Origin of the sequence: Sphingobium trunci (genome assembly GCF_022664535.1) — a bacterium.
Lineage (GTDB): Bacteria > Pseudomonadota > Alphaproteobacteria > Sphingomonadales > Sphingomonadaceae > Sphingobium.
This window is the reverse complement of record NZ_JAKUJY010000002.1, coordinates 56610-114280: the sequence shown is the minus strand read 5'-3', so window position 1 is coordinate 114280 and position 57671 is coordinate 56610. Positions and strand designations below refer to the sequence as shown.

Here is a 57671-nt window from a genome sequence, read left to right as displayed (position 1 = left end):
ACAAAGCCGCGAGCAGAAGCGTTTTGACCGCTATGACCGCAATCGGGACGGGGTCATCACGCGCGTCGAGATGATGGGCAGCCGGGTCAAGGCCTTCAAGGCGCTCGACAGGAACAATGACAATCTCCTCTCCTTCGAGGAGTGGGCGGTGGCGACCTCGGATCGCTTTGCCAAGGCGGACGCCAATGGCGACGGCAAGCTCACCCCCGCCGAATTCGCCACGACCGCGCCGAAACCCAGAGCCGCCCCCAAATGCAAATGCTGAACGTCAGGCGGGCTGAAGTTCGCCCAGCCATTGGCCCAGTGCCGCGCGGGCGCGCGCCGTCATCGCTTCCTTGCGCTGCTTCTTCTTGACGTCCTCCAACGGCGGAAACAGGCCGAAATTGACGTTCATCGGCTGATAGTCAGCCGTTTCGACATTGCCTGTGACATGGCCGAGCAGCGCGCCCAATGCGGTCTCGCCCGGCAGGGGCGCGAGTGGCTGGCCCAAAATCTCGGCCGCGGCGAAACGCCCCGCCAACAGGCCGATGGCCGCACTCTCGACATAGCCTTCGCAGCCCGTCACTTGCCCGGCAAAGCGGATATGCGGCGCGCTTCTGAGGCGCAGCGTCGCGTCCAGCAGCTTGGGACTCTGGATGAAGGTGTTGCGGTGCAGGCCGCCCAGCCGCGCGAATTCGGCCTTCTCCAGACCGGGGATGGTGCGGAACAGTTCGATCTGCGCGCCATGCTTCAGCTTGGTCTGGAAGCCCACCATGTTCCAGAGCGTGCCCGAAGCATTGTCCTGCCGCAATTGCACGACGGCATAGGGCCAGCGGCCGGTGCGCGGATCGTCGAGACCCATCGGCTTCATCGGCCCATGGCGCAGCGTTTCCGGGCCCCGCGACGCCATCACCTCGATCGGCATGCAGCCTTCGAAATAGGGCGTGTCCTTCTCCCACTCCTTGAACTCGGTCTTTTCGCCGTCGATCAGCCCCTGGACGAAGGCCTGATATTGTTCCCGGTTCATGGGGCAGTTGACATAATCCTTGCCCTCGCCGCCGCCGGGGCCGATCTTGTCCCAGCGGTTGGCCATCCAGCATTTGTCCATGTCGATGCTGTCGAAATGCACGACGGGCGCGATGGCGTCGAAAAAGGCGAGATGGTCGATGCCGGCCGCCTGGCCGATGCTGGCGGCCAGCGCGGGAGCGGTGAGCGGACCGGTCGCGACGATCGTCATGCCGTCCGCCGGCAGCATGTCGACGCGCTCGCGCACGATCTCGACATGGGGATGCTCGGCCAGCGCGCGCGTCACGCCGTCGGAAAAGATGTGGCGATCGACGGCCAGCGCCGATCCGGCGGGCACCTTGGCCGGTTCCGCCTGCGCCATGATCAGCGAACCCAGCCGCCGCATTTCCTGATGCAGCAGGCCGACCGCATTCTTGTCCGCATCATCGGAACGGAAGCTGTTGGAGCAGACCAGTTCCGCCAGCCCGTCGGTCTGATGCGCGGGCGTCATCTCGCCGCTGCCGCGCATTTCCGACAGGCGGACCTTCACGCCCGCCTGCGCGAGTTGCCATGCCGCCTCGGACCCGGCGAGGCCGCCGCCAATGATATGAACCTGATGCATGGGGCGACCCATGGTCCTGCCCGCGCCACAGGTCAACCGTTGTTGCGTTTGGGGGGAGCGATCAGGCCGGTGCCAGTTCCGCCTCGCCGTAAAAGGCGCGTTCGTCCAATATCCCCTCGCGCTTGGCGACGATGGTGGCGACCAGCACCTGTCCCGCCACGTTGACGGCGGTGCGGCCCATGTCGAGGATAGGGTCGATAGCGAGCAGCAGTCCCGCGCCCTCCAGCGGCAGGCCGAGGGTGGAGAGGGTCAGCGTCAGCATCACGATCGCGCCGGTCAGCCCCGCAGTGGCCGCCGATCCGACGACGGACACGAAGACGATAAGCCCGTAATCGGCCGCATGCAGGGTGATGCCATAGAAATTGGCGATGAAGATCGCGGCCAGCGCCGGATAGATGGAGGCGCATCCATCCATCTTCGTGGTCGAGGCAAGCGGAATGGCGAAGGCGGCATAGCCCTTGTCCACGCCCAGCCGTTCCGCCACGGTTTCGGTGACGGGCATGGTGCCGACCGAGGATCGCGATACGAAGCCGAGCTGGATGGCGGGCCATGCCTTGGCGAAGAAGGACAGCGGCTTCAGGCCGTTTGCGGCCAGCAGCACCGGATAGACGAGCAGCAGCACCAGTGCGAGACCGAGATAGACCGCGCCCGCAAAGGTGCCGAGCTGGGCGAGCGCGCTCCAGCCATAGGTGGCGATCGCGCTGCCGATCAGCGCTGCCGAGCCGATCGGGGTCAAACGGATGATCCAGCCCAGGATCGCGCGGATCACCGCGAGCAGCGAGCGTACGAACGCCAGGAACGGTTCGGCCTTCTCACCCACTTTCAGCGTCGCCAGACCCACGGCGATGGAGATGACCAGGAGCTGGAGGATGTTGAAGGAGAGCGTCGTGGTGGCGCCGCTGTCCGCGACCTTGGTGCTGGCGGACAGGGCGAGGCTGTTGCCGGGGACCAGGCCTTTCAGGAAATCGAGCCAGCCGCCGAAACTGTCGGGCTTGCCGCCGGCCAGCACCTGTCCATGCAGGCCGGTGCCCGGCTGCACGATCAGGCCGATGACGATGCCGATGACCACGGCGATCAGGGCGGTGAACGCAAACCAGAGCAGGGTTTGTCCCGCCAGCCGCGCGGCATTGTCGAGCGCGCGCAAATTGGCGATGGACGCCACGATCGCCGCAAACACCAGCGGAGGGACGACGGCCTTCAGCAGCGAGACGAAGATCGAGCCCGTGGTCTTGAGGGTCGTCGCCAGCCAGTTGAGGTCGCCTTCCGGTCCGGTTCCCATCGACCGTGCCACCAGGCCCAGAGCCAGGCCGACGGCCATGCCCGCAAGAACCTGAAATCCGAAGCTGCGATAGGGGAGGACCATGGGCTCATTTCCTTGGGGCGACCGGCACGCGATATGGTGGACAGTCCCGCCAAATGCGCGCAAGCAATTCTTTAACGGGGTGAACGCGGATAAGGACGCCCTCTTTCCGCGGCTTAGGGTCAAACGGATTGGCCCTTGCGATCCGCTATGCCACATGAGGTCGGGAAATCCAGCATGGAGATGTGATTTGAAGCGGTGGTGGGCGGTTCTGGCGGCTTTGTTCCTGCCTCAGGCGGCGCAGGCGGCGGGGGACCCCGCCCTGGCGAAGACCGTGCTGATGAAGTCCATCGCCTTCCGGACGGTGGAAGGCGCGGGGCAGGTGCCCGGACTTGCCGCTTATTATGCCTCCCTCTTGCGGCAGGCTGGTTTCGCGGCGGCGGATATCGAGATCGTGCCGATGGGGGAGACCGCCACGCTGGCGGCAACGATAAGGGGCAGCGATCCAACGCTCAAGTCCCTGCTGATGATAGGCCATATGGATGTGGTGGCGGCGAACGCGGCGGACTGGCAACGCGATCCTTTCACGCCGGTCGAGGAAAATGGCTATATTTTCGGCCGGGGGGCGGAAGACAATAAATATGATGTCGCCATGATGGTGGCGACGCTGGCCGGGCTGAAGCGTGCGGGCTGGCAGCCGCGCCGCAGCGTCACCCTGCTGCTGTCGGGGGACGAGGAAACCCATATGGCCACGACGCGGGCGCTGGCGGCCAGATATCAGGATGCCGAGCTGTTGCTGAACGGCGACGGCGGCGGCGGGCTGCTCGACGAAGGCGGGAAGGCCGTGCTGTACCAGTTGCAGGCGGGCGAGAAGAGCTATGCCGATTTCGAGATCGGCTTCACCGATCCCGGCGGCCATAGCAGCGCGCCGACGCCGGGCAATCCGATCTACCGCATGGCGCGGGTGATCGATCGAATCGCGGCCTATCGCTTCGCACCGATGCGCAATGAATTGACCAAGGCGTCCTTCCTCCTGTCCGCCGACCGGATCGGCGGCGAAGCCGGTGCCGCCATGCGCAGCTATGCGAGGACCGGAGACAGCAAGGCGGCTGATCTTCTGTCCGAATTCCCAGAATTCATCGGACAGGTTCGGACCACCTGCGTCGCCACCATGGCGCAGGGGGGCCATGCCCTCAATGCGTTGCCGCAAAGCGCCAGCCTCAACGTGAATTGCCGTATCTTTCCCGGCGTCGCGATCGAGACGGTCAGGGCCGAACTGGAAAGGGTGATCGCCGATCCGAGCGCGTCGATCGTCCTGCGAGACAGTCCGACGGGCAGCGATGCGTCGCCCTTGCGGCCGGATGTGCTGAAGGCGGTGACCGCGGCGGTTGCGGCGCGCTATCCCGCCATCCCGGTCATACCCAGCATGTCGGCGGGGGCGACCGACAGCCTCTATTTCCGGGCCTTGGGCGTGCCCAGCTATGGGGTGTCGAGCCTGTTCCTGCGTGGCGAGGATGGCTTCGCCCATGGGCTGGACGAGCGGGTGCCGGTCGCCGGCATTCCGGCGGCGCTGGATCAGTGGGAAAGGGTGGTGAAGGCGCTCGCGGGGTAACAGGCTCCGCTCGTGCCAGAGCATGTTCGAAGCAGGTGGCATCACCGGCTGGCCCGGAAAGTGCGGAAAGTCAGGGACAAATAGAGCATGACCCGATCCGGCTTGACCGGATCATGCCATAGAGCGCGCTGCGTTAAATCGGACGCAAGTCGCGCGCTCTAGCTTTTTGTTTTCGCATCGTTTTAAGCGCAAGACCGGTTCCCACTTTTGCGCACGATGCTCCAGCAAGGTCAAGAAGCGGTGGCGCGGCGGCTCATGCTTTCCGACCTGGCTCGAACCAAATGATGCGCCACCCGCCGATCAGCGCGGCGCCGCGACGCTGTTCGCCGCCGACAGCACGGCCTGAACCGAAGCGGTGGCGATGTCCGTGTCGGTGCCGATGCCGAAAATCGTCCGGCCATCGGGCGTGCGGCATTCGACATAGGCCGCCGCCGCCACATCCGTGCCTGCGCCGATCGCATGTTCGCTATAGTCGGCGACCTCCAGATCGACGCCCAGCTCATCGCGCAGCGCGGCCAGAACCGAGGAGATCAGGCCGTTGCCGCGCCCGGAAATGGAGCGTTCGCCGCCCTTGTGCGCGATCTTGCCGGTGAAGATGCGATCCCCGGCATGGCCGCTCTCATGATAATCGATCAGCCGGTAGGGCTGCTCGCCCGTCAGGCGATAATGGGTTTCGAACGCCCCCCAGATATCGGCGGCATTGAGTTCCCGGCTGCTTTCGTCGGCCAGCGCCTGCACGATCTTGGAGAAATCGGCCTGCATCCGCTTGGGCAGCTTCAGCCCCTTGTCCTGTTGCAGCACCCAGGCGACGCCGCCCTTGCCGGACTGGCTGTTGACGCGGATCACGGCTTCGTAATCGCGGCCCAGATCCTTGGGATCGATCGGCAGATAGGGCACGTCCCAGATCTGGTCGTTGCGCGCTTCCTGCGCGGCAAAACCCTTCTTGATCGCGTCCTGATGGCTGCCGGAAAAGGCCGTGAACACCAGTTCGCCCGCATAGGGATGGCGTGGGTGGACCGGCAGCTGGTTGCAATATTCGACGGTCTGGATGACCTCGTCTATGTCGCTGAAATCCAGCCCCGGATTGATGCCCTGCGTGTACATGTTCAGGGCAACCGTCACCAGGTCGCAATTGCCGGTGCGCTCGCCATTGCCGAACAGGCAGCCTTCGACGCGGTCCGCGCCCGCCATCAGGCCCAGTTCGGCCGCCGCAACGCCGGTGCCGCGGTCGTTATGGGTGTGCAGCGAGATCACCACGCTGTCGCGCTTCGAGATGTTGCGGCAGATCCATTCGATCTGATCGGCATAGATGTTGGGCGTCGCCGCCTCGACCGTGGCGGGCAGGTTCAGGATCAGCGGGCGTTCGGCCGTCGGCTGCAGTATGTCCATCACCGCCTCGCAGCATTCCAGGCTGAAATCCAGTTCGGCGGTCGAGAAGGTTTCCGGCGAATATTCGAAATGCCAATCGGTATCGGGCTGCCTGGCCGCATTGTCGCGCAGCAGCTTCGCCGCGTTGATGGCGATCTCCTTGATCTGCGGGCGGTCCATCTGGAACACGATGTTGCGCCAGGCGGGCGACACCGCGTTGTAGACGTGGACGATGGCCTTCTTCGCGCCGCGCAGGGATTCGAAGGTGGTGGCGATCAGGTCTTCGCGGGCTTGGGTCAGCACCTGCGGGATCACGTCGTCGGGAATCGCGCCGTCGCGCACCAGGCCGGAAATGAAGTCGAACTCGGTCGCACCCGCGCTGGGGAAGCCGACCTCGATCTCCTTGACGCCGACTTTCACCAGCAGATCGAAGAAACGGCGCTTCTTTTCCGCGTTCATCGGGTCGATCAGCGACTGGTTGCCGTCGCGCATGTCGGTCGACAGCCAGCGCGGCGGCGAGGTGATGACGGCGCTCGGCCACTGGCGGTTGGGCAGGTCCACCTGAGGGAAGGGGCGGTATTTCAGCGAGGGATCGGTCAGCATCATGGAAAAGCTACTTCTTTGCATGCGGGCGGCCGGTGACTGCCCGGTGGTACGACTATCTGCTTGCTAGTGCCCTTAGGCGGATTGCCGCGTCATTCAAGCGAAGAGCAGCACAAAAACCACGCCTAAGGGCGTGTAAGTCGTAGCAGGGGAAGAAGCGCACGCTGCATGATGAAAGCCCCATAACCCATATGGGCGGGGAAGCGCAAGGGTGGCGGCGTGGCATTGTCCCCTCCCGCGGGCGGGAGGGGAGCGAAAGGCGCCTATTTCTGAAAAGCGGCGACGATCTTCAGTTCGACGGCGTCGCCGACCATCGGCACGCCATAGCCCATGTTGAAATCGCTGCGCTTGACGGTGGTGGTGGCGACGAAGCCGATATTTTCCTTGCCGCCCATCATCGCCGGAGCCTTGCCCGCGCCGTAGAATTCAGCGTCCAGCGTCACGGGCTTGGTCACGCCCTTGATGGTCAGGTTGCCGCTGATTTCCGCTTCGGTGCCCTGCACCTTCACGCCGGTCGACACGAAGGTCGCCTTGGGGAATTTGGCGGAATCGAAAAATTCCGGCTTCATCAGATGCTCGTCGAGCTTGGCAATGCCGGTCCGCAGGTTGGCGACGGGAACATCGACGGAGACCTTGGCCGCCGACGGATTTTTCGGATCGAGGGTCAGCGTACCGGTCGATTCGGAAATGACCCCCATATTGTTGGAAAAGCCCATATGATCGTAGGCGAACAGGATCTGCGTGTGGCCAGGATCGATCGCGTAAGTGCCGGCAGTGACGCGGGCCGGATCCTTCGCGCCCGGGGCAGGCGGCATCTGCTGGGCGACGACGACACCGCCACCGGCTACCGCGACCAGGGCGGCTGCGGAAATCATGAGCATGCGCATGGGCTATATTCTCCAGAAGCGATCAAGGGACGCCGCCAGAATAGGCAACGTCCCCTGATTGTTCCAGAGCCGTAACCGGAAACAATGGGTTACCGGTCAGGATCCTTAGGCATGGCGCCCATTCGCGAGCATCCATGCGCCGGCGGACGCCGCCCTTCGGGCCGCCGGCATGGCAAACCCGGATTTTCGGGCGGCGAGAGATCGTCAGTTCTTGTCCTTGTCGACAAGCTTGTTGGCGCCGATCCAGGGCATCATGGCGCGCAGCTGTTCGCCGGTCTTCTCGATCGGGTGCTGGGCCTGGAGCTTCCGCTTCGCCTTCATTTCCGGATAGCCGGTCTTGATGTCGGTCAGGAAGCGCTGGACGAACTTGCCCTGCTGAATGTCGGTCAGCACGCGCTTCATCTCGGCCTTGGTCTCGTCGGTGATGACGCGCGGGCCGGTGTGATAGTCGCCATATTCGGCCGTGTTCGAGATCGAATAGCGCATGTTGGCGATGCCGCCCTCATACATCAGATCGACGATCAGCTTGGTTTCGTGGAGGCATTCGAAATAGGCCATTTCCGGCGCATAACCGGCTTCCACCAGCGTTTCGAAGCCCGCCATGATGAGGTGGGTAATGCCGCCGCACAGAACCGCCTGCTCGCCGAACAGGTCGGTTTCGCACTCTTCCTTGAAATCGGTTTCGATGATGCCCGAACGGCCGCCGCCGACCGCCGAAGCGTAGGAGAGGGCGATGTCATGGGCATTGCCGGTCGCGTCCTGATGAACGGCGATCAGGCAGGGCACGCCGCCGCCCTTCACATATTCGCCGCGGACGGTGTGGCCGGGGCCCTTGGGCGCGATCATGATGACGTCGACGTCGGCGCGCGGTTCGATCAGGCCGAAATGGACGTTGAGGCCGTGCGCGAAGGCGAGCGCGGCGCCGGGGCGCAGGTTCGCATGGATGTCGGCGGCATAGAGGTCGGCCTGGTTTTCGTCGGGCGCGAGGATCATGAGCACGTCGGCCCAGGCGGCGGCGTCAGCGTTCGACAGCACCTTGAAACCGGCGCCTTCGGCCTTCTTGGCCGAGGACGAGCCGGGGCGCAGGGCGATGGCGACTTCGGCAACGCCGCTGTCGCGCAGGTTCTGGGCATGGGCGTGACCCTGCGATCCGTAGCCCAGGATGGCGACCTTCTTGCCCTTGATCAGGCCGATGTCCGCGTCGCGGTCGTAATAAACCTTCATTTGACGTTCCTTCTTGTGCAGTTCGAATGACCCCTTGCGGAGCCTTGATGGTTGGTGAGGGGAACCACCTTCGCGCGGGGGAGGGGGTTTCGCCCTCACCCTCCCACCGCTGCGCGGTAGGCCCCTCCCTCTCCCACAGGGGGAGAGGGGCAATTCCTTCAGTTCGGCTCCTTGCCGCGGATCAGGCCGACGACGCCGGTGCGGCCGACTTCGACCAGGCCGATCTGCCGCATCAGGCCGACGAAATTGTCGATCTTGTCGGTCGTGCCGGTGATCTCGAAGATGAAGCTCTCGATCGTGGTGTCGACCACCTTGGCGCGGAACACATCGGCCAGGCGCAGCGCCTCGATCCGGTCCTCGCCCACGCCCGCGACCTTGACCAGCGCCAGTTCGCGCTCGACGAAGGGGCCGTTGTCGGTCAGGTCCGTCACCTTGTGCACCGGCACCAGCCGGTCGAGCTGGGCGATGATCTGGTCGATCACCTTGGGCGGCCCGCTGGTGACGATGGTGATGCGGCTGATCGCATGGTCGGGGGTGATGTCCGCCACGGTCAGGCTGTCGATATTATAGCCGCGCGCGGTGAACAGGCCCGCGATACGCGCCAATATGCCCGCCTCGTTCGAAACCGTCAGCGACAGGACGTGCCGCTCGCTAATCTCTTCCTGAATATGCATCAGATCGTTCCGTTATCCGGTTCTTCGCGCTCGTGGCGCTCTGAAATCATGCCCGTCAGGGCGTAGTGCCATGCGCCGTCGTCGCGATGGGCGATGCGGACGGGAAAGCCCGCAATCGCGTCGAACATCCGCGCCAGATGCTCGCCCACATAGCGCGGGCTGACCAGCAGGCGGCCGATGTGGCGGTCGTGAAAGTCGAAGCCCGCATCCAGATGAACTTCCCAATCCTCATTGTCCGGATCGGCATGGTCCACCGTCCAGCCCGTCAGCTCGGCGGTGCCCGCGATCCGTTCGAAATCGAAGGGTTCGCTCACATGGATGCGCAGCTTCAGATGAGTGGTCACACCCCGATCCTCACACCAAAGCCTTTGCCTCGTCCGACATGATGCCTTCGACCTGGCTGGGGTCGAGCAGCATTTCGGTATGCGCCGCGCCCGACGGGATCATCGGGAAGCAGTTGCTGAGTTTCGCCACGCGGCAGTCGACGATCACCGGGCCGGGCGTGTCGATCATCTGACGGATGCCTGCCGCCAGTTCCTGCGGCCCTTCGATGCGGATGCCGGTCCAGCCATAAGCTTCCGCCAGCTTCACGAAATCGGGCAGGCTGTCGGAATAGCTGTTGGAATAGCGGCTTTCATAGGTCAGCTCCTGCCACTGGCGGACCATGCCCATATATTCATTGTTCAGGATGAAGATCTTGACCGGCAGGCGATATTGCGTGGCGGTGCCCATTTCCTGAATGTTCATCTGGATCGAGGCATCGCCCGCGACGCAGACGACCAGGCTGTCGGGATTGCCCACCTGCGCGCCGATCGCCGCCGGGAAGCCATAGCCCATGGTGCCGAGGCCGCCGGAGGTCAGCCACTTGTTCGGTTCGTCGAAGCCGAAATGCTGGGCCGCCCACATCTGATGCTGGCCGACCTCGGTGGTGATGATGACGTCCTTTGACGAGCGCGAAGCCTTGTAAAGCTGGGCGATCGCGTCCTGCGGCATGATCTCCTCGCGGCTGTCGGGATAGGCGAGGCTGTTGCGCGCGCGCCAGCCGTCGATCCGCGCCCACCATTCGGTGAGATCGGCCGCCTTGTGGCCGCGATCCTTCCAGAGCGCGATCATGTCGGCGAGCGCGCTGGCGACGTCGGCGACGATGGGCAGGTCGACATCGACGGTCTTGTTGATCGAGCTGCGGTCGATATCGATGTGGATTTTCTTCGAATGGGGCGCGAAAGCGTCCAGGCGGCCGGTCACGCGGTCGTCGAAGCGGGCACCGACGCAGACGATCAGGTCCGCCTTGTTCATCGCCCAATTGGCTTCATAGGTGCCGTGCATGCCCAGCATGCCGACCCATTGGTCCGATGAAGCCGGGAAGGCGCCCAGACCCATCAATGTCGAAGTGACGGGCGCACCCGTCAGCGCGGCGATCTCACGCAGCAGGGCCGACGCTTCCGGGCCGCTGTTGATGACGCCGCCGCCGGTGTAGAAGATCGGCCGTTCCGCCTTTGCCAGCCACTCGACCGCCGTAGCGATCGCCTTGGCGTCGCCCTTGGTCTGCGGCCGGTAGCTCGCATGTTCGAACGCCCTGGGCTTTTCATAGGGCGCCGTCGCGATCTGGACATTCTTGGGAATGTCGACGACGACCGGGCCGGGACGGCCGGTGGTGGCGATATGGAACGCCTCATGGATGACGCTGGCCAGCTTGGTCGGCGACTTCACCAGATAATTATGCTTGGTGCAGTGGCGCGTGATGCCGACCGTGTCCGCTTCCTGAAAGGCGTCGGTGCCGATCAGTTGGGTCGGGACCTGGCCGGTGATGACGACCATCGGGATCGAATCCATCAGCGCATCGGTGATGCCGGTGACGGCATTGGTCGCGCCCGGGCCGGAGGTGACGAGCACGACGCCGGGCTTGCCGGTCGAGCGCGCATAGCCCTCCGCCATATGGGTCGCGCCCTGTTCATGGCGGACGAGCACGTGGCGGATCTTCGGATGATTGAAGAGTGCGTCATAAATGGGCAGCACCGCGCCGCCCGGATAACCGAACACGACCTCGACCCCCAGGTCGATCAGGCACTCAACCAATATGTCCGCGCCGCTCTTTTCGGCCACGATGGATTCCTTCCGCCAGATTCAGGTTGCGCCATCTGCGCCAGATCAGCCGCGATGACAAGGCGGCTGCGTTTATTGGGCATAAAATGACATGTCAATGGTTATTGTTGTAATTTAATTACCAATTCATCTGTGATTTTATCATCAACCTGTCGTGTTTCCCGCGGCCAGTCCGTTGGGGGCTGGCGGGAAAACCAGGTATATTGGCGCTTCGCATATTGGCGGGTCGCAATCCGGCCGCGTTCCAGCATCGGCTCGCGGCCGATCTCCCCCGCCAGCCAGGCTGCGATTTCCGGCACCCCGATGGCACGCATGACGGGAAGACCGGGGGAGAGATTGCGCGCGAGCAGGGCTTCGACTTCCTCCACGGCGCCGCTGTCCACCATCTGCCCGAACCGGCGGTCGCAGCGCTCGATCAGCCAGTCGCGCGGGGGCAGCAGGATGAGCGGGGCAAGGGCGATGCGATTACCGATGCCGCCGCTCTTGCGCTTCTGCCATTCCGAGAGGGGCTTGCCGGTGGAGCGCACGACTTCGAGCGCGCGGGCCACGCGCGTGGTATCTGCTGGGGCCAGACGCGTGGCGGCTTCGGGATCCTCCCTGCCCAGGGCAGCGTGCGCTTCCGCCACGGCCATGGTGCGGATCGTGGCGCGGACGGCCGGATCGATGTCCGGCACCGGGGCGATGCCGTCGAGCAGGGTGCGCAGATAGAGCCCCGTTCCGCCGACCAGGATGGGAAGGCGGCCTTCCTCATGCGCCCTGTCCACCTCGGCGCGGGCTTCGGCCGCCCAGCGGGCGGCGGAACAGGATTCCGCGCCGTCGATATGGCCGAAAAGGCGATGCGGAGCCTGCGCCATGTCCTCGTCCGATGGCCGCGCGGAGAGGATCTGGAGGTCGGCATAGACCTGGCTTGCATCGGCATTGATGATGACGCCGTTCGCCGCATGGGCAAGGGCAAGGGCAAGCGCGCTCTTGCCGCTGGCGGTAGGCCCGGCAATAAGCGCGACGCGCGGGCGGGATTCGCCCTCATATGTTTCGGGAGTGTCCATGTTCGTCGCGACCTTAGTGGCAAGTGCGGCCTTGAGTCAGGAAGATATTGCGCAGGCCGCCGGACGGCTGGCGACTGCAGGCTGCGCGCCGGTGGATAGCCGGTGGCTGGACCAGGGCAAGGCGGCGGACATTTTCTTCGGGTCCGACCCGATCGCGGCGCGGGCTGCGCTGACCGGGATCGGCGACAGGGTGGACGTGATCGTCCAGCCGGCCCACGGCCGCGAGAAGAAGCTGCTGATCGCGGACATGGATTCCACCATGATCACCGTCGAGTGCATTGACGAACTGGCCGACTATGCCGGGATCAAGCCGCAGATCGCCGAGATCACCGAGCGGGCGATGCGCGGCGAACTGGATTTCGCAGGCGCGCTGCATGAGCGGGTGGCCTTGCTCAAGGGATTGGCGGATGCCGCCATCGACCAGTGCCGCGTCGAGCGCGTCAGGATCATGCCCGGCGCCAGGGCGCTGGTGCGGACGATGAAGGCGCGGGGGGCGAAGACTTTGCTGGTGTCGGGCGGCTTCACCCGCTTCACCGGCCCGGTGGCGGAGGAGATCGGTTTCGACAGCGCAGTCGCCAATGTGCTGGAAATTGCGGATGGGGCCTTGCTCGGCACGGTGACGGCGCCGATCGTCGACGCGGCGCGCAAGCGGGCGGAACTGGAAGCCGCGATCGAGGGCGGCATCGATCGCGCTCTCACCCTGGCGGTCGGCGATGGCGCCAACGACATTCCGATGATCCAGGGCGCGGGACTGGGCGTCGCCTATCATGCGAAGCCCAAGACCCGCGAGGCTGCTGCGGCGGAAATCGTGCATGGCGACCTGTCCGTGCTGCTTTACGCGCAGGGCATCGCTTCGGCGGACTGGATCGACGGATAACATGGCCGCGCCGGCGCCGAAGATCGATCTCCGCTGACAGTCGCGGAAGCATGGCGTTTCAGAATCAGTGGATGCCCGACAGCATCCACAGCGCCATCGCCACCATCATGATATTCTCCGTCAGCGAGACGAAGCCCAGCGGCACATTGCTGCCGCCGCCGACGCAGGCGCATTTGAGTTCGCGCTTCTCGATATAGACGGCCTTGAACACCGACACGGCGCCGATGCCGCCGATGAACAGCGCCACGGGGATCGACAGCCAGTCGAGCCAGCCGGTCAGCATCAGCACGCCCGCACCCAGTTCCAGAAAGGGATAGGCCTTGCCATAGGGCACATAGCGGCGGGCCAGCAGGTCATAATTCAGGAACATGGTGGCGAAGCGATCCACGTCCTGAAGCTTCAGCATGGCCAGCAGCATCATGGTGATGGCGATGAAGCGCTCCACCGTCACGACGCTGAGGATCGGCATGGCCTCAATCGCCGTGAAGGCCATCGCCAGCAGCGCACCGACCGCGAAGACGGCAAGGACAGGGGTATAGCTCGTCGCATTGGGATCGGCGACTTTCAGCCCGAAATGACGGCGCAGGTCGTCATGGCCGCCGATCCTTTCGCCATCGATGAAGATCTGCGGCGTGGTCCTGACGTCATGCGCGGCCTTGAAGGCGTCGGTTTCCTCCCGGCTGGTAAGCCAATGATCCTCGACCTCGTAGCCCTTGTGCCTGAGCAGCCAGCGCGCCTTGAGACCATGGGGGCAGACATGCCCCGGCATCACCATGCGGTAGAGCATGGCTCTCCGGGGTGTCGGAAGGGTGGCGGCGGTCGTGGTCATGGCTCGGCTTTCTCTTGGCGAATATCGCTTGGCACCCCATATGGGTTCCGTACCATGGTCCGGAGTCAAGCATGGCGATGACGATTTCTGCTCTGGCCCGCGCGGGCGGCGTCGGGGTCGAGACGGTGCGCTTCTACCAGCGGCGCGGCTTGCTGCCGACGCCCGACCGGCCGGAAGGCGGCGGCGTGGCAGGCGGCGTCCGGCGCTATGACGAAGGCGATGTGCGGCGGCTGAAGTTCATCCGATCGGCCTAAGGGGCGGGCTTCACGCTGGAGCAGATCGGGGAATTGCTGCGGCTCGACGCGGGGCAGGACAGGGCGAGAGCGCGGGAACTGGCGGCGGAAAGGCTGCAGGCGCTGGACTTCAGGATTGCCGAGTTGCAGACCGCCCGGGACTCGCTGCGCCGCCTCGCGAGCGCCTGCCACGCGTCGGAAGAAGGGCCTTGCCCGATCATCTCGGCCTTTGAGGGCTAAATCCCGCCTCCGTCAGAAACCCGCCATCAACCCGTCGATGGCGCCCTGCAAAATATAGCTGGCGGCAAGCTTGTCGACCAGTTCGTCGCGGCGCGCGCGGCTGGCATCCGCTTCCAGCAGCGTGCGGGTCACGGCCTGCGTCGACCAGCGCTCGTCCCACAGCAAGATGGGCAGGCCCAGGTCCGCGATATTGCGGGCAAAGGCGCGGCTGGCCTGGCTGCGCGGGCTTTCGCTGCCGTCGAGGTTCAGCGGCAGGCCGATCACCACCCCTTTCACCAGCTGCTGCGCGATGAAGGCGGCCAGCGCGATCTTGTCCTTGCCGAACTTGCCGCGCGACACGGTATGGGCGGGGCTCGCGATCGACCAGCCCGCATCGCAAAGCGCAAGGCCGATCGTCTTGCTCCCGACATCCATGCCCAGTAGGCGGCCGCCATGGGGCAGGGCTTCGCGGAAAAGCGCGCGGTCGGCGGTAAGGACGGTCATGCTTATTTCTTCAGAAAGGCGGCGAGCCGCTGCTTTGCGTCTTCGCGCACATCGGCCCAGAACAGGGCGTAGTCATATACATGGTAGTTGTTGCCCGGCAAGGTGAACGGCCCCATGTCCACCGGCTCCCCGATCATCAGCACGCCGCTGGTGTCGCAGCGCGCAGGGACGATGCCGGGCACCAGACGCGGCGACTTGTCCTGCTCGCGGGCGTCCAGCGTGCCGCGATTGGCGCTGGCGGGCGCCGCGCCGTTGAAGGCGCCGGTTATGGGGTTGGTGCAGAGCATATGCGTGCCCTTGTGCGGCTGGCCGGTGAAGCTCGGCTTGCGCTCGAAGCTTTCGATCACGGGGGAAGGATCGGCCGGTTCGGCATAGCTCTGCCAGCTCACCACGCAATGCGACTGATCGCGGCGGGCGCAGGCGGGAAGGCCCAGCGCAGGCAGGTCGGCCTCGACCGAAATCGGCCAGCCGACCGCATAGACGGCGGCGATCCGGTCGGCGACGGGCTTGCCCGCGACCTCGTTCTTCAACAGTTGGAGCAGGTGACGCGAACCCTGGCTGTGGGCGGCCAGGATCAGCGGGCCGTCGGGATTGGCCTTGAGGAAGGCGGCGAAGGCCTGGTCCACATCACGATAGGCGGCGGCAAGGGCCTGGTCGCCCGCGGGATTGTCGGTCAGAAAGGCGCCGTAATTGGCCTGGCGGTAGCGGGGCGCCCAGATCGCGCCCACGGCATTGAAGGCGCTGGCCTGATGCTGAACGAAGCGGCGGGCCGTCGCAAGCGCTTCCCTGTCGTCGAGGCGCATGTTCCAGTGCGCGTCGCCCAGCGTGGTAATGTAGGATGTCGGGTGGATGAAAAAGATAGCGGCCTTTTCCGGCACCGGCGCGTCCTTCACGCCCTCCGGGGTCCAAAGGGCGGGATTGTCCTTTGTGATGTCGGGCCGCGCGATCCACATTTTGGGATTGTCATAGGCGTTGGCGGGCATGGGGGCGATCTGGGTGAAACCCTCGCGCGGCACCATCACCATGCGGATCAGCTGCATCCCCCAGATGCGATAGGCCAGCAATGCCGCGATCACCAGCACGATCAGGCCAGCGACGACATAGAGGAACTTGCGGGCCAACAATCGCTCTCCAAAATGGTGGACTGTTTCTGTCTGGCGCAAGCGCATCTTGCGCGCAAGGACTTGAAGCCCATGGGCGCCGATGGTAGCGGCGGGGCCATGTCGATAGACCTTCAGACCGTAAAGAAGATCGCCAGCCTCTCGCGCATTTCGGTGACCGACGCCGAAGCCGAGGCGATGGTGCCGGAACTCAACAACATCCTTGGCTGGGTGGAGCAATTGGGCGAGGTGGACGTGACCGGCGTGGAGCCGATGACGGCCGTCATCCCCAACCATCTGCGCCTGCGGGACGATGCCGTCACTGACGGCAATGTCCGCGACAAGGTGTTGGCGAATGCGCCGCAGGCCGAACATGGCTTTTTCGCGGTGCCCAAGGTGATCGAATAATGAGCAATCTGACTGATCTGACGGTCGCGGAAATCCGCGACGGTTTCCGCGCGGGCGACTTTTCGGCGCGCGAAGTGGCGCAGGCGTTCAATGCCAATGTCGCTGCCGCCAAGGCGCTGAACGCTTTCATCGTCGAAACCCCGGAAAGGGCGCTGGAAGCCGCCGACGCCGCCGACAGGGCAAAGGCCGCCGGTGAGGCGCCCAAACCTCTTTCGGGCGTGCCGATCGGCATGAAGGACCTGTTCTGCACCGAGGGCGTGCAGACCACCGCTGCTTCGCACATGCTGGAAGGCTTCACGCCGACCTATGAGTCCACCGTTTCGAAGAAGCTGTGGGATGCGGGCGCGGGCATGCTGGGCAAGCTCAACCTCGACCAGTTCGCCATGGGTTCGTCCAACGAGACCAGCTATTTCGGCAATGTGATATCGCCCTGGCGGCGCGGGAGCGGTGACAATGCCGCATTGGCGCCCGGTGGTTCCTCGGGCGGGTCTTCGGCGGCGATTTCCGCGCGGCTCTGCCCTGCGGCGACCGGCACGGACACCGGCGGCTCGATCCGCCAGCCTGCCGCCTTCACCGGCATTTCGGGCATCAAGCCCACCTATGGCCGCTGCTCGCGCTGGGGCATCGTGGCCTTCGCCTCGTCGCTCGATCAGGCCGGGCCGATGGCGCGAACGGTGCGCGACAATGCGATCCTGCTGGAAACCATGTCGGGCTTCGACCCCAAGGATTCGACCTCGCTCGACCTGGCCGTGCCGCAGTGGGAAGCCAATCTGTCGTCCGATCTCAGGGGTAAGAAGGTCGGTATTCCCAAGGAATATCGCCCTGATGGCCTGAATGCCGAAATCTCCGCCATGTGGGATCGCGGCATCGAATGGCTGAAGGACGCCGGCGCCGAGGTGGTGGAAGTGTCGCTGCCGCATACCAAATATGCGCTGCCGACCTATTATATCATCGCGCCTGCCGAGGCGTCCTCGAACCTCGCCCGCTATGACGGCGTGCGTTATGGCCAGCGCGACCTGCCCGATGGTGCTGGCCTGCAGGACATGTATGCCGCCACCCGCGCCGCCGGTTTCGGCCCGGAGGTCAAGCGCCGCATCATGATCGGCACCTATGTGCTGTCGGCGGGCTTCTACGACGCCTATTATACGCAGGCGCAAAAGGTCCGGGCGCTGATTTCCCGCGATTTCGATCTGGCTTTCGAAAAGTGCGACCTGCTGCTGACGCCAACCGCGCCCAGCGCCTCCTTCGCGCTGGGCGAGAAGCAGGCCGATCCGCTGGCCATGTATCTGAACGACGTCTTCACGGTGCCTGCGTCGCTCGCCGGTTTGCCTGCCATGGCGGTGCCGGGCGGGCTGGACGCGCAAGGGCTGCCGCTGGGTCTCCAGATCATCGGCAAGGCGCTGGACGAGCAGACCGTGCTGAACGCGGGCCTCGCGATCGAAGAACGCGCGGGCTTCACGGCACGGCCGGACAAGTGGTGGTAATCAGTTCCGTCATGCCAGCGCAGGCTGGCATCTCAGGCTGCGTGGCACGACATATGAGAAAGATCCCAGCCTTCGCTGGGATGACGGTGTGAAGATATGACTGAATCAACCTATCGCATTCAGGGCGCAACCGGCGAGTGGGAGGTCGTGATCGGCCTGGAAGTCCATGCGCAGGTGACGAGCCAGGCGAAGCTCTTTTCCGGCGCCGCTACCGCTTTCGGCGCGGAGCCGAACACGCAGGTGTCGCTGGTCGATGCCGCGATGCCCGGCATGCTGCCCGTGCCCAACCGCGAGTGCATCCGCCAGGCGGTGCGCACCGGCATGGCGATCGATGCGCAGATCAACAAATGGTCGCGCTTCGACCGCAAGAATTATTTCTACGCGGACTTGCCGCAGGGCTATCAGATCAGCCAGCTCTACCACCCGCTGGTGGGCGAAGGGCAGATCGAGATCACGCTGGACGAAAAGAACCCGGACAGCAGCACCAAGGTGATCGGCATCGAGCGCATCCATGTCGAGCAGGATGCGGGCAAGCTGATGCACGACCAGCATCCGACCCGCTCCTATGTCGATCTCAACCGCTCTGGCGTGGCGCTGATGGAAATCGTGTCGAAGCCCGACATGCGCTCGCCCGCCGAGGCCGGGGCCTATCTGTCCAAGCTGCGGACGATCCTGCGCTATGTCGGGTCGTGTGACGGCAATATGGATCAGGGATCGATGCGCGCCGACGTGAACGTCTCAGTGCGCAAGCCCGGTGAGGCATTCGGCACCCGCACCGAGACCAAGAACGTCAATTCGGTCCGCTTCGTCATGGCGGTGGTCGAGCATGAAGCCAGCCGTCAGGTCGATGTGCTGGAGGCTGGCGGCAAGGTGGTGCAGGAAACACGCCTCTACGATCCGGACAGGAATGAAACGCGCTCTATGCGGTCGAAGGAAGACGCGCATGACTATCGCTATTTCCCCGATCCGGACCTGTTGCCGCTCGACCTGGACGATGCTTTTCTGGAGGAATGCCGCCAGTCGCTGCCCGAACTGCCCGATGCCAAGCGCAGCCGTTATGAAAAGGATCTGGGCCTCAGCGCCTATAATGCCGCGACGCTGACCGCCGACGCCGACACCGCCCGCTGGTTCGAGGCGCTGCTGGCCGAAGGTGCGCGCATCCAGAAGAAGAGCGAGGGCGAGGTCGCCAAGGCTTCGGCCAACTGGCTGCTGTCGGAACTGTACGGCGCGCTCAATCGCCTCGGCAAGAGCCTGGAGGACAGCCCGGTCGGTCCCGAAGAGGGCGCGGAACTGCTGGCCCTGGTCGCGGACGGCACGATCAGCGGCACCATCGCCAAGCAGGTGTTCGAGATCATGCTCGAAACCGGCGGTCGCGCGCCGCAGATCGTCGAGGAAAAGGGCCTCAGGCAGACCAGCGATACCGGCGCGATCGAAGCGGCGGTGGCCAAGGTGCTGGCCGAGAATGGCGACAAGGTCGAACAGTATAGGGCGGGCAAGGAAGCACTGTTCGGCTTCTTCGTCGGCCAGACGATGAAGGCCATGCAGGGCAAGGCCAATCCGCAGGTCGTCAACGAACTCATCAAAAAGGCCTTGAGTTAAGGGATGCAGGCCCGGCATGGGGATGCCGGGCCTTTTTCAGGGGGGGGTGGACATGAACAGGGGGATTTTGTCCGTGGGGCTGTGCCTCGCGGCATGCGTGGCGTCCGTGGCGGCGCGCGCAGAGACGCTCAACAACGACAGCGTCGTGGCGCTCGTCAGCGCCGGATTGGGCGATGAGGCGGTCATCGCCAAGATCAAGGCTTCGCCCGCCCAATATAGGCTTTCGACGGACGATCTGATCGCGCTCAAGAAAAGCGGCGTATCCGGCCCCGTCATCGCCGCGATGATAGAGGCGGGATCGCAGGGCATCACCTCTTCGAAGGCGGCGATGTCGGCCGACTCCCCCGATCCGCTGGTGCCGCATCCTTCCGGCATCTACATGCTGATGGACGGCGCGCAGCCCGCGCGGATGGCCCGGATAGACCCCACCATCTCCAACCAGAGCAAGACCGGCGGCATTCTGGGCTATGCCTTCACCGGGGGCATCGCCTCGCTCAGCATCAAGGCGGTCATTCCCAACGTCAGTGCGCGGGTCGCGGCGGGCAGGGGGCGGCCGGTCTTCTATTTCTATTTCGATGAAGCCAATCGCAGCCTGTCGCAGGCCGGGGCGCCCTCGCTCTGGCTGGCGGGACCGGCGAGTGCGATCACATCGCCCAACGAATTCAGCCTGGTGCAGTTCGACGTCAAGAAGGATCGTCGCGAAACCCGCGTGGGCAGCATGAACCTGGGCGGCGCCAAGTCCGGAGTCATGGACAAGGACCGCATCGCCTTCGATTATGAGCAGGTGGCGCCCGGCGTGTTCAAGGTGATGCCCAGGGCCGATCTGCAGGCGGGCGAATATGGTTTCCTCTATTCGGTCAGCACCGGCTCCGGTCCCGGCATGTGGGGCGGCGGCACCGGCGGCGCGAGGATTTTCGATTTCGCCATCCGGCCCTGAGCGGGAACAGGAAAAAGGGGCGCTGCCGGGGTAAGGCAGCGCCCCTTCCATGGGTGCCATGACTCCGTGGGGACGGGGTTGATGTCATGGCCGACTGGCGGGCCGGGAGGGTCTGTGGGGTGAGGCCCGCCAATTCATCGGGTAGACGTCACAGGATGAAGTTTACCGTCGCCCGTAATGACAGGGCGACATGATTTTGTTGCTGCTCGGCGCCCACCTCGCCGCCGACACGGAAACTTTCGTTGCCGCCGGTCAGCCGCGCCCGGCCCGTCCAGCCGCTGGTGCGCTTGTCGGCGATCAGGGTGAAGTCCTCGCCGCCGGTGAAATGCGCCGTCGTATCGCCCAATGATCCGCCGATGATCTGGCGCCGTCCGCCCTCCAGTTCGAACCGCATCCAGCCATTCTCGCGGTCGAGGCTGCCGAAATCATAGCCCAGCGTCACATTGCCGTTGGCGGTCAGTTCATCGCTGGTCCGGCTGTCGACGATCAGGTCGAACGCGTCCCCGCCACCGGTTTCGCTATAGCCGCCCTCGTTCAGCCGGTAATAGTCGATGCCCGCCGCCGGGCGCAGGGTGAAGCGGTTGAAGCGCAACTCATAGGATCCGCCCGCTATTGCCGAATAGAGTTTGCCCGACCAGCTGCCGTCGGCGGTACGGACGACATCGCCGCTTTCGAAATGGCGAATGCCCCTGAAGGCGATATGGGCGGCGGACAGCCGCGCATAGCTCTGGAAGGGGCCGAAATCGCCGCGCCAGTGGGCAGCCAGTTCGAACTGGTCGGAATCGACGGAATTGTTGCCGCTATTGTAGGAATTGGTCCCGTGAATATAGGCGAACGACCCGCCAAAGGCGCCCAGGCCCGTCAGATATTCGGCGCCGGAGCCGATGCCCCAGCCGTTGATGTGGTAGGAATCGGTGTCGCCGACGCTCTTGGAACTGCCGAACCCCACCTGTTGCAGCCAGAAGCCGAGCGTGCCGTCGACCGTGCGGTAGATGCCGCCGGGGTCCGACAGGATGCGGGCGGTGGCACGCGAACCCGCCGTCACCGCTTCGAACGCGCCGCCTGCATGTTCGGGCAGCATCTGCTGCAGGTCGGCCTTCAGCGTAGTGCCGTCAGTGACCGACAGGAAGGAGCCCGCCACCGCGCTGTCATTGTCCAGCGCGTTGAAGATCGCATTATAGGCCCGCGCCTGCGATCCGGTCAGGCCCAGTTCCGACACCGTCTTGGCCTTGATCGAAAGGGTGACTTCCCCGGTCGAACTGTCGCTGCTGACGCTGCCGTCGAACATGTAGGGGATCAGCGTGGTGCTGGAGAGCACCGGCGCACCGCTCAGCGACCCGGCGCGGACGATGACATAGTCGCCCTCCGATCCCGCCACGGTGGTGAACGTCGCCTTCACCTGCGATCCGCTGGCGAAGGTCGCCGCGCCCGCGACATCGTAGAGCGTGTTCTTGCCGTTCGCCCCATCGATGGTGACGCCAAGGACGGACGATCCCCCCATGGTGAGCGAAGCGAGCGCCACCGTGCCGGTATTGGTGGCATTCAGCGTGCCGCCATTGACCACGACGACCGTATTGGCCGCATTGCTGATCGCCCCGCTAAACGCCGCGCTGTCCGACAGGGTGAGGGTGGAAGCGCCGCCGCCCAGGTCGAGGTCGCCGGTGATCTGCGACGTGCCCGCCAGGCTGACGCTGGCCCCGCCGCCTCCCATCGAGACATTGCCGGTGAGGGAGGAGGAGCCCGACAGCGCAAGGCTGTTGCTGCCCGAACCCATGTCGACATTGCCGGTGATGCTGCCCGCCGAAACGGTGATGCTGTTGTTGCCAGATCCCAGCAGCACGTCGCCGGTGATCGACGGCACGGTCGAGGAGGAGGATGCCTGCGCCTGCGTCAGCGTGATCCCGCTGCTGTTCGCCGACATGTCGATGGCGATGTTCGACACGCCGCCAGTAGCGGAAATGCTGCCCGAATTGGAGAGCGTCGAAACCGTGCCGGAGGAATCCACGAAGGCGATGGCCGTCCCGACCGTGGTGCTGAGTGCCCGGGCGGAGATGGTGCCGCTGTTGATGACGGTGCTGCTGGTCGCGCCGGCGTCGATCACCAGGCCGCGCGCCGATGTCCCGGCCAGGCTCGACCCGGTCCCGCCCACGGCGCCGCTGATCTGGATCGTATCGGCGGTGGTGCCGCTGCCCAGCCGCAGCGCGGTGGCGTTGCTGTCATAGGATACCGCGCCGACCGTGCCCGAAACCAGCAGGCCCTGGGTCAGCGAGACGTCGCCGCCCAGCCCTCCGACGACAAGGCCGTTGGCGTCCACCCCATCGTAAATGCCATAACCCGCGATCCCGCCCTTGACGATCAGGCCGTATCCGGAGCTTTCGCCCGAGACGGCGCCGATGCTGATCGAATTGGTCGCCGATCCGATCTGCACGGCCGGAGCCGCGCCATAGGTGAGGACGGAGGATGTGGTAGCCGCGGTGGTTGTGGTGGTGCCGCTGCTGTCGGTGGTCGTCGACGCAGCCACATAATCGAAGACGATGCCGCCCGCCACATTGCCGGAAATCGTCATGGCCGATCCGCCCTGCAGCAGATTGGCGGCCAAAAGAGTGCTGGTGTCGGTCGGCCTTGCGGTGGTGCGATAACCCGTGCTGATGATGGTGCCCAGGATCTGCAGTTTCCCGCCGATATCGCCCTGCAGCGCCGCGCCGACGCTATTGGCGCCGGTCACGCTGGTCGTGCCTTGCAGGCTCACATTGCCGCTGACGCTGTTGGCCAATATGCCATAGCTGTTGTCGCCCAGCACGCTGATGGTGCCGGTGGTGGACAGATTGCCCGTCAGCGGCGCATCGATGCGGATGCCCGCCGACTGGTTGCCCTTGATCGTGATGGTGCCGCTGTTGGTGATGTCGCCGCTATGCGCCGATCCGGACTGCACCCAGATGCCGTTGCGGCTCGATCCTTGCGCGAACACCCCGTCCAGGATGCCGTCGCTGTTGGTGTCGGTCGCCGTATAGCTTTCCGTCACCGCGATGGTTCCGCTGTTGGTGATGGTGCCTGTCGTCCCTGGCGCGGCGAGAATGCCGGTCGATCCATCCGCATCGGTGATCGTCAGCGTCCCCGCATTGCTGACATTGTTGTTGCTGTCCTGGGTGATGGCCGTGCCGCTGGTCAGCGTGATCGATCCCGCGGAACTGACGGTCACGTCATCGGCAGAGCCGCTCGCGGCAGTGGAAGTCTTGACGGCGGTGGTGGTGGAGGAACTGATGGTCGTTTCCGCCGCCGCGTCGGCCACTGTCAGTGCGACCAGAACGGGAGCGATGGCCGTGCAGGCCAGTAGGTTGCGCATGATGTCTCCTCTGCGGATCGCGCCGTTTCTTGGAGGCGCGTATGGGCGGGAGACGGCGCCGAAGCGCCCGTTCCGTCAGGCCGATCGGGATCAGAAGGCGAAATCGAGGCCCAGCCTGACGGTGCGGGGACGAAGCGGCGTCACATAATCGCCGCGCAGGTCGAACGGCGTGCCGAGTGAAAACTGGTTGCCGCTGCTGTCGAGCAGGTTGGCGAGGGTGAGCGACCATTGCACCCGGCCGCGCGTCAGGCTGGCGCTGAGCGCGGTATCGACATAATCGCCCTGGGTGCGCCCCAATATCGGTCCGACCCCCAGCTGCGACTTGCCCTCATAGCGGGCCGATCCGCTCAGGTGGAAATTCATGTCGTCCCCCAGCGGGGCGCGATAGTCGAAGCCGATGCGTCCGCCCAGATTGGCGACATTGGGCAGCGTCAGCGATTGCCCTTCGTAGGAGAGGAGGCGAACGAACTGGGCCGGGCGGATGAGGCGGCTGTTATTGTAGATGATGCTGCCGTCCAGCGTCAGCCGGGCAACGGGGTGCAGGGCGACGCGTGCCTCCACCGTATAGATGCGCCCGTCGCCGATATTGGCGGTGGTCGGGATGCCGATGCGATCGGTGACGTCGGCCTGAATGTCCCTCCATCTGGTATGGGCGATATTGCCGGTCAGCGCGATCGGATCGACGCCGGGCACGCCCTTGCGGAATCCCAGTTCGATGGTCGATGCGCGATCGTTGCGGAAACGCTGGATATGCTGGTCGTCCACCGCCAGTCCGCCGGGCCGGAAACCCTGCTGGAAACGGGCATAGATCGTCATGCCCGGCAGCGCATCGGTCAGCAGGGAGAAGGACGGGAGGAAGATGGTCTCGTTCCGGTTCGCCTGCGCTTCCGCCCGTGCGATCGCGCTGGCCGACAACAGGTCGATGGGGTCCAGCGCCTCGCCGCTGAGGCGGCTGTTGGTCAGGCGCCCGCCGATCGTGGCGATCAGGCCCTTCATCGGCTCGAAGGAGGCTTCGCCGAACAGCGTCGCCTCGCGGATGCGGTTGCGCACCCCGGTCGATGTCGCGGGCATGCCTCTGCCGTACATGGGAACGCCGGGAATGACCTGCGGCTGGACCGCGGCGGTGCCATAGCTGGTCAGCGAGCGCTGGATGTCCGACGTGCTTTCCAGATAGGATGCGCCCAATATCCAGCCGAGGCCATTGTCCAGATCGCGGACGATGCGATTTTCGGTGGAGAAGATGCCGACCTTGTTCCTCTGCCGGAACAGGGATGGCGGCCCGTCCGGCTGGGTCGCGTCGTAGCTTTCCGACAGGATGTTGCGGACAAGACCGGTGGAGGACACGAAGCGCAGATCGTCCCATTGCCGCTCCACCCGCAGATTGGCGAGCGCATATTCGGACGAATAGGGCTGGGCGAGGGCGGAGGCGCGTTTCAGCCTGCCGATCTGCCTGGCGGCATATTGGGCGTCCTCGCCCTCGATCCGCTGGTAGACGCCGTTGAGGTCGATGGTCCAGTCCTCGTCCGGCGCGAAACGCAGCGCCGCCCGGCCGCCATAGGTGCGGGTGCGGTTGACGTCATTCTTGCGATACAGGGGATTCTCATTGTCGATATAGCCGCCTTCCTGCACGCCATAGCCGACGACGCGCAACGCGATCTTCTCCGCGACTATCGGCAGGTTGATCGTCGCCGCCAGATCGCCGCCGGGGTCGCCATGCTGGGTCGCGCTGACGCCCGCCGATATCTGTCCGCCCGCGGCGGCCAGATTGGGCGCATTGGGGATCATGCGCACGATGCCGCCCAGCGATCCGGCGCCGTAGAGCGTGCCCTGCGGTCCTTCCAGCACCTCGACGCCCTGCATGTCGTAGAGCCGGAGGTCCGGGTCGGGCGCGGCGTAGTTCAGCCGCATGTCGCCCAGATATTGGCCCGTCGTCGCCTGCGTCGGTCCGGCGACGCCGGAATCGGCGATGGCGCGGATGAACAGCTTGTTGCGGCCGGTGCCCGCATGGGTGGAACTGAGGCTCGACACCCGGAAGATGAGGCTCGCCGTGCCGCCCGCCGCCTCGCTGCTGGTAAAGCCATTGTCGCCGATTCCATCCACCATCCCTGCATAGCGGGGCAGCGGCGTGTCGCGTTTGGAGGCGGTGACGATGATGTCGGCCGGCTCCTGCTCCACTTCCGGCGCGGGGGCGGGCATGGCGGTTGCGGTGCGCGGCTGTTCCCTTGGCGTCTGGCCCCGCACGATCCGCCATGTGTTGGCGTCGATCCGCCGGACATGGGCACCGCTGCCCTTCAGCAGCTTCCTGAGCGCGCCTTCCACCGACAGGCGGCCCCGGATGGCAGGGGTGGCGATGACGGCGAGAGACTGGTCGGACATGCCGATGCTGGCGCCGGTCTGACGGCCGAGCGCTATCGCCGCCTCGCCCAGCCGTCCCGGGGCGATGCTGATTTCCTGTCTATCCGCCGCCCGCACGGGCGAGGCGGCCGCTATGGCGAGGGCGGTGACGAAAAGGACCTCAGCGTGGCGGGCCATCCCCCTCCTTCAACAGCCAGCCGTCGCCCTGCTTGACGGCGGTCAGCCCCATCAGCGGCGCGGCACCGGCGAAGAAGCGCTCCGGATCGCGGTCCAGCCGGATCGTGCCGGTAAAGCGCATGGTTCCGGCGCCCGGCGTCGCGGTCAGCCGCACGCCCAGCGAACGGGCGATGTCGGCGCTGATCTGCGTCACCGGAACATTGGCATAGGTCAGGCGGCCGTGACGCCAGCTCGCGACCGCATCGGCGGCGATGTCCATGACGCGCAGACCGCTCTCATCATCGCTGAGGGCGCGGCCCGCGGGCAGGGCGATGGCCTCGGCTTCGGGATTGTAGATCACCTTGCCTTCGGACACGCCGATACGGGTCGCATGGCCGCTATGGACGATATTGAAGACCGTCCCGGCATCCTCGAACACGGCATCGCCCACGGTCACGCGAAAGGGTTTGGAGCCGTCATGCCGCACCATGAAGGCGGCCTCGCCGCTGTCCAGGGCGGCGAAACGGCTATCGTGACGGTCGAAACGCATGGTGGTGCCGCCATTCATCTCGACCCTGGTGCCATCGTCCAGTGCGATGGTCCGGGTCTCGCCGGGCTTGGTCGTGACGCTGTAGATATCGGCGCGGTTCATGACGCCGATGGAAATGGCGGCCACCAGCACGGCCGCCACCGCACCTGCGGCAATCCAGCTCCCGCGCCAGCGCACCGGCCGCCAGCCGCGCTGGCCCGGATCATTGGCGGGGGCTGCGATCGTCGCGGCTCCATCCGGCAGGATATCGGCCAGGCCGGCATCCGCCATCATCAGCGCGTCATAGGCTGCCGCATGGCCGGAATCCGCCTCCAGCCACTGCGTGAAAGCCTCCCAATCGGCAAATTCGGGATCGCGCGTGCGGATGACCCACCCGAGCGCCTCCTCGTTCATCATGGCTCCAGCCCCGTTCATGTCATGCCCCTTGTCGAGCGAGACGCCGCCGTGCTCCTCATTCCGTATCCATTTTCCGCTTGAGGGCGATCATCGCTCGATAGGCCTTTTGCAAATCCTTTTCCACGGTGGTGAGGCTGACGCCCAGTTCCTCCGCGATCGTCCTTTGCCCGACCCCCTCGATGCGGAAGCGGCGGAACACCAGCTCGACGCGGGGCCCGAGCGAGCGAAGGACGGCGCGGGCCTCCTCCAACCTCTGGTTGAGGATCAGGCGATCGTCGATGGCGATATCCTCGGACGGGTCGGCCATGACGCCGCCTGCGCCCTCCGCCCAATCCTGTTCCCGCCGTTCGCGCCGGGTGGCGGACCGGTAGCGGTCCAGCATCAGATTGTTCGCCATGCGGTAGAGATAGGGCAGGGGATCGGCGACCGGGCCGAGATCCTTCGCTTCCAGCTTCATCCACATGTCCTGCAACAGATCCTCGCTATCCTCCCCGGCACCGCGCGCGCGCAGGAAACGCAACAGCGCCGGGCGATTTTGCAGGAAGATGGCGGAAAGGCCGGTAGCCATGAAACGGGATGGATCCAGAAGGTCAGGCGCGAAGGGTCGGGGGCCTGCCATAAAGGCCCTGAGGGGGTGTTGGCAACGGCCAAGCGGCTGTTCTAACAGAGGCGGACACCGGCAGGAGACGATATGGGGCTGACAGGGCAGGCGGACGTGGCGGCAGCGCGGGCGGTGGGCATGGACGCCGCGCGGCTGGATGCCCTGGTGGAGCATGTGCACCGGACCTATGTCGAGCCGGGCAGGTTGCCGCACATGCAGTTGCTGGTGTCGCGGGACGGGCAGCCGGTCGTCTCGGCCCGCAGCGGCGTTGCCCGCGCGACGGGCGAACCGTTGGGCGAGGACGCGCTCTACCGCATCGCCTCCATGACCAAGCCGGTGACGTCGGTCGCCTTCATGATGCTGGTCGAGCAGGGGCTGGTCGCGCTGGACGATCCGGTGGCGAAGGTGCTGCCGGAATTTGCGCGGCTTCAAGTCGGCACCGGCGGCCAGCTCCAGCGCCCCATGCTGATGATCGATCTGCTGCGGCACACATCGGGGCTGACCTATGGGCTGCAGCGGCAGACGGCGATCGACGCCCGCTATCGCGAACTGGGACTGGACGAATTTCAGCAGAAGCGCAGCCCGGACGAATTCATCGCGACGCTGGCCTCGCTGCCGCTGGAATTCTCGCCCGGCGAGCGATGGAATTACTCCGTCTCGACCGATGTGCTCGGCGTGGTGGTGGAACGGTTGAGCGGCCTCGATCTGGAAAGCTGTTTCCGCGAACGGATTTTCGCTCCGCTGGGCATGGCGGACACATTTTTCGAACTGCCCGAGGACCGGGTGGAGCGGATGACCGATGCCTGGCAACTGGGCGTTGACGGCGCGCTGTCGCTTTACGACCGGGGCGCGCGGAGCGGGTGGCGCAGGCCGCTGCGGCTGCGGTCGGGCGGCGGCGGCCTCCTCTCCAGCATGGCGGACTATCACCGATTTGCCCGGATGCTGCTGCGGGGCGGGGAACTGGACGGCGCGCGGCTGCTGAAGCCGGAGACGGTTGCCGCCATGCACGCCAATCATCTGCCCGGCGGGGCCGATCTGGCCAGCCTGTCCTCCTCCCTGTTCAGCGAAGCGGATTATGCGGGGGTCGGCTTCGGCCTCGGCCTGGCGACCGATCTGAAGACGCGGGAGTTTTTCTGGGGCGGGGTCTTCTCCACCTTCTTCTTCATCGATCCGGTGGAGCGGCTGATCGGCATCTTCATGACCCAGCATTTCCCGTCGAACATCTACCCCGTCCGCCGGGAACTGCGAACCGCCATTCGCGAGGCGGTGGTGGAGCGCCGGGGGAAATAATTGCTGCGCTGCAAAATTTGCTGTTGGCGAGCTTTCTGGTGCGTGCAATCATCCCCTCCAGACTCGAAGGCAAAAGGGGCACGCGCATGAACCTCAAAGGCCAGACCACGCTTCCCAAGCCTGCTCCCAGGCAGGTCGACCCGGATGTCCTCGCTCATGAAATCGTCGAGCGGCTGACGTATCGGATCGGCAAGAACGCCACGGCTGCGAAACCGCATGACTGGCTGCATGCCGTGATCCTGGCGATCCGCGACCGGGTGATCGATGCATGGATTCAATCCACCCAGAAAACCTACGAGGAACAGGGGCGGCGGGTCTATTATCTCAGCCTGGAGTTCCTGATCGGCCGGCTGATGCGCGATGCCGCGTCCAACATGGAAATGCTGGACGACATGCAGGCGGCGCTGAGTTCGCTGGGCGTCGACATCGACATCATCGCCGCGCTGGAACCCGATGCCGCGCTCGGCAATGGCGGTCTCGGGCGGTTGGCGGCTTGCTTCATTGAGTCCATGGCAACCGTCGACGTACCCGCCTATGGCTATGGCATCCGCTATGTGAACGGCATGTTCCGGCAGGAGATTTCGGACGGCTGGCAGGTGGAACTGCCCGAAACCTGGCTGACTCACGGCAATCCCTGGGAATTCGAACGGCGCGAGGCGAGTTACGAGATCGGCTTCGGCGGCCGCGTCGATCCTTCCGAGAGCGAGGATGCCGGCCCGCACCAGATGCGCTGGCGACCCGCCGAACGCGTGATCGCGACCCCCTATGACACGCCAATCGCGGGCTGGCGCGGCAAGCGGGTCAACACGCTGCGCCTGTGGGAAGCGCAGCCGATCGACCCGATCCTGCTCGACCGCTTCAATGCTGGCGACCATCTGGGCGCGCTGACCGAGAGCAACCGGGCGGAGGCGCTCACCCGCGTTCTCTATCCGGCGGACAGCTCTCCGGCGGGGCAGGAACTGCGGCTGCGGCAGGAATATTTCTTCTCCTCCGCATCGTTGCAGGACATCGTCCGGCGGCACGTCCAATATTTCGGCGACATCCGCACGCTGGCGGACAAGGCCGCGATCCAGCTCAACGACACGCACCCGGCTGTTGCCGTGGCTGAATTGATGCGCATCCTGCTCGACAATCACGGCATCGATTTCGACGAGGCGTGGGATATCACCCGCCGCACCTTCAGCTACACCAACCACACGCTGCTGCCCGAAGCGCTGGAAAGCTGGCCGGTGCCGTTGTTCGAGCGGTTGTTGCCGCGTCACATGCAGATCGTCTACGCCATCAACAGCCGCCTGCTGGGCGAAGCGCGCAAGTCCGGCCAGTTCGACGATCACGCCATCGGCGCCATCTCGCTGATCGACGAGGGCGGCGAGCGGCGGGTGCGGATGGGCAATCTGGCCTTCGCCGGATCTCACAGCGTCAACGGCGTCTCGGCGCTGCATACCGAACTGATGAAGGAAACGGTGTTCGCCGATTTCCACCGGCTCTATCCGGCGCGGATCAACAACAAGACCAACGGCGTCACTTTCCGCCGCTGGCTGATGCAGTGCAACCACGGCCTGTTCGAACTGATCCGGGAGGCCATCGGCGACCGCTTCATGGACGATCCCGAAGCGCTGCGCGACCTGGATCGCTTTGCCGACGACAGCGGATTTCAGGAGAAGTTCGTGGCGGTCAAGCGGGCGAACAAGGCAGCCCTGGCCGATCTCCTGCGCCAGCGGGTCAATGCCCGGATCGATCCGGCGGCGCTGTTCGATATCCAGATCAAGCGCATCCACGAATATAAGCGGCAATTGCTCAACATCATCGAGGCGGTGTCGCTCTACGACCAGATTCGCTCGCATCCGGAAAAGGACTGGGTGCCGCGGGTCAAGCTGTTCGGCGGCAAGGCGGCGCCCAGCTATCATAATGCCAAGCTGATCATCAAGCTGGCCGGAGACGTCGCCCGCGCCGTCAATCACGATCCGGCGGTGCAGGGGCTGCTGAAGGTGCAGTTCGTGCCCAATTATAATGTGTCGCTGGCGGAAATGATGATCCCTGCGGCCGACCTGTCGGAACAGATCTCGACGGCGGGCATGGAGGCTTCGGGCACCGGCAACATGAAGTTCGCCGTCAATGGAGCGCTGACCATCGGCACGCTCGACGGCGCCAATGTCGAGATGCGCGAGCATGTGGGTGACGAGAATATCGTGATCTTCGGCCTTACCGCCGCCCAGGTCAATGAACGGCGGGCGCAGGGCTACGTGCCCCGCGATGTCATCGGCCAGAGCCGTGAACTGGGGCAGGCGCTCGACGCCATTGCCAGCGGCGTCTTTTCGCCCGACGATCCCAACCGCTACCGGGATTTGGTCCAGGGCATTTACGACCATGACTGGTTCATGGTGGCGGCCGATTTCGACAGCTATTCCGCCGCCCAGCGCCGGGTGGATGGGATGTGGCGGGATCAGGCGCTTTGGGCCAGGAAGGCGATCCACAATGTTGCGCGCATGGGCTGGTTTTCCTCCGACCGTACGATAAAAGAATATGCAACCGACATCTGGAAGGTGCCGGTTTGAGGGGAGGCCGTTAACAGGGTGGGATTGACCCCGGAACAGATCGCACGGCTGCTGGAAGGACGCGAGGATGATCCATTTGCGACGCTTGGCGTGCATTCGGAGGAAAAGGGTTTTACCGCCTGCGTGCTGCTGCCCGAAGCGGTTAAGGTCACGGCACACCGGCTGGATGGCAAGCTTGTAGGAACGCTGGCACCGTTGGGGGAGGGCGGACTATTCTTCGGCAAGGTGTCGATCCGAAAGCGGCAGCCGCTGCGCTATCATGCCACCTATGCCGATGGCGGCGAATATCGGCTGATCGATCCCTATAGTTTCGGCCCGGTGCTGGGCCCGATGGACGACTATTTCTTTGCCGAAGGTTCCCATGCCCGCCTGTTCGACAAGATGGGCGCGCATCTGATGGCCCATGAAGGCGTCGCGGGCACGCATTTCGCCGTCTGGGCGCCCAATGCGAGACGTGTTTCGGTGGTTGGCGACTTCAATCGCTGGGATGGCCGCCGGGGACTGATGCGGCGGCGGCGGGATGCGGGCGTATGGGAAGTCTTCCTGCCCGAAGTGGGACAGGGCAGCCCCTACAAGTTCGAGATTATCGGGCCGAATGGCGAGATGCTGCCCCTGAAAGCCGATCCCTTTGCTTTCCAGTCGGAACTGCGGCCCTCGACGGCGTCGATCGTGGCGGGCGTTCCCGATCATCGCTGGGGCGACGAGCGGCACCGCGTCCATTGGCAAAGGACCGATCCGCGCCGTGAGCCCATTTCCATCTACGAGGTCCATGCCGGGTCATGGCAGCGTGACGACCATGGCGATTTCCTGAGTTGGGATGAACTGGCCAACCGCCTGATCCCCTATGTGGTCGGCATGGGCTTTACCCATATCGAATTCCTGCCGATCAGCGAATATCCCTATGATCCCAGCTGGGGCTATCAGACGACCGGCCTCTATGCGCCGACTGCGCGTTTCGGTGATCCGGCCGGTTTCGCGCGGTTCGTCGACGGCGCGCATCGCGCCGGGGTAGGGGTCATCCTTGACTGGGTGCCCGCGCATTTCCCGACCGACGCCCATGGTCTCGCGCGCTTCGACGGCACCGCGCTGTACGAGCATGAAGACCCGCGCAAGGGTTTCCACCCCGACTGGAATACGGCGATCTACAATTTCGGACGGCGGGAGGTGGCGCAGTTCCTGGTCAACAACGCGCTGTTCTGGGCGGAGCGTTATCATGTCGACGGGCTGCGCGTCGATGCCGTCGCCTCGATGCTCTATCTCGATTATTCCCGCAAGGAGGGGGAGTGGATTCCCAACAAGCATGGCGGGCGGGAGAATGTGGAGGCGGTCGAGTTCCTCCAGCAGATGAACAAGGCGCTTTACGGCACCCATGGCGGCGTCATGACGATCGCCGAGGAATCGACCAGCTGGCCCAAAGTGTCGCACCCCGTGCATGAGGGAGGCCTCGGCTTCGGGTTCAAATGGAATATGGGCTTCATGCACGACACGCTGCGCTATCTGGCGCGCGATCCGGTGCACCGCGCCCATCATCATGACGACATCACCTTCGGCCTGCTCTATGCCTTTACCGAAAATTTCGTGCTGGCCTTGAGCCATGACGAGGTGGTGCACGGCAAATCGTCGCTGCTGCACAAGATGGCGGGCGACGATTGGCAGAAATTCGCCACCTTGCGCGCTTATTACGCGATGATGTGGGGCTATCCGGGCAAGAAGCTGCTGTTCATGGGGCAGGAATTCGCGCAGCGGGACGAATGGAGCGAAGAACGCTCTCTCGACTGGCATCATCTCGACCATGCGCCGCATCAGGGGGTGCAATTGCTGGTCGGCGACCTCAACCGCATCTACCGGTCCCGCGCCGCGCTGCACGCCCGCGATTGCGAGGCGGAGGGGTTTGAATGGGTGCTGGTGGACGCGGCTGCCGATTCCGTCTTCGCCTGGGTCCGTCGCGCGCCAGGATCGGCGCCCATCCTGATCGTCAGCCATTTCACGCCGCTGCTGCGCCACGGCTACCGGATGCGCTTGCCCTGTGCCGGGCGCTGGCGCGAAATCATGAACAGCGACGCGCTCGAATATGGCGGCAGCGGCGCGGGGAATATGGGAATCGTCACGGCCGATGAGGAAGGGTGGGCCAATGTCACCATTCCGCCCTTCGGCACGTTGATGCTGGAACTGGACTATTGAAACCGACGGACGGCAAGCCAGACGTTCGCGGGCATGAGGAGAAAAGGGCGATGCAGCATAGACACCAGCCGATCGCCCGTGACGCCATGGCCTATGTCCTGGCGGGGGGACGCGGCAGCCGCCTGGGCGAACTTACCGACAAGCGCGCCAAGCCCGCGGTTCATTTTGGCGGGAAGGCGCGGATCATCGATTTCGCGCTCTCCAATGCACTCAACAGCGGCATCCGCCGCATCGGCGTCGCCACCCAATATAAGGCGCATTCCCTGATCCGGCATCTCCAGCGCGGCTGGAACTTCCTGCGGCCCGAACGCAATGAGAGCTTCGACATCCTGCCCGCCAGCCAGCGCGTCTCCGAAAGCCAATGGTATGAAGGGACGGCCGATGCCGTGTTCCAGAATATCGACATCATCGAAAGCTATGCACCTGAATATATGGTCATTCTGGCGGGCGACCATGTCTACAAGATGGACTATGAGTTGATGCTCCAGCAGCATGTCGACAGCGGCGCTGACGTCACGGTCGGGTGCATGGAAGTGCCGGTGAAGGAGGCGCGCGGTTTCGGCGTCATGCATGTCGATGAGCGGGATGTCATCACCGACTTCGTGGAAAAGCCGAAAAATCCGCCCTCCATTCCGGGAAGGCGGGATACCGCCTTGGCGTCGATGGGCATCTATGTCTTTCGCACCCGTTTCCTGATCGACGAACTGCGGCGCGATGCCAGTGATCCGAACAGCAAGCGTGACTTTGGCGGTGACATCATTCCGCATATCGTCAGGAACGGAAAGGCCGTCGCGCATCGCTTCTCCAGCAGTTGCGTGCGTGCGGAGAGCGAACCGGTTCCCTATTGGCGTGATGTCGGCACCATCGATGCCTATTGGCAGGCCAATATCGACCTGACCGACGTGGTGCCCTCGCTCGACCTCTATGATCGAAGCTGGCCGCTCTGGACCTATTCGGAGGTCACGCCGCCCGCCAAATTCGTCCATAATGAGGATGGGCGGCGCGGTTCCGCCACCTCTTCGCTGATCGCGGGCGGTTGCATCGTGTCGGGGTCATCACTGCATCGCAGCCTGCTCTTTTCGGGCGTGCGGACGCACAGCTTCTCCTCGGTCACGGAAAGCGTCGTCATGCCCAACTGCATGATCGGGCGCGGCGCGAGGCTGCACAAATGTGTGCTGGATTCCGGCGTCATCATCCCGCCGGGATTGATCGTGGGGGAGCATCCGGACCATGACGCCCAGCGGTTCCGCCGCACGGAAAGCGGCGTGACGCTGATCACCCAATATATGATCGAACGGCTGGTGGACTGAACGATTGAGCAAGACGGCTTCGATGCAGATTCTTTCGGTCGCGTCCGAAATCTATCCGTTGATCAAGACGGGCGGGCTCGCCGATGTGGCAGGCGCGCTGCCGGGCGCGTTGGCGGGGCATGGGATGGCGGTGCGGACGCTGGTGCCAGGCTACCCCTCCGTTCTGTCGCAAATGGGAAAGGCGAAGGCTGTGCGCCGCTATGACGCGCTGTTCGGTGCGCCCGCGACCGTGCTGGCGGCCAAGGTCGGCGATCTTGATCTGCTGGTGCTCGACGCGCCTGCCTATTTCGCGCGGGAGGGTGGCCCCTATGGCGATCCTGGTGGCCGGGAATGGAGCGATAATTGGAAGCGCTTTGCCGCCCTGTCCCGCGTGGGCGCGGACATCGCGGCTGAAGGTGTGAAGGGCTGGCGGCCCGATCTCGTTCATGCCCATGACTGGCAGGCGGCGATGACCGTCGCCTATATGCGCTTCGGTCCGGCCCATGCCGTGCCCAAGGTGGTGACGATCCACAATCTCGCCTTTCAGGGGCGGTTCGGCGCGGAGATTTTCGCGCCATTGGGCCTGCCGCCTGAAGCCTGGGGTGTCGACGGTGTCGAATATTATGGGGGTACCGGTTTTCTCAAGGCAGGGCTGGTTTCCGCCGACGCCATTACCACCGTCAGCCCGACCTATGCCGATGAAATCCGCTCCCCGGTGCATGGCATGGGGCTGGATGGGCTGATCAATGGCCGCGCGGACCGGCTGCACGGCATATTGAACGGCGTCGATACCGCCATCTGGGACCCGGCGACCGATCCATTGATTGCCAAGCCCTTCAGTGCGCGGGCGCTGGGCGGGAGGGCCGCCAATCGCAGGGCGCTGGAGGCGCGCTTCGGTCTCGACCGGGATCATGCGCCGCTCTTCATCATCGTCAGCCGCCTGACCTGGCAGAAGGGCATGGATATGGTGATGGACGCGATCGACCATCTGGTGGGGCTGGGCGGCAAGCTGGCGGTGCTGGGTTCGGGCGATCATCCTCTGGAGGGCGCTTTCCTGGCGGCCGCCGACCGGCATCGCGGCCGCGTGGGCGCGCAGATCGGCTATGACGAGCCTTTGTCCCATCTGATGCAGGCTGGCGCGGACGCGATCCTCATCCCCTCCCGTTTCGAGCCTTGCGGCCTCACGCAGCTTTACGGACTTCGCTATGGCTGCGTGCCGGTGGTGGCGCGTGTCGGGGGGCTGGCCGACACGGTGATCGACGCCAATGAGGCAGCGGTCGGTGCCGCGGCGGCAACCGGTGTGGTCTTCGCGCCCTCCGATCCGCTGGCGCTGCATGGCGCGATCGCACGCACCATCCGGCTGCACGCGAACAAGCTCGACTGGCAAGCGATGCAGCGGGCGGGAATGCGCGCCGACTTCTCCTGGACCCACAGCGCTGGGCGCTATGCGGAGCTGTTCCGGTCCCTCATGCCGGAAGCGGCATGAACCAGCCGCCGCTCGGCCCGGAAATGCATGAGGGGGGAACGCGCTTCCATGTCCGTTCGCCCGACGCCGCCCAGCTTTGGCTGTGCCTGTTCGACGAAGAGGATCAGGAGACGCGCCTGCCCATGACGCAGGGCGGTGATGGCATCTGGTCCCTCGACGTGCCTGGTCTGGCGCAGGGCGCGCGTTATGGCATTCGCGCCGATGGGCCTTATGATCCTGGCGCCGGTTTCTGGTTCGATCCCGACAAGCTGCTGCTTGATCCTTATGCGACGGCCATCGACCGGGCGTTTGTCTATGATCCGGCGCTGGCTATGCGACGCGGCGAGGGGGCGGACACTGCCGCCCTCATGCCCAAGGCGGTTTTGTCCGCTCCACTTCCACCGATCGTCCACGCGCCGCCGCTGTTTCGCCCGGGTGGCCTCATCTACGAAGTGCAGGTGCGGGGTTTCACCATGCTGCATCCCGATATTCCGGAGAAACAGCGCGGAACCGTAGCGGCGCTTGGCCACCCGGCGGTGATCGAACATCTGAAGCGGCTGCATGTCTCTGCTGTCGAACTGATGCCGATCAATGCCTGGATCGATGAGCGGCATCTGGGGCCGCTCGGCCTGCGCAATGCGTGGGGCTATAATCCGGTCAGCTATTTCGCGCTCGATCCCCGGATCGCGCCCGGCGGCCTGAACGAACTGCGGCAGGCCGTTACGGCGCTTCACCAGGCCGGGATCGGCGTCATCCTCGACATGGTCTACAATCATGACGGAGAGAGTGATGCGCTGGGCCCGACGCTGTCGCTGCGCGGCCTCGATGCGCGCAGCGCGTTCCGGCGGCATGAACCGGACGGCAGGCTCATCAACGACACCGGCACCGGCAACAGCATCGATTGCAATCATCCGGCGATGCAGCGGCTGATCCTGGATTCCCTGCGCTGGTTCGTCGGCATGGCCGGCGTGGACGGCTTTCGCTTCGATCTGGCCCCTGCGGTGGGACGTTTGCCGGATGGGTTCGACGTGCAGGCACCGCTGCTGGTGGCAATGCGGGCCGATCCGTTCCTCGCTGACCGCGTGTTGATCGCCGAACCCTGGGATATCGGTCCTGGCGGCTATCAGCTGGGGCAATTTGGCGATGGCTGGCTGGAATGGAACGACCGCTATCGTGATGACCTGCGGCGCTTTTGGCGAGGAGACCGTGGGATGCTCGGCGCCCTGGCGACGCGCCTTGCCGGATCGTCCGACATTTTCGGACATGGTCCCACGACCCGGACGGTCAATTTCCTGGCGGCCCATGACGGCTTCACGCTGGCTGACCTGACCGCCCATGCCCACAAGCATAATCACGCCAATGGCGAGGACAATCGCGACGGCCATGGCGAGAATTTCAGCTGGAACAATGGCGTGGAGGGAGCGGCATCCGATCCGCTGGTGCTGGGTGCCCGGCGGCGCGACGTGAAGGCGCTGCTCGCTACGCTCTTCTGTTCACGCGGCACGATCATGTTGACGGCAGGGGATGAGTTCGGCCGGTCGCAGCAGGGCAACAACAATGCCTATGCACAGGATAATGCGATCGGCTGGATTGATTGGGCAGGGCGGGACCGGGATATCGAGGAATATGCGTTTGCACTCGCCGCCTTGCGAAGCGCGAAGCCGGAACTTCGCGAAACGGGCTGGCTGACCGAAGATGATGTCGAATGGCTTGACGAACAGGAACAGAGGTTGACGGTCGAGCAATGGGAAGATCCGGATCGCCACAGGCTGGCCATGCGCTTTCGGGGGTCGGGCTTGATCCTCTACATCAATGGCGGTCCCACGGCCTGTCATTTCGGACATGTGGAAGTGCCAGCCAGGACGATCCTGCCCATCGCCGCCGGATAATGGGCAACCTGCGGCAACCCCGCCGCGCCGCAAGCACGACCCTCCGCTCGATCTCCCCTCTGCGCCCGCAACGGAACTGAGCGTGTCACCCTGCTGACAGTAGGCAGGGTAAACACCCTCAATCGGATTGCGCCCGTGCGACCGCGCGCAATGCGATGAACCGAAGCGATGCGCCGAGATGTTCCGGGAACCAGTTGTCCGGTTAAGCCGTTCATCTTGCAGAAAGAATTGGAGAGGTCAGATGGAAGAAGCGCTGAAGCCTCCGGCCATGGTCGGCATCCTGTTCGGCCTGCTGGTGTCGATCGAGATATGGTGCTGCGCCGCACTGATGCTGGCGATCCTCGCCTGACGGCAGCATAAAATGGTGAGCCCTGCTGGATTCGAACCAGCGACCTACTGATTAAAAGTTCAGGAATCAGAGGAAAATCTAAGGAAATCAGGGCCAATCATGGTTCGCGGGACAGTGTTTTCACGACATTTAGGTCAACCTGAGCCGCTCAGAGAGAGCGCGATTTCGGTGCTCAGGCCGGTACTTTTCGGAGACCTAAATGGCCGTATTGAATATGACGGAAGCCCGCATCCGGGACCTTCCCCTTGGATCAGGCATCCACCGCGACGAGCAGGTGAAGGGGCTGATGGTCATCTGCCATGCCTCGACCAGGACCTATGCGGTCCAGGGTGACGTGCGCCGTAACGGACGGCATGTTCGGACCGTCCGCGTGAAGATCGACCGTTGCGACCGCATTGGCCTGCGCGAAGCCCGCAACCGAGCCAAATCCCTTATGAGCCAGATACAGTCCGGCGTCGATCCGACGGCGGGACCTGCCGAGAGCGGGATCACGCTGAAGCAGGCGCTGGAGGCCCATTTGTCGGAAAAGACGTTTAGCCCGCGAACGACGGAGGGCTATCTCTACCATCTTGATCAGTACCTCTCAAAATTCCGAAACCGGGCCGTGGCCGATATTTCGCGGCAGGAGGTGCGCGACCTCTTCGACAGCCTCAAGAGGAAGCACGGGGAGACGACCGCCGCCAGCGTGATGCGGACGCTGCGGGCAGCGATCAACACGGCCATGAGGCTGGACGAGACCATCGGCGGAAATCCGGTTGCCGCGTTGCGGGTGCCTTCAACGAAGCGCCGTCAGGTCGCTGCGGTGGACCTCGACGGATGGTGGAAGGATGTTGAGGAACTCGCACCGATCCGTCGCGACCTGCACATCGCCTTGATGCTGACAGGAGCAAGGCGGTCATCCTTGCTCCAAGTCCGTCGCGATGATGTCGATCTCGAACGCTCGATCCTGAAATTCCGCCACATGAAGACCGGCGGACAAATGCTGTTCCCGATGGGTACCAGGCTGACGGAGCGTCTGCGGGCGAGAATGGAAGCGGATGCGCCGCTGGGTAGCGGATGGCTGTGGCCGTCGGCAACAAGCGCCTCTGGCCACATTGAGGAGCCGCGTGAGGATGGCCTGCCGAGTCCGCACGAGTATCGCCACCACGCGCGTACCTTATTCATCGCGGGAGGGGTTCCTTATGCCGAGTCGGCCCTCCTGCTCGGTCAGAAGCTGCCCGGTGCTTCCGGCGGTTATGTCCATGCCGAACATCTTGTTGAGCATCTGCGGCAGCACGCTCAGGCACTAGAAAATCTTGTCTGCCGCTGAGTGTGCATCCGTTCGGGCGGGGTTCGCCCCGACCGATAATTTATTCGCAGGCCGCAATGTTGATATTTCGGTAACCCTACTCAATCAAGATCGGGGACGAATATCTTAGCTATCAGCGTCTCGATCCCTTCGCCTCTACCCTCGGCGTGGCGGCCGGAATGGTCGAGTTGCAGGATCACATGACGGAGAAGCAGCGCGAGGACGTGGCGCTTCTGGTGACGGCTTCTGTCATGCAGAACCTTTCCAGCAAGACTTGGCTTTCCGGGCTGGGCGATCTGGTGGACGCGGTGAACGATCCGGGCCGCTACGCCAATAGCTGGCTGAAGCGCACTGCGGGTTCACTCGCGGTCCCGGCCGGTATCGCACAGTTGGCGCGGACGGCTGATCCGACGCTCCGAGAGGCGGACACAATCCTTGATGCTGTGCGCCGCCGGGTGCCGGGCATGTCGCAATCCCTGCCGGTGCAGCGGGACGTGTGGGGCCGCCCTGTCATCAGCGAAGGCGGGGTTGGTCCTGACATTGTGTCGCCTGTCTGGCTTTCGACCCGCCAGGGCGATCCGGTCAACAATGCCCTGCTGAACGCAGATGTCACTGTGCCGTCCTTCGTCCGCAAGGACATGACGCCGGAAGAATATGGGCGCTTCCGCGAGATGGCTGGCGCGACCAGCTATAATGACATTGCCGGGCTGATCGGTTCGCCGGATTGGGCGGCGATGCCGGGCGACGACAAGCAGGAGGCGGTGAACAAGATCGTCAAGGCGGCGCGCAAACTGGCGAAGGAGAATATGGGCGTCGGCGCGGGATCTATTCCGCCGCCGCCCGGCTATTCGATCCTGCCGCCACCTCCGGGGTTCACAATTCAGCGTTGAGCATCAGTGCGGACAAGGAATGAGACGAGCGGCCCTTCAATGATTTGAAAGTGGAGTTGAATCATGGGATATGCAGGACGACTCATACTCGGGGGGCTTATTGATGCGCGTAGGGCGTGGCCATAAATGACGCTCACACTTGATACACGTGCGCCGATCGTAGTCCTGGTCGCTCAATTCAATCCTGCCATTTTCCAGCCCGCATGGATTGCGCGGCACCTCTTCGACAAGGCGGAGGGGGAGGACATGCAATTCCTGGAAATGATCGCGCAGAATGGTCAACGCGTTATTCAGTTGAGCTTCTTTGAAGGCGTGGCCTTTCTCGTCACTCCTGATCGAACAGACATATTTGCCGTGGATGCGCGGCCTGAGACATTTGCGAACGTCGAAAACGTTCTGCTCAAAATGCTCAGCGTGTTGCCGCACACGCCGGTGATGGCGATCGGATGCAATCTAAACTATGTGGATGACAATCCGAATAGTATGGTAGAAGATCTGTTTGAAACGCGAGAAGCGCTAGAAGGTGAAGGTAAGCTTAATCTACGTCAAAGTGGTGTTCAACTTCAGATGGATGGTCCGGAAGTTTTGAACTTCAACCGCATTATGACTGAGCAGAATGTAAGCTTCAACTTCAATTACCATCGACCGGAGCCGGACATCTCGCGTTACGGCGATTTTGTCCCCGGCATGATCCAAAGGGCGTTGGATCACAGCCAAAGCATTCTTAAATCTTATTATGGTTATGAGGCGTTTGAAGCCGTAGGCTTCTTGGCTGAAGCAAAGCTAGAGGAAGGCGCAAATGTCGTTGAAAGCACCAATTAAGGTCCGCTCATTTAGGTCAGGGACGGTGACGGTGCATGCTCTGACTAGCGGCGACGTTGCGACATCTGACTTCATAAGCGCGAAGCCAAAGACGCTTCACGTTAAGAACGGCATTGTAAAAGCCGTTCAAGCGGGTCGCGATGGGCTTGATCTCCGAGATATTAATATCTCAAGGCATGGACAGAAAGAGCCGGAACTGGAACTTACGTCCGTAGTCGCAGCTGACCTGACGCGATAAGCGGGACCTCCGCCTGGTATGGCCGACGTCGCGACGTTCGATTTTATTTTTGAGTCGGGAGACGACTTGGACCGCCAGCAGTTGCGGCAAGGTGATCTTCTCCGCAGGACCCAGGCGCTTTCGACTGCGCTAGGGGAGGCGCACGCATATTATGCTGAGGCACCCGATTACTCGCACTTTATGGTGCTTACGCAATCATGTGATCTGGTGCGACGATCTGGCAAAGAGTGCAAAAGCAGATACATCACCATCTGCGCAGTCCGCCCCTTAGCCCTCGCGGTTAAACGAGAGTTTGAACAGCAATTCACAAAGCCATTGCCCGGATGTCCAGTGCCCGTCGGGGATCGGGAAAAGAGCGCTTTGGCCCGTCAGTTCCTAGAACGTGTCGTGAATAACACTGTCGACGGAATATTCTTCATTCCACGAGGGGCAGCAGAATCAGTAGATGATCATTTGTGTGCCTTTTTGCCGCTGTCTGTAGCGATGAGAGTTGGGCATTATGACACGTGCCTCTCTGCGAAGGTGGGGCAGGTAAAAGACATATTCGCTGCCAAGATCGGTGCCCTAGCAAGTAATCTTTACTCCCGCATCGGCACCCCCGACCTGCACGAGCAAAACTCTCGGAAGGCAGTTGAGGCGTTCATGGACGGGTTCTTCAAAGAGCTTGGATATCGAAGCGTCGTTTGGCTTTCGCCATTTGAACGAGCAGAACTTGAGGCTCAAATTGCTGTTGCGCTTGCTGAGTCTGGGCAGGAGCAGCTTTCTGAACAGGAGGCTAAATCCATCATAGGGACACTCCCGAAGGAGGCGGATGCAATAGCGGAACGCGCAGTGACAGTTCTGATCGAGCGCGGCTTATTGGAAAACGACCCGACGGTTAAAAAGAAGGCAAAAAACTTCCTCGTAAACGACCGCGATTATAATCGGCTCACGAAACGCTAGGTAGGAGCGCCGGTCGGGCAGGAAGGCGAGCCTCGCAATTGTGTGGAGTTAGGGGCGGCCCCAACCTCGGTCCGAGCCGCCTGAATCGCTAGTGCCAACTGGCGCCCATTTCCTCCAGCCAGTCGCTGGAGAACTCATCGACCAGCGTGTCGATGCGCCGCAGGTCGCCATTGTCATCGACTGCCTCGTCAAGAGATCGGGAAAGATAGGCGTTTGCAAATTCCTGAAGCGCCCGGTTGCCGAATGACCGCGCCCGTTTCTCTATGTCACTGATCGGCACGCTGCCGCTAACAACCGCCAGCATCAGATCGGCGGCGGCATCGGCCGCGATGTCACGTGGCAGGGACGTGCCGATAGCCTTTATGACCCGGCGCTGGAGATCGTGCATCTGATTGGATCGCTGCCGTTTGCTGTCATAAATTCGGCTTGGCGGGAGCGGGAGGTTTTGCGCTTTCCGCCAGATACGAACGCTCTCGCGCGTCACGCCCTGTTCCACGGCGATACTCGTATCACGCCATCCTAGACCGTGCAGAAACTTGCGGCATTGCGCGACGGGGCGCGAGCCAGCTTGGAGGTTTGGGTTGTGGCAGGGCAGGCCTCGCCGCTTGCGCCAATAAAGAACCGCTGAAGTAGTGACACCCTGAATCTCCGCGATCTGGGTATCGTTCAGCCCTTGCCTGTAGAGTTTCCACCGCTGCTCGTTGACCGACTGCATTCGCATTCTCCCACCAGCACCATGCCGGTGGGAAAGGCACATGGCCTGACCGCAGGATGAGCGCGCTAGCTTTGTGATCGCATGAGAGAGCGCAGCGCCGAAGCGGCCGCTTCGTCTCGTAGGAGAGCGAAAACGGGGATGGCGTGAAAAGCGACGGCCGAGAGCGCAGCATTGGGGCCTGTCGACTCACCATCGGTTCGCCGTTGTGGGGCTATTGTCCCAGGATGCTTTCCCATATCCTGCCCAGATGATGACCCGCGATCAGGAGATATGGGGCATGGCGTCGATGGTCCTGCGCCAACATGGCGACCTTGCGGCGGTCGTGGTGGCGGAGAGGATCGGCCAGCTTGCCAGCGAGGGGAAGGCGGAAGGGGTGACGGTGTGGAAGGAGGTTGCGATTCGGCTGGATCGCCTCATGCGCTCGGAAGGCGCTTCACAATGACCCGGAAAGATGGGGTCGTGATTACCGGGTGATTACTGGAGGCATTTTCAGGCTTCGATTTGACCGTCTGAAAAAGTGCCAAAAACCACGCAAAACTGCGGTGGTGAGCCCTGCTGGATTCGAACCAGCGACCTACTGATTAAAAGTCAGTTGCTCTACCGACTGAGCTAAGGGCCCTCATGTCCTGAGGTCCGCACGCACTAGAGGCGGCGATCCGGCTGGTCAACCTCCAGAACTCGCTTTTCTGGAACGTGCCAGCAAATGACGCACCGAAAATCCGGAAATCGGGTCGCGCCAATCTGATGCAATCGTGCAGAGGGGGGCCAGTACGAAATCCCTCTCCCGGAAAGCGGGGTGGGGGATTTGCAGCGACCGGCTGTTCCAGCGGCCGCCTGACCAGAGAATGATGTCGACATCCACGCTTCGCGCTCCCCAGCGCCGGAACCGCCGGCGGCCGAGATTGCATTCTATGGCCTGCAATCGGGCAAGCATCGCGTCGGGGGGTAGGTCGCTCTCCAGCAGCATCGCTCCATTGACGAAGACCCGCTGCGACGGGCCCAAGGGCGGCGTCGGGATGACAGGCGAGACCGCGAGGACTTTGCCCCATCGTGCAATTTGGCCGATTGCCGCCTCCAGCAGCCGTTTCGGGGGCAGTCGCGCCGACAACGGCCGGTTCGATCCCAACGCCAGTGCGTATTGATGACGGGTGCTTGTCTTGGCCATAGGGCAGCGCCTATCCCCTCGCCATGACGCTGCATAGCCCCTTGCCCGATACCGAGCCGTCAAAGGACTGCCCGCTTTGCCCCCGCCTCGTGGCGTTTCGGGAGGAATGCCGGACCGAACATCCCGATTGGTGGAATGCGCCAGTCCCGGCCTTTGGCGATCCAGAGGGCAAGATCGCGATCATCGGTCTCGCTCCGGGCAAGAACGGCGCCAATCGCACCGGGCGGCCTTTTACAGGCGATTATGCGGGAGACCTTCTCTATGCCACGCTCGCCAAATTCGGATTGAGCGAGGGCCTTTATGAAGGGCGCCCCGATGATGGCCTGACGCTGCGCAACGTCATCATCCTCAATGCGGTCAAATGCCTGCCGCCGCAGAACAAGCCGCTGCCTGAGGAGATTCACAATTGCCGGGCCTTCCTGAAGCCCGCCATCGCCGCGCTACCCAATGCGCAGATCTTCATCGCGCTTGGCCAGATTGCGCATCAATCCGTGGTGAAGGCGCTGGGCGGCAAGCTGCCCAAGGCGCGCTTCGCCCATCTGGCCGAACATCGCATGCCCAGCGGCAGGATCGTGATCGATAGCTATCACTGCTCGCGCTACAACCAGAATACCGGCCGCCTGACGGCTGAGATGTTCGAGGCCGTCTTCGCGCGAGCGGTAGAACTCAGCGCAGGAGATAGTCGGGGGTAATCTGCCGCTTCGGCGGCGGGCGACGGTTTGGGTTTTCAGATATCCTGTGCGATCCGCGCATAAAGCTCGGGCCGCCGGTCACGGAAAAAGCCCATGCCCGCGCGGTGTGTCTTCGCCCTTTCCAGGTCCAGCGTCGCGACCAGTGCGCCATTATCCCTGGCATCGGCTTCCGCGGCGAAATCGCCCCATTCGTCGCTGATGAAGCTGTGGCCGTAGAATTTCTGGCCTTCTTCCTCTCCGATGCGGTTGGCGGCGATCACCGGCATGCAGTTGCTGACCGCATGGCCTATCATCGCGCGGCGCCACATGCGGCTGGTATCAAGGTCGGCGTCATAAGGCTCGGACCCGATGGCTGTCGGGTAAAAGAGCATTTCCGCGCCCATCAGCGCCATCACCCGTGCGGTTTCGGGATACCATTGGTCCCAGCAGATGCCGACGCCGATGGTGCCATGGCGCGTCTTCCAGACCTTGAAGCCCGAATTGCCGGGCCGGAAATAATATTTCTCCTCATAGCCCGGGCCGTCGGGAATATGGCTCTTGCGATAGAGGCCCATGATGTCGCCCTGATCGTCTATCATCGCGAGCGAATTATAATAATGATGACCGTCGCGTTCGAAGAAGCTGGTCGGGATGTAGACGCCCTCCGCTTTCGCGACCTTGCGCATTTCCTGCACGGCAGGATGCTCGTCGAGCGGCAGGGCGCCCGCGAACAGCGCCTCGTCCTCCACCCGGCAGAAATAAGGGCCTTCGAACAGCTCCGGCGGCAGGATGATCTTCGCGCCCCGCGCGGCCGCCTTGACGACATGGCCCGCGACCATCTCGATATTGTCCGTCCGATCATCGGAAAAGGCGAGTTGGAGCGCGGCAACGGTGACTTTGGTCATCAATCAGATCCTACAGGCGGATGCCCATGCGGGCGGCGACGGCAACGGTCAGGAGATAGAGCAGGATCGTCAGCACGCAACCCGCGATCAGCGCAGGAGCAAAACCCACTCCGCGCCGCAACAATATGGGGATCAGCAGAAACATCGGCAGCGAGGGAATGACGTAATAGAATGTCGCTTCGGCATGACGCGCCATATTCTCCACGTCCGGCTTGTCGTTCCACAGCCAGATCATCCCCATCACCGAGATCAGCGGCAGGGACGCGATCAGCGCGCCAAGTCCCGGAAAGCGCCGCGACACCACCGACACGACGGCGATGATGATCCCGGAAATCAGCGCCCGCAACGCCAGCATCGCGCTCATTTCAGGCGGACGGCATCTGCTGGCTGCAACAGTGGAAGCTGCCACCGCCCGATAGAATGGCATCGCTGCGCAATCCGACAATCGCCCGGCCGGGGAAGAAGGGCCTGAAGGCCTCCAGAGCCGCCTGATCATTGGGCCGACCATAGATGGGCACGATGACGGCCGCGTTGCCCGCATAGAAATTCATGTAGCTTGCCGGAATGATCTCCCCCTCCACGACCACGCGGCCGGGGGAGGGGATCGACGCGACCTCCACGCCGAACGCCTTCGCCCGTGCCCGCGCATCGGCATAGATCGCTGCATTGGGGTCATCCTCCGTGCTCGCCTCTGGCAGGGCCAGCACGCCCGGCGCCACGAAGCGCGCCAGATTGTCGACATGGCCGTCCGTATGGTCGTTCAGCAAGCCATCGCCCAGCCACAGCATGTCCGACAGCCCCAGCGACCCCGCCAGCAGCGTCTCGATCTTGCCCCGGTCCAGTTCCGGATTGCGGTTGGGATTGAGCAGGCATTGTTCGGTCGTCACGAACAGGCCTGTTCCATCGGTATCGACCGCGCCTCCCTCGAACACCCAATGCTGGGTGGCGGTGGGAAGCCCGGTCGTCGCCGCCAGACGCGCGCCGATATCCTCGTCGCCCGGCATCCGATATTTCCCGCCCCAGCCGTTGAAGCCGAAATCGACCAGCGCCCGCTCCCTGTCCCGCATCACCGCGATCGGCGCCGTATCGCGCAGCCACACATCGCCCAGCTTCTGCACGAGGATGGTCACGCCCGGCGCGACCAGCCCGCGGGCGACCGCCGCATCGTCCTCATTGGCGCAGACCAGCCGAACGTCCTCGCCGCGCCCCTCCGCAAGGAGCGCGCTCGCAAAGTCCGCGATCTGCTGGCGGGCGGCATCGAAGGCGCCCGGCCATTCTTCGGGATCGGTGGGAAAGCCGATCCAGGTCCATTCATGCGGCGCCCATTCGGCAGGCATACGGAAAGTCATGGGCGCGGCTCCTGTCGAGGAAAATGTCTGGCGCCCTCTACAGGATCATGTGCCGCGTGACAGCCGTAAAATATGCATGGATCAGGGGCAGGAAGCGGGACGCTTGAATCCTTCCCGCCGGAAGATGGGGAGGGCGGACCGGCCGAAGGCTGGTGGAAGGAAAATGGCGTGAACTGCCGTGCTGGCTTTGCATGGTCCCCGCTCCCTAACATGCAGAGAGGATTTTGCTCCCACCAGCGAAAGCCGACTATTTCCCTGCCCGGCTTCTGTCGCGGATCGCCCGGAATTCATCTCCCGGCACCCAGTTGGGCCAGTCGGTGCTGTTCGCGAGCGCCCGGCCCACGTCATAATAGAGCTTCAGGTCCGCTTTCACGCCGCTCCAGTCCCATTTGGGATCATATTCGTCCTTCGGGCCGTGATAGCGATGTTCCTCATAGTCCTTGGCCGCCCTGGCGCCCGCGGCCGGGCCGCCCTTCACCAGATCCTGCCCGCCCTCGAAATAGAGCATCGGCACACCATGCTTGGCGAAACTGAAATGGTCGGACCGATAATAGAATCCCTTCTCCGGCGTCGGCTCCAGGCTAGCGACCCGTTTCTGCGCCGCCAGCGCCCGGTCCAGATAGGCGTCGAGTTGCGACTTGCCCTTTCCGATCACGACGACGTTCCTGGCAGGGCCCGCCATGCTGAGCGCGTCCATATTGACACCTCCCACGGTCTGTCCCAGCGGAAAGACGGGATGATTGCCATAATAGGCCGACCCGAGCAGCCCGGATTCCTCGGCCGTCACCGCCAGGAATACCTGGCTGCGATCGGTCGGCCCGGCCTTCACATTAGCCTGCGCCAGCGCCACCAGCGCCGCCGTCCCCGTGGCATTGTCGATCGCGCCGTTGCAGATATCGTCGCCATCGGGCGCCGCCTCGCAATGGCCCAGATGATCCCAATGCGCGGCATAAAGCACATATTCGTTGGGCCGGGTCTTGCCGGGCAGCAAGGCGACGACATTTTTCGAACTATGCTTGCGGATGGCATTGTCGAAGCTGAGGTTCGCCTTCACGCCCTTCAGGGGCAGCGCCCTGAAGCCGCGCTTCTTTGCCGCAGCCATCAGCGTGTCGAGGTTCAACCCCGCGCTCGCCATCAGCGCCGCTGCCTTGTCCTTCTGGATCCAGCCGATGGCGGCGGACTGGTCGGCATTGGCGTTGGCGCTGTCGGCAACGTGCTGCGCGCCGGTCCAGCTCGATTGCACGACATTCCAGCCATAGGCGGCGGGCACGGTGTCATGCACGATGATCGCCGCCGCCGCACCCTGCCGCGCAGCCTCCTCGAACTTGTAGGTCCAGCGGCCATAATAGGTCATGGCCCGCCCGTTGAACGGCCCGCGCAGCGTGGGCGTCTGATAGTCGGGGTCATTCACCAGGATGATGACGGTCTTGCCCTTCACATTGACGCCGGCATAGTCGTTCCATTTCTTCTCCGGCGCGTTGATCCCATAGCCGACGAAGACGACCGGGCTGTCCTTTATCTCTATATGCGGCTGGCTGGTGCGATAGGTGGCGATCACCATCTCGGACCCATATTGGGCGGATATCGGCGCCTTGCCCCCGGTGAAGGTCAGCGGCGACACATTCCTCGCATGGATCTCGACCAGCGGGACCTCCTGAAACCAGCTTCCCTTGTTGCCCGGCTTCAGCCCCAAAGCCTCGAACCGCTGCACCAGATAGGCAAGCGTCTTTTCCTCACCCACCGTCCCCGGCGCCCGCCCTTCATAAGCGTCGGATGAAATCTCTTTGACCACTTCCTTCATCGTCTCGATGGAGGGGCCGTCGGACGAGGCGGCGAAAACCGGCAGAGCACAGCAAAGCGCTGCCAGCAGCAGCGTGATCTTGGCGGAATACAGGCGCATGTGCAGGAACCTCAATGTCTGGATCATGCGATGATGGCATTGCGCACTTGACCGGGCAAGCGCCAGCCGTTGACAGTTTTACTGCTGTATATATTCCTGCTCCCTCGCAAGGGGGTGTTTCATGCATTTGAAGTTTCTGAATTTTCTGCCATTCGTCGCGCTCGCGATACCCGCCTATGCGCAAGGCCCGGTTCATGCGCCGAGTGAGGCGGCCAAGGCTTTCGGGGCCCGGCCGGCCCTATCCAATGTCAGCATTTCCCCGGACGGAAAATCGCTGGCGATGATCGAACCAACTGCCGGGCGCGGCTCGGTGGTATCGGTCCTCAAAATCGGCAGCGACCAGGATCGCAAGATGGTGCTGCTGTCTACCGGCTATCCGGATCAACTATCCTATTGCGGCTGGTCGACCAATGACCGCATCCTGTGCGATGTCTACATGATCAGCTCCATATTCGGCGAGAAGACCGGCCAGACGCGGATGCTCGGCGTCAACGCCGACGGGTCGAATGTGAAGATGGTGAGCGCTCGCCAGAATGATAATGCCCTGGGTATTGCGCTGGGAGGCGGCAACATCATCGACTGGATGGGGGAGAGCGAGGACGGTACCGTTCTTATGGATCGTTATTATATCCCGGAACAGACCACCGGGCACATCACGGCCCAGAGCCGCCAGGGATTGGGTGTGGATCGGGTCAATAGCCGGACACTCGCCCGTTCCATGGTGGAAATCCCGCGAGGCGATGCCGTGGGCTATATCAGCGACGGTCACGGCGCCGTGCGAATCATGGTCACACGCCCGACGACCAGCATGGGTTATGGCGGCCATCGCTACAAATATTTCTACCGGAAAAAGGGCAGTCGCGAATGGCTTGCGCTTTCGACTCAGTCGGTGTCCGGCATCGTGGCGACGGGCTTTGAGGCGCAGGCGGTCGATTCCGATCTCGACGTCGTTTACGGCACCGACACCGAAAACGGCCGGGCCGGCATTTACCGCATCAGCCTTGACGGGAGCATGAAGAAGGAGCGGGTCTATGACCGCGCTGATGTCGATGTGACCGACCTGATCCGGATTGGCCGCCAGCATCGCGTTGTCGGTGTCAGTTGGGTAACGGACCGGCGCCATTCGGCTTTCTTCGATCCTGAACTGGAGAAATTTGCAACGGCACTCAACAAGGCTTTACCCAATGCGCCGCTGGTCAGCTTCGTCGATGCCAGCGCGGATGAGCAAAAGCTTGTACTTTATGCGGGCAGCGATGTTGATGCGGGCCGTTACTATCTGTTCGACAAGGCGACCAAGCAGCTTGGCGAGATCATGGCGATCCAGCCGTCGCTCGACAAATATAAGCTCTCGCCAGTGAAGCCGGTCGGTTTCCCCGCTTCGGACGGCACGACGATCCCCGGTTACCTGACCCTGCCGCCAGGCAGCGACGGCAGGGGCTTGCCCGCCATCGTCATGCCCCATGGCGGCCCCTGGGCCCGTGACGAATGGGGCTTCGACTGGCTTGCTCAGTTCTTCGCGCATCAGGGCTATGCCGTTTTCCAGCCCAATTTCCGCGGCTCCACCGGGTTCGGTTCGGACTGGCTGGGCGGCAGCGGCTTCAAGTCGTGGCAGAAATCCCCGGTCACCGACATTGGCGACCTTCAGCAGGAATGGAAAAGTGACCTTAGTCCCGCTTCGTTGGAAGCGATCTTCGGTGACTTTTCCGTCGCCCAAAGCGGTTCACCCGCGCGCCATGCCGATGCCTTTGTTGCGCCGGTTCTGATGTTCCACGGCGATATCGACCAGAATGTCTCGATTGCCGAGTCCCGTACCATGGCCTCGCGGTTGAGGAGCAAGGGCAAGTCCGTTGAATTAGTGGAATTCAAGAATCTCGATCACCAACTGCGCGATAGCGATGTCCGAGCGCAGATGCTGGACCGTGCAGACAATTTCCTGCGTTCCGCGTTGAAGCTTTCCCCGGCACAATAGCGCAAAAGGAAAGGGGCGGCCCGATCGGGCCGCCCCTTTTGCCTGTTTCCGATATTCGCTGCTGATCTTAGCGCGAATAGAATTCGACGACCAGGTTCGGCTCCATCTTCACCGGATAGGGCACTTCGTCCAGCGAGGGAACGCGGACATAAGTGACCTTGGTGGCGCCATCGGGCGACACATAGTCAGGAATGTCGCGCTCGGGCAGGCTCTGCGCTTCCAGAACCAGCGCCATTTCCTGCGCCTTCTTGCCCAGGGTGATTTCGTCGCCCGGCTTCACCAGACGGCTGGCGATGTTGCACTTCACGCCGTTCACATAGATGTGACCGTGCGAAACGATCTGACGGGCCGAGAAGATGGTCGGCGCGAACTTGGCGCGATAGACGACGGCGTCCAGACGGCGCTCGAGCAGGCCGATCAGGTTCTGACCGGTGTCACCCTTCATGCGGGCGGCTTCGATATAGCTCTTCTTGAACTGCTTTTCGGTGATGTCGCCGTAATAGCCCTTCAGCTTCTGCTTGGCGCGCAGCTGGATGCCATAGTCCGACATCTTGCCCTTGCGGCGCTGGCCATGCTGGCCGGGGCCATATTCACGCTTGTTGACCGGGCTCTTGGGGCGACCCCAGATATTCTCGCCCATGCGGCGGTCGAGTTTGTACTTGGCGCTGGAACGCTTCGACATGATGTTTCCTTACAATCACTAACAACGCTTGTTCACCCTCCTGATCCGAAAACCGGTTCCCACTTTTCGGGGAGGGCGAAACTTATTCCCGGTATCGCCTGCGATCCATATTTCAGGGGCAGGGCCACCGCTTCACCGGGATGCGGGGCCAATTGCGAAGCGGCGCCTATGGAGAAGGGCGCGGGACATGTCAACCCTCGACAGGGCGGCGCTCCCGGCTTAGTCAGCCTGGCTTATGAACCCCGAAAGCTACACGACCATGGCCGAAGTCCGCGCTGGCGTGGACGAGATCGACCGCCAGCTTGTCGCGCTGCTCGACCAGCGCTTCGCCCATATGCGCGCCGCCGCCCGGATCAAGCCGGAGCGAGGCGCGGTGCGCGACGAAGCCCGCAAGGCGGAAGTCATTGAAAATGCCCGTGCCGAAGCGGAGCGCCTTGGCGCCCCTGCCGATGTCATCGCCGATCTGTGGGAAAGGCTGGTCGAAGCCTCGATCGCCTATGAGATGATCGAGTTCGACCGCTTGCGGGCCTAGCGCGGCCGCGGATTGCCCAGCGCGGAGAGCACGCCTCGCAGGGTTCGCACCTCCAGATGATTCCAGCCCGGCTTGGTCAGCAGGTTGCGCAAGGTCCGCTTGGTCGCAGGCGCGCGGTCCGGTGGGAAGAAATAGCCTGCTCCTTCGAGCAAGGTCTCGAACTGCCCGATCATCCCCTCCAACTCCGCCTGCGGAGCTGGTTCGCCCAGATCGACCACGGTCGGCTGCTCCAGCGAAGCATGTTTCGACCATTCATAGGCGCACAGGATCACTGCCTGCGCCAGATTGAGCGACCCGAACTCGGGATTGATCGGTACCGTCAGGATCTTGCGCGCCAGCGCCACATCCTCGGTCTCCAGCCCCGACCGTTCCGGCCCAAACACATAGGCGGAGCGCCCTGCGGCGGCATGGATTTCCCTGGCAGCCTCATCCGGTGTCACCACCGGCTTGGTCACGCCGCGCTTGCGCACCGTGGTCGCATAGACATGGGCGCAATCGGCGACGGCATCGGCCAGCGTCTCGAAAACCTCGGCCTTGTCCAGCACCACGTCCGCGCCCGCCGCGGACGGCCCGGCATCGGGATTGGGCCAGCCGTCACGCGGCGAAACCAGTCGCATCTCGGTCAACCCGAAATTCAGCATCGCCCGCGCCGCCTTGCCGATATTCTCGCCAAGCTGCGGCCGAACCAGAACAATGACGGGAGGCAAGGAAGCAGCCTCAGTCGCAGCTTCAGTCACTGCCGACTTCCTTCACCGTCGATGCGAAATCCTCGAAATCCCGCGCGTCGGTGAAGTCCTTGTAGACGCTGGCGAAGCGGATATAGGCCACGCTGTCGAGGCGTTTCAGCCCCTCCATCACCATCTCGCCAATCGCCCGCGCGGGGACTTCGCCGTCGCCGGATGTCTCCAGTTGCCGCTGGATGCCGGAAATCAGCTTCTCCAGCCGACTGGGATCGATCGGCCGTTTGCGGCAGGCGATCCCGATGGACCGCGCCAGCTTGTCGCGATCAAAGGCTTCCTTGCGCCCCTCGCTCTTCACCACCCAGATATCGCGAAGCTGTATCCGCTCGAAGGTGGTGAAGCGCGCGCCACAGGCTTCGCACTGACGCCGACGGCGAATAGCGGCGCCATCTTCCGTCGGGCGGCTGTCCTTTACCTGGCTGTCCTCATGAGCGCAGAAGGGGCAACGCAAGGGCGATCAGCCTTCGTAGATCGGGAAACGGGCGCAGAGAGCCGAGACGCGCTCACGCACATTGGCTTCGACAGCGGCGTCGCCATGCTCTCCATTGTCGCGCAGCCCTTCCAGAACGTCCGCGATCATGTCGCCGATCGCCTCGAACTCCGCCACGCCGAACCCGCGCGTCGTTCCGGCAGGCGAACCCACCCGAATGCCGCTGGTCTTGGTCGGCGGCAGCGGGTCGCCCGGCACGCCATTCTTGTTGCAGGTGATGAAGCTGCGCTCCAGTGCCTCGTCCGCATCCTTGCCCGAAATGCCGTAGGGGCGCAGGTCGATCAGAGCCAGATGCGTGTCCGTGCCGCCCGAAACCACGGCCAGGCCACGCTGCTCCAGTTTGCCCGCCAGCGCCTTGGCATTGGTGACGATCGCATTGGCATAGGTCTTGAATTCAGGACGCAGCGCCTCGCCGAAGGCCACAGCCTTCGCCGCGATCACATGCATCAGCGGGCCGCCCTGCAGGCCGGGGAACACTGCCGAGTTGATCTTCTTGGCAATGGCTTCGTCATTGGTCAGGATCATGCCGCCACGCGGACCGCGCAGGGTCTTGTGCGTGGTGGTGGTCACGACATGGGCATGGCCGAAGGGCGTGGGGTGCTCGCCACCGGCGACCAGACCCGCGAAATGCGCCATATCGACCATGAACAGTGCACCCACCTTGTCCGCGATCGCCCGGAAGCGCGCAAAGTCGATATGGCGCGGATAGGCCGAACCGCCCGCGATGATGAGCGAAGGCCTGTTTTCCACCGCCATCGCCTCGACCACGTCATAGTCGATGAGGTGCGTGTCTTCGCGCACGCCATATTGCACGGCATTATACCATTTGCCCGACATCGCGGGCTTCGCGCCGTGAGTCAGGTGGCCACCGGCGTCGAGCGAGAGGCCCATGATGGTGTCGCCCGGCTTGGTCAGCGCCAGCATCACCGCGCCGTTCGCCTGCGCGCCCGAATGGGGCTGCACATTGACGAAGCCGCAGTTGAACAGCTGCTTGGCGCGGTCGATGGCGAGCTGTTCGACCTCATCCGACGGCGCGCAGCCCTGATAATAGCGCTTGCCCGGATAGCCCTCGGCATATTTGTTGGTGAAGACCGAACCCTGCGCCTCCAGCACCGCCTTGGACACGATATTTTCCGAAGCGATCAGCTCGATCTGGTTCTGCTCGCGCTTCAGTTCCTTGGTGACGCCCGCGAACACCGCCGGATCGGCATCGGCCAGGCTGCGCGTGAAATAGCCCTCCGAACGAATGTCGGACAGGGGGGAGAGGGTGGCTGTGCTCATGCAAAGTCTCCTTACAGCGCGGGCTGGGACAGTTTCTCGACGCGGCCAGCATGGCGGCCACCGCCGAATTCGGTGGAAAGAAACGCGGTGACGCAGGCCTTGGCCATATCCACGCCGGTCAGGCGGGCACCCATGGCCAGCACATTGGCGTCGTTATGCTCGCGGGAAAGCGTGGCTGACAGAGGCTCCGACACAAGCGCGCAGCGGCAGGCGGGGTTGCGATTGACGGCGATCGAAATGCCGATGCCCGACCCGCACAGCGCAATGCCGCGTTCGGCCGCGCCGGATGCGACCGCTGTCGCCAGCTTGTAACCGAAATCGGGATAATCCACGCGATCGGCGGTCGCTGGACCCAGATCGTCCACATCATGTCCTTCGGCGCGCAGCCATTCTGCGAGTTCCGCCTTCAGATCGACGGCGGCGTGGTCGGATGCGATGGCTATTTTCACGGCGGTATCACTCACGCAAAAGGTGATTCGTTCCCGCGCCTATTAGGGGGTGCGCTGCAATATTGCCACCGTCCACCTGCCACCCTATGGCCTGCTCCATGGCAGGAACGATTTTATCCCTCTTGATGCTGGCGGGCATGGCCCTGACCGGCGGCGGCATCTATGCCATCGTCAGGAAGCGCGATCGCAGGCGAGGCACGTTGATGATCGTCGCCGGGCTGGTGATGTTCGCCAATGTCGCAATCACCGCCATTCCCGGTCCTGACCTGCCCGTGTTGGAAAATGCCGCACATCGATAGCGGCTGAAAGGAAGTGCCGGGCTGGCCATGGATGACCCCGGACGCTGATGCTTTTCTGTCTCCGCGTCCTTTGGGCCTCTGCGACATCAAAAGAAAAGGGGCCGCCCAAGCAGCCCCTCAAACTCAAACTCTCAAAATCCCGGCCCGCCCTTATCGGATGGGAGAATCCGGCGACAGGCGCATATCGAGATAATTATCGACCGACTTCATCAGCTGGTCCAGCTCATGCTCGAAAAAGTGGTTCGCGCCACGGATTTCGTCATGATGGATGGTGATGCCCTTCTGCGTCCGCAGCTTGTCGACCAGCTTCTGCACGGCGCTTGCGGTTACGACTTCATCCGCCGTCCCCTGCACGATGATCCCCGAGGAAGGGCAGGGCGCGAGGAAGGAGAAATCATACATGTTCGCGGGCGGCGCAACCGAGATGAAGCCGCGAATTTCCGGCCGCCGCATCAGCAGCTGCATGCCGATCCAGGCGCCGAAGGAGAAACCGGCGATCCAGGTCGTCTGCGCCTCGGGATGGAAGCTCTGCACCCAGTCGAGCGCCGCCGCGGCATCGGACAGCTCGCCAATCCCGTTGTCGAACGTCCCCTGGCTGCGTCCCACGCCACGGAAGTTGAACCGCAGCACGGCAAAGCCGCGCCGCACGAAGGTCTTGTAGAGTGCCTGCGTGATCCGGTCGTTCATCGTGCCGCCGCCCTGGGGATGCGGGTGCAGGATCATGGCCACGGGCGCGCGGGGGCGGGGCGGGGGGCTGAAGCGGCCTTCGAGGCGACCTTCGGGACCGGGAAAAATGACGTCGGGCATGGCACCTGTTATGGTTCTGGGCGGCGTAAGGCCGCGAATGGAGATGGCGCAGCAGCCAATGCTGGCGCTGCGCGGCAGACCGCCTATATAGAAGCCGCCACCATTTCCGCAATCAGTGAGTGTTTCCCGTCCGTGGCTTCCGATCGTCTCTATCTGGATCACGCCGCCACCACGCCGCTGCTGCCTCAAGCCAGGGCGGCGATGATCGAGGCGTTGGAAAACTGGTCCAACCCCTCCAGCCCGCACGCCGACGGCCGCGCCGCCCGCGCCGCGCTGGAGGATGGGCGCCGCCGTATCGCCGCCGCGCTGGACTGGGACGGCCATGTTATCTTCACCTCCGGCGCCAGCGAAGCCATCGCCATCGCCCTGACCCGCGCGAGGGCAACCCGCATCCTGACCTCTCCCGTCGAGCATGATTCGGTCCTTCGCGTCACTCCGCAGGCCGCCCGGCTGGAGGTGACGGCTGAAGGACGCGTCATTTCCATCAGCCCTGATCGCGGGGCAC

At 63.5% G+C, this 57671-nt stretch carries 50 protein-coding genes, 1 tRNA gene and 2 pseudogenes (2 of these 53 cut by a window edge); 24 read left to right on the top strand and 29 right to left on the bottom strand.

Going from position 1 to position 57671, the window contains the following annotated elements; all coding sequences use genetic code 11:
* Positions 1-265, top strand: partial view of an EF-hand domain-containing protein gene (locus tag MJ601_RS02625; RefSeq protein ID WP_242123018.1) — the 3' portion only. The gene continues 200 nt to the left of window position 1, outside the view; 265 of the gene's 465 nt are visible here — the last part of the coding sequence; its start codon lies off the left edge, out of view; it ends in the stop codon at positions 263-265.
* A 3-nt stretch (positions 266-268) separates the two neighbouring features.
* Here MJ601_RS02625 and trmFO read toward each other — a convergent pair whose 3' ends face one another.
* On the bottom strand, positions 269-1606 hold the full coding sequence (gene trmFO, locus MJ601_RS02620; protein WP_242123017.1) for a methylenetetrahydrofolate--tRNA-(uracil(54)-C(5))-methyltransferase (FADH(2)-oxidizing) TrmFO: 1338 nt from the start codon (positions 1604-1606) through the stop codon (positions 269-271).
* Positions 1607-1667: 61 nt separating this feature from the next.
* Positions 1668-2969 (bottom strand): dicarboxylate/amino acid:cation symporter, encoded by a 1302-nt coding sequence (locus MJ601_RS02615; RefSeq protein WP_242123016.1) that lies wholly within the window; start codon positions 2967-2969, stop codon positions 1668-1670.
* Between the two features lie 187 nt (positions 2970-3156).
* On the opposite strand from MJ601_RS02615, the gene MJ601_RS02610 reads away from it, so the two are divergent.
* A complete protein-coding gene (locus MJ601_RS02610; protein WP_281061195.1) occupies positions 3157-4518 on the top strand; it encodes a M20/M25/M40 family metallo-hydrolase in 1362 nt (453 codons plus the stop codon).
* Between the two features lie 300 nt (positions 4519-4818).
* On the opposite strand, the gene leuA is transcribed toward MJ601_RS02610, so the two are convergent.
* From leuA to miaA, 7 genes are all read right to left on the bottom strand, one after another.
* The gene (leuA, locus tag MJ601_RS02605; RefSeq protein WP_242123015.1) at positions 4819-6492 is read right to left on the bottom strand and encodes a 2-isopropylmalate synthase; all 1674 of its coding nucleotides are present in this window, start codon (positions 6490-6492) and stop codon (positions 4819-4821) included.
* A 260-nt stretch (positions 6493-6752) separates the two neighbouring features.
* A complete protein-coding gene (locus MJ601_RS02600; RefSeq protein WP_242123014.1) occupies positions 6753-7376 on the bottom strand; it encodes a YceI family protein in 624 nt (207 codons plus the stop codon).
* Positions 7377-7580: 204 nt separating this feature from the next.
* Positions 7581-8621 carry a ketol-acid reductoisomerase gene (gene ilvC / locus MJ601_RS02595; protein WP_348635552.1) on the bottom strand — a complete coding sequence of 347 codons (1041 nt, stop codon included), beginning with the start codon at positions 8619-8621 and terminating at the stop codon, positions 7581-7583.
* 137 nt (positions 8622-8758) lie between these two features.
* Positions 8759-9274 carry an acetolactate synthase small subunit gene (gene ilvN / locus MJ601_RS02590; RefSeq protein WP_192666861.1) on the bottom strand — a complete coding sequence of 172 codons (516 nt, stop codon included), beginning with the start codon at positions 9272-9274 and terminating at the stop codon, positions 8759-8761.
* Positions 9274-9618 (bottom strand): LSm family protein, encoded by a 345-nt coding sequence (locus tag MJ601_RS02585; RefSeq protein ID WP_242123012.1) that lies wholly within the window; start codon positions 9616-9618, stop codon positions 9274-9276. The genes ilvN and MJ601_RS02585 overlap by 1 nt, the downstream gene beginning before the upstream one ends.
* 10 nt (positions 9619-9628) lie before the next feature.
* A complete protein-coding gene (locus tag MJ601_RS02580; protein ID WP_242123011.1) occupies positions 9629-11377 on the bottom strand; it encodes an acetolactate synthase 3 large subunit in 1749 nt (582 codons plus the stop codon).
* Positions 11378-11478: 101 nt separating this feature from the next.
* A complete protein-coding gene (miaA, locus tag MJ601_RS02575) occupies positions 11479-12423 on the bottom strand; it encodes a tRNA (adenosine(37)-N6)-dimethylallyltransferase MiaA (protein ID WP_242123010.1) in 945 nt (314 codons plus the stop codon).
* Here miaA and serB point away from each other — a divergent pair.
* Entirely contained in the window at positions 12422-13300 is an 879-nt protein-coding gene (gene serB, locus MJ601_RS02570; protein WP_242123009.1) for a phosphoserine phosphatase SerB, read from the top strand. The two genes, miaA and serB, sit on opposite strands and share 2 nt — an antisense overlap.
* Positions 13301-13364: 64 nt before the next feature.
* Here the strand turns inward: serB and MJ601_RS02565 are convergent, their stop codons facing one another.
* On the bottom strand, positions 13365-14129 hold the full coding sequence (locus tag MJ601_RS02565) for a MauE/DoxX family redox-associated membrane protein (protein ID WP_242123008.1): 765 nt from the start codon (positions 14127-14129) through the stop codon (positions 13365-13367).
* Positions 14130-14200: 71 nt separating this feature from the next.
* On the opposite strand from MJ601_RS02565, the pseudogene MJ601_RS02560 reads away from it, so the two are divergent.
* Positions 14201-14602 (top strand): annotated as a pseudogene (locus tag MJ601_RS02560) (MerR family transcriptional regulator).
* Between the two features lie 12 nt (positions 14603-14614).
* Here the strand turns inward: MJ601_RS02560 and ruvX are convergent.
* Together ruvX and MJ601_RS02550 are read right to left on the bottom strand one after the other, a co-directional pair.
* A complete protein-coding gene (gene ruvX / locus MJ601_RS02555; protein ID WP_242123007.1) occupies positions 14615-15085 on the bottom strand; it encodes a Holliday junction resolvase RuvX in 471 nt (156 codons plus the stop codon).
* A 2-nt stretch (positions 15086-15087) separates the two neighbouring features.
* Positions 15088-16206, bottom strand: coding sequence for a DUF3089 domain-containing protein (locus tag MJ601_RS02550; protein ID WP_242123006.1), 1119 nt, complete (start codon positions 16204-16206; stop codon positions 15088-15090).
* 99 nt (positions 16207-16305) lie between these two features.
* On the opposite strand from MJ601_RS02550, the gene gatC reads away from it, so the two are divergent.
* The 4 genes from gatC to MJ601_RS02530 all read left to right on the top strand — a co-directional run bounded on the left by gatC (position 16306) and on the right by MJ601_RS02530 (position 20613).
* The gene (gene gatC, locus MJ601_RS02545) at positions 16306-16593 is read left to right on the top strand and encodes an Asp-tRNA(Asn)/Glu-tRNA(Gln) amidotransferase subunit GatC (protein ID WP_242123005.1); all 288 of its coding nucleotides are present in this window, start codon (positions 16306-16308) and stop codon (positions 16591-16593) included.
* Positions 16593-18077: an Asp-tRNA(Asn)/Glu-tRNA(Gln) amidotransferase subunit GatA gene (gatA, locus tag MJ601_RS02540; protein ID WP_242123004.1), complete on the top strand. Its 1485-nt coding sequence runs from the start codon at positions 16593-16595 to the stop codon at positions 18075-18077. Before gatC ends, gatA begins: the two co-directional genes overlap by 1 nt.
* 96 nt (positions 18078-18173) lie before the next feature.
* Positions 18174-19676, top strand: a complete 1503-nt coding sequence (gene gatB, locus MJ601_RS02535; RefSeq protein WP_242123003.1) for an Asp-tRNA(Asn)/Glu-tRNA(Gln) amidotransferase subunit GatB — start codon at positions 18174-18176, stop codon at positions 19674-19676.
* Positions 19677-19728: 52 nt separating this feature from the next.
* A complete protein-coding gene (locus MJ601_RS02530; protein WP_242123002.1) occupies positions 19729-20613 on the top strand; it encodes a hypothetical protein in 885 nt (294 codons plus the stop codon).
* A 148-nt stretch (positions 20614-20761) separates the two neighbouring features.
* On the opposite strand, the gene MJ601_RS02525 is transcribed toward MJ601_RS02530, so the two are convergent.
* The 4 genes from MJ601_RS02525 to MJ601_RS02510 all read right to left on the bottom strand — a co-directional run bounded on the left by MJ601_RS02525 (position 20762) and on the right by MJ601_RS02510 (position 27981).
* Positions 20762-23956, bottom strand: a complete 3195-nt coding sequence (locus MJ601_RS02525; RefSeq protein ID WP_242123001.1) for an autotransporter outer membrane beta-barrel domain-containing protein — start codon at positions 23954-23956, stop codon at positions 20762-20764.
* A gap of 90 nt (positions 23957-24046) precedes the next feature.
* Positions 24047-26488, bottom strand: a complete 2442-nt coding sequence (locus MJ601_RS02520; protein ID WP_242123000.1) for a TonB-dependent receptor — start codon at positions 26486-26488, stop codon at positions 24047-24049.
* Complete coding sequence (locus tag MJ601_RS02515; protein WP_242123306.1) at positions 26472-27413, bottom strand: FecR family protein; 942 nt, start codon at positions 27411-27413, stop codon at positions 26472-26474. The genes MJ601_RS02520 and MJ601_RS02515 overlap by 17 nt, the downstream gene beginning before the upstream one ends.
* 55 nt (positions 27414-27468) lie before the next feature.
* Positions 27469-27981 (bottom strand): RNA polymerase sigma factor, encoded by a 513-nt coding sequence (locus tag MJ601_RS02510; RefSeq protein WP_242122999.1) that lies wholly within the window; start codon positions 27979-27981, stop codon positions 27469-27471.
* A gap of 123 nt (positions 27982-28104) precedes the next feature.
* On the opposite strand from MJ601_RS02510, the gene MJ601_RS02505 reads away from it, so the two are divergent.
* The 10 genes from MJ601_RS02505 (at position 28105) to MJ601_RS02460 (ending at position 43212) form a co-directional block, all read left to right on the top strand.
* Positions 28105-29304 carry a serine hydrolase domain-containing protein gene (locus tag MJ601_RS02505; protein WP_242122998.1) on the top strand — a complete coding sequence of 400 codons (1200 nt, stop codon included), beginning with the start codon at positions 28105-28107 and terminating at the stop codon, positions 29302-29304.
* 86 nt (positions 29305-29390) lie between these two features.
* Entirely contained in the window at positions 29391-31859 is a 2469-nt protein-coding gene (locus MJ601_RS02500) for a glycogen/starch/alpha-glucan phosphorylase (protein ID WP_242122997.1), read from the top strand.
* Between the two features lie 18 nt (positions 31860-31877).
* Positions 31878-34040 carry a 1,4-alpha-glucan branching protein GlgB gene (glgB, locus tag MJ601_RS02495; RefSeq protein WP_242122996.1) on the top strand — a complete coding sequence of 721 codons (2163 nt, stop codon included), beginning with the start codon at positions 31878-31880 and terminating at the stop codon, positions 34038-34040.
* A gap of 50 nt (positions 34041-34090) precedes the next feature.
* Positions 34091-35350: a glucose-1-phosphate adenylyltransferase gene (gene glgC, locus MJ601_RS02490; protein ID WP_242122995.1), complete on the top strand. Its 1260-nt coding sequence runs from the start codon at positions 34091-34093 to the stop codon at positions 35348-35350.
* Between the two features lie 22 nt (positions 35351-35372).
* Positions 35373-36815, top strand: coding sequence for a glycogen synthase GlgA (gene glgA, locus MJ601_RS02485; protein ID WP_242122994.1), 1443 nt, complete (start codon positions 35373-35375; stop codon positions 36813-36815).
* Complete coding sequence (gene glgX / locus MJ601_RS02480; protein WP_242122993.1) at positions 36812-38683, top strand: glycogen debranching protein GlgX; 1872 nt, start codon at positions 36812-36814, stop codon at positions 38681-38683. Before glgA ends, glgX begins: the two co-directional genes overlap by 4 nt.
* A 548-nt stretch (positions 38684-39231) precedes the next feature.
* Positions 39232-40341: a tyrosine-type recombinase/integrase gene (locus MJ601_RS02475; RefSeq protein ID WP_242122992.1), complete on the top strand. Its 1110-nt coding sequence runs from the start codon at positions 39232-39234 to the stop codon at positions 40339-40341.
* Positions 40342-40499: 158 nt separating this feature from the next.
* Positions 40500-41210, top strand: coding sequence for a hypothetical protein (locus MJ601_RS02470; RefSeq protein WP_242122991.1), 711 nt, complete (start codon positions 40500-40502; stop codon positions 41208-41210).
* Between the two features lie 126 nt (positions 41211-41336).
* The gene (locus MJ601_RS02465; RefSeq protein ID WP_242122990.1) at positions 41337-42032 is read left to right on the top strand and encodes a hypothetical protein; all 696 of its coding nucleotides are present in this window, start codon (positions 41337-41339) and stop codon (positions 42030-42032) included.
* A gap of 256 nt (positions 42033-42288) precedes the next feature.
* The gene (locus tag MJ601_RS02460; RefSeq protein WP_242122989.1) at positions 42289-43212 is read left to right on the top strand and encodes a hypothetical protein; all 924 of its coding nucleotides are present in this window, start codon (positions 42289-42291) and stop codon (positions 43210-43212) included.
* A gap of 88 nt (positions 43213-43300) precedes the next feature.
* Here MJ601_RS02460 and MJ601_RS02455 read toward each other — a convergent pair whose 3' ends face one another.
* Entirely contained in the window at positions 43301-43927 is a 627-nt protein-coding gene (locus MJ601_RS02455; RefSeq protein ID WP_242122988.1) for a hypothetical protein, read from the bottom strand.
* A 247-nt stretch (positions 43928-44174) separates the two neighbouring features.
* On the opposite strand from MJ601_RS02455, the gene MJ601_RS02450 reads away from it, so the two are divergent.
* Positions 44175-44369, top strand: coding sequence for a DUF6961 family protein (locus MJ601_RS02450; RefSeq protein ID WP_491572876.1), 195 nt, complete (start codon positions 44175-44177; stop codon positions 44367-44369).
* A 101-nt stretch (positions 44370-44470) separates the two neighbouring features.
* Here MJ601_RS02450 and MJ601_RS02445 read toward each other — a convergent pair.
* Both MJ601_RS02445 and folK read right to left on the bottom strand, forming a co-directional pair.
* A tRNA-Lys gene (locus MJ601_RS02445) sits at positions 44471-44546 on the bottom strand.
* Positions 44547-44591: 45 nt separating this feature from the next.
* Complete coding sequence (gene folK / locus MJ601_RS02440; protein WP_242122986.1) at positions 44592-45092, bottom strand: 2-amino-4-hydroxy-6-hydroxymethyldihydropteridine diphosphokinase; 501 nt, start codon at positions 45090-45092, stop codon at positions 44592-44594.
* Between the two features lie 23 nt (positions 45093-45115).
* Between folK and MJ601_RS02435 the strand changes: the two genes are divergently transcribed.
* Positions 45116-45784, top strand: a complete 669-nt coding sequence (locus tag MJ601_RS02435) for a uracil-DNA glycosylase (protein WP_242122985.1) — start codon at positions 45116-45118, stop codon at positions 45782-45784.
* Positions 45785-45819: 35 nt separating this feature from the next.
* Here the strand turns inward: MJ601_RS02435 and aguB are convergent, their stop codons facing one another.
* From aguB to MJ601_RS02415, 4 genes are all read right to left on the bottom strand, one after another.
* Positions 45820-46668 (bottom strand): N-carbamoylputrescine amidase, encoded by an 849-nt coding sequence (gene aguB / locus MJ601_RS02430; RefSeq protein ID WP_242122984.1) that lies wholly within the window; start codon positions 46666-46668, stop codon positions 45820-45822.
* Positions 46669-46678: 10 nt separating this feature from the next.
* Complete coding sequence (locus tag MJ601_RS02425; RefSeq protein WP_491572878.1) at positions 46679-47023, bottom strand: DUF3147 family protein; 345 nt, start codon at positions 47021-47023, stop codon at positions 46679-46681.
* Between the two features lie 10 nt (positions 47024-47033).
* Positions 47034-48017, bottom strand: a complete 984-nt coding sequence (locus MJ601_RS02420) for an agmatine deiminase family protein (RefSeq protein WP_242122982.1) — start codon at positions 48015-48017, stop codon at positions 47034-47036.
* 247 nt (positions 48018-48264) lie between these two features.
* Complete coding sequence (locus MJ601_RS02415; RefSeq protein WP_491572877.1) at positions 48265-49917, bottom strand: M28 family metallopeptidase; 1653 nt, start codon at positions 49915-49917, stop codon at positions 48265-48267.
* A 121-nt stretch (positions 49918-50038) separates the two neighbouring features.
* On the opposite strand from MJ601_RS02415, the gene MJ601_RS02410 reads away from it, so the two are divergent.
* Positions 50039-51886 (top strand): alpha/beta hydrolase family protein, encoded by a 1848-nt coding sequence (locus MJ601_RS02410; RefSeq protein ID WP_242122980.1) that lies wholly within the window; start codon positions 50039-50041, stop codon positions 51884-51886.
* Between the two features lie 67 nt (positions 51887-51953).
* On the opposite strand, the gene rpsD is transcribed toward MJ601_RS02410, so the two are convergent.
* Complete coding sequence (gene rpsD, locus MJ601_RS02405; RefSeq protein WP_192666895.1) at positions 51954-52568, bottom strand: 30S ribosomal protein S4; 615 nt, start codon at positions 52566-52568, stop codon at positions 51954-51956.
* Positions 52569-52803: 235 nt separating this feature from the next.
* Between rpsD and MJ601_RS02400 the strand changes: the two genes are divergently transcribed.
* Positions 52804-53100, top strand: coding sequence for a chorismate mutase (locus MJ601_RS02400; protein ID WP_242122979.1), 297 nt, complete (start codon positions 52804-52806; stop codon positions 53098-53100).
* On the opposite strand, the pseudogene MJ601_RS02395 reads toward MJ601_RS02400, so the two are convergent.
* From MJ601_RS02395 to rpiB, 4 genes and pseudogenes are all read right to left on the bottom strand, one after another.
* A pseudogene (locus MJ601_RS02395) lies at positions 53097-53804 on the bottom strand (RNA methyltransferase); the annotation flags it as partial. The gene MJ601_RS02400 and the pseudogene MJ601_RS02395 overlap by 4 nt on opposite strands.
* A gap of 25 nt (positions 53805-53829) precedes the next feature.
* Positions 53830-54291 carry a transcriptional regulator NrdR gene (gene nrdR / locus MJ601_RS02390; RefSeq protein ID WP_007688777.1) on the bottom strand — a complete coding sequence of 154 codons (462 nt, stop codon included), beginning with the start codon at positions 54289-54291 and terminating at the stop codon, positions 53830-53832.
* A 6-nt stretch (positions 54292-54297) separates the two neighbouring features.
* Positions 54298-55611 (bottom strand): serine hydroxymethyltransferase, encoded by a 1314-nt coding sequence (gene glyA, locus MJ601_RS02385; RefSeq protein WP_242122977.1) that lies wholly within the window; start codon positions 55609-55611, stop codon positions 54298-54300.
* Between the two features lie 11 nt (positions 55612-55622).
* Positions 55623-56060, bottom strand: coding sequence for a ribose 5-phosphate isomerase B (gene rpiB / locus MJ601_RS02380; protein WP_242122976.1), 438 nt, complete (start codon positions 56058-56060; stop codon positions 55623-55625).
* A gap of 98 nt (positions 56061-56158) precedes the next feature.
* On the opposite strand from rpiB, the gene MJ601_RS02375 reads away from it, so the two are divergent.
* A complete protein-coding gene (locus MJ601_RS02375; RefSeq protein ID WP_242122975.1) occupies positions 56159-56359 on the top strand; it encodes a hypothetical protein in 201 nt (66 codons plus the stop codon).
* A gap of 150 nt (positions 56360-56509) precedes the next feature.
* Here MJ601_RS02375 and MJ601_RS02370 read toward each other — a convergent pair whose 3' ends face one another.
* On the bottom strand, positions 56510-57166 hold the full coding sequence (locus MJ601_RS02370; RefSeq protein ID WP_007688785.1) for an alpha/beta hydrolase: 657 nt from the start codon (positions 57164-57166) through the stop codon (positions 56510-56512).
* Positions 57167-57298: 132 nt separating this feature from the next.
* Here MJ601_RS02370 and MJ601_RS02365 point away from each other — a divergent pair, with 132 nt between their 5' ends.
* A protein-coding gene (locus MJ601_RS02365) for a cysteine desulfurase family protein (RefSeq protein ID WP_242122974.1) crosses the window boundary here: on the top strand, positions 57299-57671 show its start. Its footprint extends 659 nt past the window's final position; 373 of the gene's 1032 nt are visible here — the first part of the coding sequence; its start codon is at positions 57299-57301; the stop codon falls past the right edge of the window.

What these genes read in the sequence shown, in the direction of transcription:
- trmFO (WP_242123017.1), bottom strand. Translation starts at nt 1,606, where the DNA reads ATGCATCAGGTTCATATCATTGGCGGCGGCCTCGCCGGGTCCGAGGCG.
- MJ601_RS02615 (WP_242123016.1), bottom strand. Translation starts at nt 2,969, where the DNA reads ATGGTCCTCCCCTATCGCAGCTTCGGATTTCAGGTTCTTGCGGGCATG.
- leuA (WP_242123015.1), bottom strand. Translation starts at nt 6,492, where the DNA reads ATGATGCTGACCGATCCCTCGCTGAAATACCGCCCCTTCCCTCAGGTG.
- MJ601_RS02600 (WP_242123014.1), bottom strand. Translation starts at nt 7,376, where the DNA reads ATGCGCATGCTCATGATTTCCGCAGCCGCCCTGGTCGCGGTAGCCGGT.
- ilvN (WP_192666861.1), bottom strand. Translation starts at nt 9,274, where the DNA reads ATGCATATTCAGGAAGAGATTAGCGAGCGGCACGTCCTGTCGCTGACG.
- serB (WP_242123009.1), top strand. Translation starts at nt 12,422, where the DNA reads ATGTTCGTCGCGACCTTAGTGGCAAGTGCGGCCTTGAGTCAGGAAGAT.
- miaA (WP_242123010.1), bottom strand. Translation starts at nt 12,423, where the DNA reads ATGGACACTCCCGAAACATATGAGGGCGAATCCCGCCCGCGCGTCGCG.
- MJ601_RS02565 (WP_242123008.1), bottom strand. Translation starts at nt 14,129, where the DNA reads ATGACCACGACCGCCGCCACCCTTCCGACACCCCGGAGAGCCATGCTC.
- ruvX (WP_242123007.1), bottom strand. Translation starts at nt 15,085, where the DNA reads ATGACCGTCCTTACCGCCGACCGCGCGCTTTTCCGCGAAGCCCTGCCC.
- gatC (WP_242123005.1), top strand. Translation starts at nt 16,306, where the DNA reads ATGTCGATAGACCTTCAGACCGTAAAGAAGATCGCCAGCCTCTCGCGC.
- gatA (WP_242123004.1), top strand. Translation starts at nt 16,593, where the DNA reads ATGAGCAATCTGACTGATCTGACGGTCGCGGAAATCCGCGACGGTTTC.
- gatB (WP_242123003.1), top strand. Translation starts at nt 18,174, where the DNA reads ATGACTGAATCAACCTATCGCATTCAGGGCGCAACCGGCGAGTGGGAG.
- MJ601_RS02530 (WP_242123002.1), top strand. Translation starts at nt 19,729, where the DNA reads ATGAACAGGGGGATTTTGTCCGTGGGGCTGTGCCTCGCGGCATGCGTG.
- MJ601_RS02525 (WP_242123001.1), bottom strand. Translation starts at nt 23,956, where the DNA reads ATGCGCAACCTACTGGCCTGCACGGCCATCGCTCCCGTTCTGGTCGCA.
- MJ601_RS02520 (WP_242123000.1), bottom strand. Translation starts at nt 26,488, where the DNA reads ATGGCCCGCCACGCTGAGGTCCTTTTCGTCACCGCCCTCGCCATAGCG.
- MJ601_RS02515 (WP_242123306.1), bottom strand. Translation starts at nt 27,413, where the DNA reads ATGATGAACGAGGAGGCGCTCGGGTGGGTCATCCGCACGCGCGATCCC.
- MJ601_RS02510 (WP_242122999.1), bottom strand. Translation starts at nt 27,981, where the DNA reads ATGGCTACCGGCCTTTCCGCCATCTTCCTGCAAAATCGCCCGGCGCTG.
- MJ601_RS02505 (WP_242122998.1), top strand. Translation starts at nt 28,105, where the DNA reads ATGGGGCTGACAGGGCAGGCGGACGTGGCGGCAGCGCGGGCGGTGGGC.
- MJ601_RS02500 (WP_242122997.1), top strand. Translation starts at nt 29,391, where the DNA reads ATGAACCTCAAAGGCCAGACCACGCTTCCCAAGCCTGCTCCCAGGCAG.
- glgC (WP_242122995.1), top strand. Translation starts at nt 34,091, where the DNA reads ATGCAGCATAGACACCAGCCGATCGCCCGTGACGCCATGGCCTATGTC.
- glgA (WP_242122994.1), top strand. Translation starts at nt 35,373, where the DNA reads ATGCAGATTCTTTCGGTCGCGTCCGAAATCTATCCGTTGATCAAGACG.
- glgX (WP_242122993.1), top strand. Translation starts at nt 36,812, where the DNA reads ATGAACCAGCCGCCGCTCGGCCCGGAAATGCATGAGGGGGGAACGCGC.
- MJ601_RS02475 (WP_242122992.1), top strand. Translation starts at nt 39,232, where the DNA reads ATGGCCGTATTGAATATGACGGAAGCCCGCATCCGGGACCTTCCCCTT.
- MJ601_RS02470 (WP_242122991.1), top strand. Translation starts at nt 40,500, where the DNA reads ATGGTCGAGTTGCAGGATCACATGACGGAGAAGCAGCGCGAGGACGTG.
- MJ601_RS02465 (WP_242122990.1), top strand. Translation starts at nt 41,337, where the DNA reads ATGACGCTCACACTTGATACACGTGCGCCGATCGTAGTCCTGGTCGCT.
- MJ601_RS02460 (WP_242122989.1), top strand. Translation starts at nt 42,289, where the DNA reads ATGGCCGACGTCGCGACGTTCGATTTTATTTTTGAGTCGGGAGACGAC.
- MJ601_RS02455 (WP_242122988.1), bottom strand. Translation starts at nt 43,927, where the DNA reads ATGCAGTCGGTCAACGAGCAGCGGTGGAAACTCTACAGGCAAGGGCTG.
- MJ601_RS02450 (WP_491572876.1), top strand. Translation starts at nt 44,175, where the DNA reads ATGATGACCCGCGATCAGGAGATATGGGGCATGGCGTCGATGGTCCTG.
- folK (WP_242122986.1), bottom strand. Translation starts at nt 45,092, where the DNA reads ATGGCCAAGACAAGCACCCGTCATCAATACGCACTGGCGTTGGGATCG.
- MJ601_RS02435 (WP_242122985.1), top strand. Translation starts at nt 45,116, where the DNA reads ATGACGCTGCATAGCCCCTTGCCCGATACCGAGCCGTCAAAGGACTGC.
- aguB (WP_242122984.1), bottom strand. Translation starts at nt 46,668, where the DNA reads ATGACCAAAGTCACCGTTGCCGCGCTCCAACTCGCCTTTTCCGATGAT.
- MJ601_RS02425 (WP_491572878.1), bottom strand. Translation starts at nt 47,023, where the DNA reads ATGCTGGCGTTGCGGGCGCTGATTTCCGGGATCATCATCGCCGTCGTG.
- MJ601_RS02420 (WP_242122982.1), bottom strand. Translation starts at nt 48,017, where the DNA reads ATGACTTTCCGTATGCCTGCCGAATGGGCGCCGCATGAATGGACCTGG.
- MJ601_RS02415 (WP_491572877.1), bottom strand. Translation starts at nt 49,917, where the DNA reads ATGCGCCTGTATTCCGCCAAGATCACGCTGCTGCTGGCAGCGCTTTGC.
- MJ601_RS02410 (WP_242122980.1), top strand. Translation starts at nt 50,039, where the DNA reads ATGCATTTGAAGTTTCTGAATTTTCTGCCATTCGTCGCGCTCGCGATA.
- rpsD (WP_192666895.1), bottom strand. Translation starts at nt 52,568, where the DNA reads ATGTCGAAGCGTTCCAGCGCCAAGTACAAACTCGACCGCCGCATGGGC.
- MJ601_RS02400 (WP_242122979.1), top strand. Translation starts at nt 52,804, where the DNA reads ATGAACCCCGAAAGCTACACGACCATGGCCGAAGTCCGCGCTGGCGTG.
- glyA (WP_242122977.1), bottom strand. Translation starts at nt 55,611, where the DNA reads ATGAGCACAGCCACCCTCTCCCCCCTGTCCGACATTCGTTCGGAGGGC.
- MJ601_RS02375 (WP_242122975.1), top strand. Translation starts at nt 56,159, where the DNA reads ATGGCAGGAACGATTTTATCCCTCTTGATGCTGGCGGGCATGGCCCTG.
- MJ601_RS02370 (WP_007688785.1), bottom strand. Translation starts at nt 57,166, where the DNA reads ATGCCCGACGTCATTTTTCCCGGTCCCGAAGGTCGCCTCGAAGGCCGC.